Raw genomic sequence first — 57,671 nt, forward strand, 5'->3', positions numbered from 1 at the left:
ATGCCTATGCCGCCGACGAGCTGTGGTGGGTGGGTGGGGTAAGTACGGGTCAACACGAACGACGAGCGTGCAGGGCAGCCGGATGCCCGGACGCTGTATGACCGTTCAGCCCCGGGCCATACCGTCTCCTGGCTCAGGTGGAAGAACGAGGTTCACCACGTGCCACGCCCACACGGCCGCTGGAAGGCCGATGCGGACGAGCCGCCACATGCGGTCCGAAGCGGGCCATATATCCGCCAAGGCGGCGGCAGTCGTGTGGAACGTCTCGGCCGGCAAGCGTAGTTCGTCCGGGGCATGAGCCCCCCGTCGTCCGAGACCGGTGTGACGCGGGCCGCTCTGACAGCGGCCCCGGCGGCAATGCCGACCGAGGCTCCCGCACTCGGCGTCGGAACGATCAGGGCTTTCTTCCGCAATGCATGACTCAACGGAGCGATGTCGTAGCGCAACGACACGTGTCTTGGATATCCCTGACCCCATGACAAGCGTTACATCGACATCATTTGGCTCCTTGCTGTGGGGCCGATGCGGGGAGTTGTAGGTTCCAGATGCCACCAACCGGTCGGCTTCATGGAAGCCGAAGGCAACGGCGCCTACCGCATCCCGCCGATGAGCCTGTGCTGATCTGATCCACGCGTGGCCGGGACTCCGCCCCGGCCACGCGGCCCGTTACGACCTGTCGGCCCCTGCACTTGCGAGATTCCTTTGCTCACGGCGATATTTCGTGACAACACGTCCCTGTGGACTGCCCTGATCGTGGCGATCGCCGTTCTGGTACCCGTGGGCGCGGTCGTCGCCCGACGCTGCGGGCACGCCGGAATTCTCGGCGCCCTGTTCGCCGGCAGCCTCGCCGTCGAACTGGCGGCCACGCTGCATCCCGAGGGTGCTTTATCGAGGGGCAGCCGGGGCTGTGTCGTCAACGGCGACATGTTCCTCGCGGTCGGCACCTGGCAGTGGCTGCTGAACCTGGCGATGTTCGTACCCGTCGCCCTGTTCGCCGGCCTGCTGTTCCGGAACACCTTCCTGGCCGTGGCCACGCCGATACTGCTGTCGGCGGCCACCGAGGTCGCCCAGGCCCTGGTGGGCCTGGGCCGGGCCTGCGACTCGGACGACGTCGTCGCCAACTCCGCCGGAGCGGTGGTCGGCGCCGTCCTGGCGTTCGGGATCAACCGATTCCGACCCAAGGACGACCCGCCGCGGTCACGGCACCGTGCGGGGACGGAAACGCAGTTCGCACGCGCCGTGGCCCCGGCCGCTCCCCTGTACGGCACGATCGCCGGCTTCGTCGTCCTGGCGATCGTGTGGGCCGGATGGATCGAGCGTCTCCCCTACGGGGTGGACGGCGCGTTCGAGGCGGACGGCAGGCAGCGGGCCGTCGCCGAGCGCGTCACCCGTTCCTTCCTCGGAGCCGACACCGACATCCGGCGAATCCAATACATCAAGAGCGCGAACGGCATGCCGCCGATCCTGGCCGTCTCGACACCGGGCAAGTCCCTGGAAATCCAATGGCCCAGCGGCGAGTTGAGCCAACTGTCGGACAACCGGCCCGTCACCCCGATCCCCGCAGCGGAGCGCCTGCCAGCCCCGAGGATCGAGGCGAACGCGATCGCGTTCATGCGCGAACACTTCCCCTGGGCGGCCGACGCGCGCCGCCGGATGGACGCGAGCGGGGAGTGGGGTGATCAGCACATCGGCTGGACTTCCGTCGTGGACGGCGTCCTGATGCCCAAACGCCTGGACATCGTCCTGGACGCACGAGGCAATGTCGCCACGATCAGCGCCCGCAACACCCCCGACCCCGTGCTGCCCCCGGTCCGCATCCGTGACGAATCGGCGGCCCGCCAAGCGATGCAGCAAGCCCGCCCCGACCTGACCCCACAGGCCGGCGTCCTGCTCGCCGTCGAACACCGCGGCCGGTGGCGACCCGCCTGGCGCTTCCCGCTCACCGACGCCACCCACCCCAATCCGATCGCGATCGGCATGCTCGACGCCGAAACCGGCGAAGTCCTCCGGTAGTCCCAACCTCGCGCGCGCGAGGTGTTCGGCCCGGTGGCGTCCGACCCGACCCTCTCGCGCCTGGTCACCGCCCTGGCCGCTGCGGGGCCGTGACCGCGATCCGGGCGGCCCGCGCCGCGGCCCGGGAACGGGCCCGGAATCTCGCGGGGACGGCGTCGCCGGTCGCGGGCGGGCGGCTGACGATCGACCTCGACGGCGTCCTGGTCACCGCGCACTCCGACAAGGAAGGCGCGTGCCCGACGTGGAAGAGGACGTTCGGGTTCCACCCGTTGCGGGCGTTCGCCGACCACGGCCCGCAAGGTTCCGGCGAGCCGCTCGCGGTGCTGCTCCGGCCGGAAAACGCCGGGTCGAACACAGTCGCCGACCACATTGAGGTCACTCGTCAGGCCCTGCTCCGAATCCCGAAACGGCACCGTCGGGGCGGGAACACACTGATCCGCACGGATTCGGCCGGCGGCGCCCACGACTTCCTCGCCTGGCTCACCCGACGGGGCCGGTGGCTCTCGTACTCGGTCGGGTTCACGATCACCGACCGGATCCACGCGGCGATCCTCCGTGTGCCGAGGGCCGCGTGGACGCCGGCATACGACGCGGACGGTCGTCCGCGCGATGGCGCGTGGATCGCGGAGGTCACCGACATGCTCGACCTCACCGCGTGGCCGAAGGGCATGCGGGTGATCGTGCGCAAGGAACGCCACCACCCCGGCGCGCAGTTGCGGATCACCGACGTCGACGCAACCGCTGCGTCGCCTTCGCCACCAACACGCGAGGCGGGCAGCTCGCGGACCTCGAACTCCGCCACCGCCGACGCGCCCGCGCCCGCGCCCGCGCCGAGGAACGCGTCCGCCAGGCGAGGGCAACCGGGCTGCGGAACCTGCCCCTGCACGGCTTCGCACAAAACCGGGTGTGGTATGAACTCGTTTTCCTCGCCCGCGAGTTGGTTGCCTGGATCCAGATGCTCGCCCTGACCGGCGACGCCCGGCGGTGGGAGATCAAGAAGCTCCGCTTTCGCCTGTTCGCAGCCGCCGCCCGCCTGGTCCGCTCCGGCAGACGGGCCATCGTCCGCCTGCCGGAGCGACGGCCCTGGACCGAGCACGTCCTCGACGGCATCGCCCGACTCGCCGAACTCGCCGCACCCACCCGACCGACCGCCCCAAACACCTCGACGAGCCGAGACGGAACTCCGGAGACGGCCCAACGAATTACCTACTCCGGGGTGTTGCCCCGCCGAAGCATTCAACGGGGCGTGAGAGGCGCCGTGACCTCGTTCTCGTCCAAGCAAGAACCTCGCCCAGCTCACCGGATGCGCCACATCCCCACGGCCTCCGCAAAGGGCTTGCGGATCAACAGCGTGCGCCCGTCGCCGATCGAGGGAACGGGGCACCAGGGCTTCAGGGCGAAACAGTCGCATCGGGTTCACTTCGTCCGCAGAAGTCCAACATCCGAGCTACTGTGGATGTCATGACAACGGCTTATGAGGACGTGCCCTTCAGCGAGCTGCTCCACCACCCCGCCGCGACCACCCGCAGGCTGGACTCCGTCCGCGCGCTACGACTGCGGCGACGCGATGCAGGAGATCTCGCTCTGATGCGCGTCGACCAGATGGAGCAAGACACCTCGGTCATGGATTTCGCCTCACGCCTGCTGGCCGGGCTGGTGCGGACCGAGAACATCGCCGCTTTGCGCCAGGCACTGCCCGAGGCCCTGCCGTGGAGCACGTTCCTGCCCGCCGATGACATAGACACCCTGCTGTCCGAACTGGTGGACACGGCGCGCGGCGCGGTGGCCCTGGACAACCTCGCCCCGATCGCGCTCCTGCTCACCCAGTGGCGGCACAGCGCCGAGATCTACGCTGATCCCGCCCTGCTCGACATCCTCACCCGCGAGCCGGATGGCGACCTCGGATCGGTCCCCACGCCCGAGGCTGCGGAGTGAGCCCAAAGCGCGGAGACCGGGCCGCGCCACCCCCTTTCGGCGACGAGTACGATCTCCGTTTCGCCAACACCGAGGCAGCCGACGGTTGGGAGCACTTGGGCCGCCAGGCAGCGGGTAACCTGCGCCGCGCGTTCGAGAAGATCCGAGCAACTCCCCGCGCCGTCGACAACCCCCACCGTCAGCACCGCCTCAAGGGAAAGCTCGGCATCTGCACCTTCAAAGGCCAGGAACTGGAACGTTGGCAATACGAGGTCACCGGCGGCGGACGCATCTGGTACCTGCTCGACGACGTCAACGGCATCGTCTGGATCACCTATGCGGGCACCGGCCACCCCAAGGCCACCGACTGAGCCGATCCCCACCCATCAACCGCCGCAGGTACGGGCGCGTCGGGGTTGTGAATGTGAAGTCGAGTGGCGGATTCAACGTCGGACAGGCGGTGGAATCCTCGACTTCTCCGGCTTGGCATGGCACGGATCGGATTTGGGATAGGACACCGATAAACCGGTGACCGGACAGGTGATCCGCGCAGGGTGATGTATGTGGGTGATGCACACAATTGCCAGGGCCTCTTGTCGACGACGGTCGACAAGAGGCCCTGGCAATTTGATGTATGACGAATAGTCGGGCGCTCTTCGCGAAGGCGCCGACCGCGCTCAGACGGCGGGGTCCTCGACGGCTGCGGGAATCTCGCCCTGGGCCATCTCCTCGACGAATCGTTGCAACAGCGTGGCGAACGTCTCGCGGTCCGTGTCGCTCCAGCGGTCGAGCATCTCGCTCATCCGCCGATCCATGACGTCGTTGAGCCGGCGCCGGACCGAGTCGCCGCGCGGCGTGAGCGAGACGAGGCTGACCCGTCCGTCGTCCGGGCTGGGCGAACGTCGTACGTAGCCCTCCCGCTCCAGTTGACCCACCTGGCGCGCGGTGGCGCCCGGGTCCATGTTCGTCATGCGCGCCAACTCCCCCATCGGGAGCGGGCCTTGCTTCTCAATGCGGCGCAGCAGCACATAGGCGGGCTGCGAAATGGTCGCGCCCGCCGCGGCGGCCTGGCCCGCGTACACTCGGCGGCTGGCGTGGCGCCGAAGCAGGGCCTCCAGCGCCCGCTGGATCGCTTCGACGTTTTCGGTGGAGTTCACCCGACCATGATAGCAGTCCTTGACTGCGTCAATTTAATACTGTGCGATAACGTGCATAACTCGGATCGGATTCCGAATCCGTCGCACATCACGACCAGAGGGCGCATTGGTGGGCGCGCGAACGGGGCTTCGGATCCCGGAAGAGATCCGCCTGGCGGGGTCTGCGGTACACGGCGGTACGCGACGCACCCGCGATCATGTGTGATCACACGTGATTGTTATCCGCGGCCGAGCGGCCTGGCTAAGCGGTCGCCTCGGTCCCGACGGAGGAAACGAGACCGAGACGACCTGCCCATGGACTATGTCAGTCGTCAGACGATCAGACAATGGCAACCGGATTGATGGGGCTGCCTGTCGCGCCTGTGACCGGAAGTGGGGCCACACACAACAGACACGAATAGGCGCCGGCTTCCGCCATCACCTCGGCAAGCTCGCTCAACCACAGGTGTTCGAGGAGCGGGACACCGGATTCGACGAGCAACGCGATGTGCACCGACAGAAACCGATCGTCGAACGGAATGCACTCGATCGCGCTGTTGTCCGCGCCGACGACGCTGATGTCGTGGGCCCGGACGTACTCCACCGCGTCGAGCGACAGCCCGGGCTGCGCGAACGAGGGTTCGCGGCCTGCGGCGACCGTGGCCCGGTACTCGTCCAGGTAGCCGGTGCGAACCAACAGCGCGTCGCCGGAGCGCACTTCGACACCCTGCCGCTCGGCGCACCCGGCCAGGTCGGCACCGGTGATCCGGTATCCGCCCTCCAGGTACGGCGTATCGAAGTGGCGCGGCAGGTCGAGCAGCACCGCCCGGCTCGCGAACGCGCCGAGCTTGTCGATCCCGCAGCGTCCGGCACCGGTGTGTGAGCGGAAGCTGTCGGCCGGGAAGCCGTTGTAGAACCGCCCCTTGGCCTGCACGTGGCACAGGGCGTCCATATGCGTGAGGTTGTGCGACGGGATGATCAGCACGTCCTCGTTCGAGCCGACGTCGTCGCCGCCCTCGAACCCCTCGTACATCGCGTCGGTCTGACTGACGAGCGTCAGCCGCTGCGGTGTGCCCCGGAAGTCGAAGGCGGGTTGGTTGCCGCGCACGATGGGCAGGGCGAGCGAGTACGACCGCCCGGTCCGGATCTCGTGCGCGGCGGCCCGGACGCCGGCGGGCTCGATCAGGTTGAGTGCCCCGCGTTCGTCCTCGGCGCCCCAGCGGCCCCAGTTGCCGGCGGCGGGCGGGGGCTCGGGCGTGGATGCGGGTGCGGATGCGGACCCGGGTGCGTCCGTACCGGATCGGGTGTCGTCCGTCATGCGTCGGGCGGTCCTCTCGGGCGGCCGGGCGGATCGGCGATCCGCGGCCGGCGGGCGGGCGGGCCGGGCGGATCGGCGATCCGGCCGGGCGGTCCGGTCGGGCGGGCCTCAGAACGCGATGACGCCGCGCGCGATCCGTCCGTTGTGCATGTCGTCGAGCACGTCGTGGAAGCCGTCGGCCGGGTAGACCTTGGAAACCAGGGCGTCCAGGTCGAACTTGCCCTGGCGGTACAGCTCGACGATCGCCCGGATGTCCTCGTGCGGACGTACGCCGCCGGCGCGCGTGCCCAGAATGCCCCGGTCGCACTGGAGCAGGTTGGCGATCCGGATGTTGGCGGTCGCGGTCTGCGCGGGCTGGCCGACGGCGATCAGCGTGCCGCCCCAGTCCAGCGCCTCCATGGCGTTCTCCAGTACGGCCGGAATGCCGGTGCACTCGAAGATCCAGTCCACGCCGCCCGCGCCGAAGACGCCGACCTTGACCTCGTCGCTGTACGGGAAGAGGGTGCGGATCTCGTCCGCGACGTCCACGCCCTTCCCGGACTTGACGAAGTCGGTCGCGCCGAACTTCCCGGCCAACTCGAACTTGCCGGGCACGGTGTCGATGCCGACCACGCGGCCGGCGCCCTTGAGCCGAAGTGCCTGGACGGCGGACAGGCCGACGCCGCCGAGGCCGATCACGGCCGCGGTCTGGCCGGGCAGTACGTTCGCCCGGTTGAGCACCGCGCCCGCGCCGGTGACCACGCCGCACGGGACCAGGCACGCGGAGGTCAGCGGCACATCCTTGGGGATGGTCACGCACTGGATCTCCTTGACCAGGGTCAGCTCGGCGAAGGTGGACGCGCCGGCGAAGTTCCACACCGGCTCGTCGCCGATCGCGAACGGCGTGCCCCGGTTGCCCAGCGTCTGGCGACAACGGTTGGGGTGTCCGGTCTGGCAGTGCCGACACATCCCGCATGCCGCGATCGTGGTGATCACCACGTGGTCGCCGGGTGCCACCGACCCGACTCCCGCGCCGACCTTCTCCACGATGCCGGCGCCCTCGTGCCCGAGCACCGACGGCGTGGGCCACTCGATGACGCCCTCCAGCACGCTCACGTCGCTGTGGCAGACCCCGGTCGCGACGATCCGTACCAGGACCTCACCGGCCTCCGGGTCACGTACGGTGACATCGTCCCGGATCTCGGCGCCCGTGGCGGTGTGCAGGATCGCGCGCATGTACCGTCTCCTCGTTCCGGGCGGACGGCCCGCCGCGAGGTGTGTTCGCCGCGCACCGGACCGGCCCACCCCAAGCCGAACTTCCACATCCTTGATCTTTACAACCGATGTCGATTATTCACCGGTCACCGGAGAGGTCAAGGCATACCGGACCCGGGAACTGACGGACCGTCGGATAATCGCGAACGCATACGGAGGGTGATCTTCCGTCTACTTCGTATAGCGGAGATGGGGCAGACCCCAATAGTGCGTCAAGGACTGCGCCCGGCCGGTCCCCGCGCTCCCCGCACCGTTCGGACTCGGTTGGCTTCGTGAGCCGGAACTCGCCGGGGGAGGCACGTTCACGTGAACATGCGAATGGACACGGACGCGACAGGAGCAGGGCGTGGTCGGGCTTCCGGTTGGCCGAAGTGGTCACCCCGTTCCGCACTCCCGCCGTATACCGCCGCGACGTCGGGTCAGTCGATCGTTGGGCTGCGGCGTTCCAGGAGGGTTACGTCGCGCCATCGGTCGTGGTGGCGGCCGACTCGCTCGCGGGTGCCGATGATGCGGAAGCCGAGGGCCGTGTGCAGGGCCAGGCTGCCGGTGTTCTCCGGGAAGATGCCGGCCTGGATGGTCCATACGCCTGCCGCCTCGGTGGAGGCGACCTGGGCGGCGAGCAGGGCACGGCCCACCCCTCGGCCCGACGCGTCGGGGTGGACGTAGATCGAGGTCTCCACCACACCGCGGTAGACCGCGCGCTTGGAGGTCTCGCTCGCGGCCACCCATCCCAGTACCGCGCCGGTCCCCTCGTCGAGCGCGACGAAGCGGTGGTCGGGCAGTTTGCCCGCGTCGAATTCCGCCCACTCCGGCGCGCTCTCCTGGAACGTGGCGTCCCCGGTGTCGATGCCGAGTTGATAGATCGCGAGCACCCGGTCGGCGTGCTCGGGTCGCATCGGCACGATCGTCAAGGCGGTGGTGGCGGCGGCAGCGGTGGTCATGGCGCTCTCTCCGGGGACGCGGTGGCCGGCAGAACCCCCATCCTGACGCAAATGCACATGCGCCCCCGCACCCGCCCCGGTATAAATCGCCGGATGGGAACACAGGCAGCACAGGACGTGGAATCGACGGTCGCACACGCCGTCGCGGTATTGACCGAGGCCACCGAGGGCGAGCGGGACTGGTCGCGCCCGGCGGGCGGCTTGGACTGGGACTGTTGGTACACGCTGGTGCACGTGGTCGGCGACCTCTACGCGTACGCCGGCCAGGTCGCGTCCGGCCGGATGGACGACTACGTCCCGGTGGACATCCACGCCGACGACGACGCGACGCCGAGCACGATGTTGCACGCCGTGCGCGCAGGCGGCACGATGCTCGCGACCGTGGTTGCCGCGCGCCCCGACTCGGCCCGCGCGTTCCACCCGTACGGGATCTCCGACCCGGACGGCTTCGCGGGAATGGGCATGATCGAGGTCATGGCCCACATGCACGATCTGGCCGCCGGCCTCGACCTGACCTACGAGCCCGATCCACAGATCTGCGCCCGGGTGCTGGCGCGGATGTTCCCCGACGCCCCCACCGGCTTCGCCCCGTGGCCCGCCCTGCTGTGGTGCACCGGTCGTGTCGAACTCCCGGGCCACCCGCGCCGGGTCGGCAAGTGGCGCTGGCAGGGCCTGCCCGACGCATAGACCCGGCCCGGGCACGACCGCCGACCGCGCCCGCAGCGCCGATCGAGACGGCCCGCGTCTACGCTGCTCGCGTCGAGATGTGCAAGTGCCCGCGCGTCCGAGTACCTCCGCGTCCGCGCGGCGGCGCGTGCGCCTCCCCTACCGCCCCTGGAGGACCCCATGCCCGCACCGTCCCTGGACGGACTCGGTTTCGCCCCGCTCGATCGTCCCGAGCACGGCGAAGTGGACGCGTCCACGTTCTTCACGTATCACGAGGCCGACGGAGTGGTCTGGGCCGAGTACAGCGGCGGCGACATCGTGCGCGGCCATCTGATCGGCACCCGGGACGGTGACACCCTGGACTTCCGCTACACGCAGCTCAACCGGTCCGGCACCACCGCGTCCGGGCACTGTACGAGTGCCGTCGTGGTGCTGCCGGACGGTCGTATCCGGCTGGAGGAGACGTGGGAGTGGGAGTCCCGGGAGGGCAGCGGTACCAGTGCCGTCGAGCAGGTCCTCGACGTGCGGACCTGACACCCGGTCGGTTGTCGGACGCGGTATCTACGTTGAACCCCAACGGACATCGCGACCGAAGGGGTGGGCCATGGGATTCAACGGGGACATCGTCGTATTACGCGCACGGACGCCGTTGCCGGACCTGGCACCCCACGTCGGCGGAAACGGACACCCGGTCTACGGCGAGTGGTCCTACGCGGACGGCTGGCGCGCGGTGCACGTGCGTCACTTCGAGGACCCGTACGCCTTCCAGGGGCCCTGGCTGACCGATCTGGCCGCCCGGACCGGCTCGCCCGTGTTGGTCTGCGGGGTGTTCGAGAGCGATGTCGCGCACGTCCAGGGGTTGAGCGGGACGGACTTCTGGGAGGGGTGGCTCGATCCGGGCAGCGCCGCCACGCAGTTGGCCGGGGACCGGTGGAACAGGGCCGGGCAGCAGGGCGACTTCGCCCGCTTCCGGGACGAGGCCGCGGCGTGGCTGGAGGAGGACCGGCCGCGCGTCGCCGAGGCGGCCGTGCGGTGGGCCGCGGCGGCCGGATACCGCGTACGCCCCGAACCGATCCTGGAGTTGCTCGGTCTGAAGCGGGACCCGTTCGTGCAGGATCTGTTCTTCGATCTGCTGACCTGCCTCGGGCTGGTGTCGGCGCCGGAGGGGTGAACGGGCGAGGCGGGGGTTCACCCCAGCCTCGCGGGTTCGCTCGAACCTTGCGGGGTCCACCCGAAGTTCACTCGAACCCCGCCGCCTCGGTGTCCTCCGGCACCTTTTCCACCTCCGTGTCCTCCGGCCGGATTCGGCGGCCGTCCGCGGCGCGTACCTCCAGTGTCCGCAGCGGGCGGCCCTGGCGCCGATCCAGCAGCCTGGACTGCGGCTCGGCCGGCTCGAACCAGTGCGCCTCGCCCCACTGGCGCAGTGCGACGATCACGGTGAACAGGTCGCGGCCCTTGGCGGTCAGTACGTACTCGTTGTAGGCGCTGCCGTCGGATGCCGGGACCACCTCCAGGATCCCGCCGGCCACGAGCGCACGCAGTCGCGTGGTCAGGATGTTCTTGGCCACGCCCAAACTGCGCTGGAACTCGCCGAATCGCCGGCTTCCGTCGAACGCGTCGCGCACGATCAACAGCGACCACCAGTCGCCGATCGCATCCACCGAGCGCGCCACCGGACAGGTGCTCTCGTCGAACCGGGTGCGGTGCACCATCACTGGTCCTCTCCTCGTGCCGGGTGATCACCCGCTCCCAGCATGGTTGCAACATGCTACCAAGCTCGTCTAGCGTAAGCATCCGGTAGCAACTTGAAACCGTATCCGGCCGGGGCGGCAGAGATACCACAGGCGCGAGGAGCGTGGCATGGCGGTCGAGCAGGGCATTCCGGAGCAGGACCTTCCCGAGCGGTGCATTCCGGAGCGGATCGAGGCGGGTACGGGCCGGGCCGAGGCGGGGACGGGCGAGGCCGAGGCAGGTGCCCGGACACACGAGGCGGGGACGGGCCCGGCCCGGGCAGACCCCGCGACACATCAGGCCCGAGTCGCCGGCCGGCCGGGGTCCCTGTCCCGCGTGCACACCCTCCTGTTCGCGGTCGCCGCCGGTGTCGCCGTGGCCGGCGTCTACCTCGCGCAACCGCTCCTGGTGACCATGGGCCACGATCTCGGCCTCGCCCCGGGCACCGTCGGCGTGGTGGTCGCGCTCACCCAGGTCGGTTACGGCCTCGGGCTGTTCCTGCTCGTCCCGCTCGGCGACCTGGTCGACCGTCGCCGGCTGATCGTGACCCAATTCGGGCTGCTGGCCGTCGCGTTGGCCGCCGTCGGCCTGGCCGGCCACGCCGCCCTGTTGCTGGTCGCGATGATCGGCGTCGGCCTGCTCGCCGTGGTCACCCAGGCGGTCGTCGCCTACGCGGCCGCACTCGCGGCCCCGGCCGAACGCGGTGGCGTCGTCGGCGCGGTCACCAGCGGCGTGGTGATCGGCATCCTGCTCGCCCGCACCGTCTCCGGAACGGTGGCCGACCTGGCGGGCTGGCGTGCGGTGTACCTCGGCGCCGCCGCGCTGGTCCTGGCCCTGGCCGGGACGTTGTATCGAGTGCTGCCCCGCGCGCACGACCACCGCGCCTCGGCGACCGGCGTCGCCCCACCGTCCTATCGGAGGCTGCTCGTCTCGACACCGACCCTGTTCCTGGAGGAACGCCTCTTCCGGGTCCGGGCGCTGTTCGCGCTGCTGATCTTCGCCTCCTTCAGCACCCTGTGGAGCAGCATCGCACTCCCGCTCAGCGAGCCGCCGCTGTCCCTGTCGCACAGCGCGATCGGTGCCTTCGGCCTGGCCGGCGCCGCCGGTGCGCTCGGCGCGATCCCGGCCGGCCGACTGAGCGATCGGGGCCACGCGAACCGGGTCACCGGGATCGCCCTGCTCCTGCTCACCCTGTCCTGGCTGCCACTGGCCTTCACCCGCCAGTCGTTGTGGGCGCTGATGGTGGGCACGATCGTGCTCGACCTCGCCGTCCAGGCGGTACACGTGACCAACCAGACGCTGATCCACCCGCTGCGCCCGGATGCCGGCAGCCGCCTGATCGGCGGCTACATGATCTTCTACTCGATCGGCAGCGCCGGCGGGGCGATCGCCTCCACCACCCTGTACGCGGCGGCCGGCTGGCCGGCGGTGTGCCTGCTGGGTGCGGCCTTCGGGGCCCTGGCGTTGGTGGTGTGGGCGGTGGATTCCCGCGGGAAGCGGGGGGAGGACGACACGCCGCCCGAGCCGGCCGTCACGCCGTCGACAAGCACATCCGCGACATCTTCGCGAAACTCGGCCTGACACCCGACGACGCGGGGCATCGACGGGTGCCGACCGTGCTCGCCCATCCGAACAGTTGAACAGCCGGGCCGGGCGGATGCCAAGCGCGCGGCCGCGGAGCGGGCGGAGGGCAGAGCGGGTGGATCCGGAGCGGGCGGCGGGACATCCCGTGTCGCCCGACCCGGTCAGCCTGTTGTCACACGCAAGCGGCCGCCCGTCCGCCCGGCCGCACGGCCCTGTCGACTCACGCGTCGAAGGCGTCCCGGCGGGTGCGTGGGCGCTTGCGTGCGGCCGGGATCGGCTGCGGGGCGGCACCCTCGACCACCGTGTTGGTCAACGTGCCGATCCCCTCGACCGTGAGCGCGACCGTGTCACCGGGCTTCAGGGGCGCCAACTCCCGCCCCAGACCCCACAGTTCGCCGAGGCAACCGCCGTTGCCGCAGGTGCCGGTGCCCAGCACGTCGCCCGGTCGGATCCAGGTGCCGCGCGAGGCGTAGGCGACCAGTTCGGCGGGCGGCCAGCCCATGTTGACCAGCGAGTCCCGGCCGATCTCGACACCGTTGACCGAGGCACGCAGCGCGATGTCCAGGAAGCCGTCCGCATCCCGGTACGCCTCGAACTCGTCGGCGGTCACCAGCCACGGGCCGAGCGTGGTCGCGGTGTCCTTGCCCTTGCACGGGCCCAGGCCGACTCGCATCTCGCGGGCCTGGAGGTCGCGCGCCGACCAGTCGTTGAAGATGGTGTAGCCGACGATGTGTTCCGCCGCCTGCTCGACCGTCAGGTCCTTGCCCGCGCGGCCGATCACGATGCCGACCTCCAACTCGAAGTCGAGCACGCTCGACCCCGGCGGCATCGGCACCACGTCGTCGGGGCCGATGATCGCGTAGGGGTTGGTGAAGTAGAAGGTGGGCAGCTCGTACCACTCGGGCACCACCGTCGCGTCCGGCCCCTGCACGGTGATCGCGACACCCTCGACGTGCTCCTCGAACGCCACGAAGTCACGCACGGTGGGCGGCTGTAGCGGCGGCAGCAACCGCACGTCGACGAGCGCGACCGAGGGTTGCGACAGGGCCTGCTCGCCGGCCGCACGCAGCGCTTCGCCGCCGCGCTCGATCAGGGCCGCCAGGGTTTCGCCCGCCGGCAGCGGGTGCACGGCGTCGCCACCGGTCGACACCACCCCGGAGTGGATCGAGCCATTGAGGTCGAAGGTCGCGAACTTCACGATTGTTGCTCCTTGTTCCGTACGTGCCGAGGACCGGCGACGGTGCGTCGGTGTCGCTAAATGATCACATCGGCGCGGCCGGGGCGTGGCCCACCGTCCGCCGAACGGTGGATGGTGGATGGTGGATGGTGGATGGTGGACGAGTTTTCGACGCGTCGTTTCAGGACCGCAGTTCGGCGCCGGTCTTCGCGCGGACCTCGTCCTCGGTGACATCCGGGGCGGTCTCGACCAGGACCAGGCCGCGCTCGGTCACGTCGAGCACCGCGAGATCGGTGATGATCCGCTGGACACAACGCTTGCCGGTGAGCGGCAGCGAGCAGGTCTCGACGATCTTGTGGTCACCCTCGCGGGACACGTGCTCCATCAGCACCATCACCCGACGAACGCCGTGCACGAGGTCCATCGCGCCGCCCATGCCCTTGATCATCTTGCCGGGGATGGTCCAGTTCGCCAGGTCGCCGACCGCGCTGACCTGCATCGCGCCCAGGATCGCGGCGTCGATGTGGCCGCCTCGGATCATTCCGAAGGACAACGCCGAGTCGAAGAAGGAGGCACCCGGCAGGACCGTGACGGTCTCCTTGCCGGCGTTGATCAGGTCCGCGTCGACCTCGTCCTCGGTCGGGTACGGCCCGACCCCGAGCAGCCCGTTCTCCGAGTGCAGAACCACGTGCACGCCGGGCGGGAGGTGGTTGGGCACCAGCGTGGGCAGCCCGATGCCGAGGTTCACGTACGAGCCGTCGGTCAGCTCGGTCGCCGCCCGGGCGGCCATCTCGTCCCTGGTCCAGGCCATCGGTCACACACCGTCCCCCCGCGCCCGCGGCGCGGTGAGCGTGGTCTTCTCGATCTGCTTCCCGGCGACCTGCTCCGCGCTCAGCACCACCACCCGCTGGACGAACACTCCGGGCAGGTGCACCACGTCCGGGTCGAGTTCGCCCGGTTCGACCAGTTCCTCGACCTCGGCGACGGTGATCCGGCCGGCCATCGCGGCGAGCGGGTTGAAGTTGCGCGCCGACTTGTCGAACACCAGGTTGCCGTGCCGGTCGCCGCGCGCCGCGCGGACCAGTGCGTAGTCGGTGGTGATCGATTCCTCCAGCACGTACTCGACGCCGTCGAAGGTGCGCACCTCCTTGCGCGGCGAGGCCACCAGTACGTTGCCGGCCGCGTCGTAGCGCCAGGGCAGACCGCCCTCGGCGATCTGGGTGCCGACGCCGGCCGGCGTGAAGAAGGCCGGAATGCCGCAACCGCCGGCGCGCAGCCGTTCGGCGAGGGTGCCCTGCGGGGTGAGTTCGAGCTCCAACTCGCCGGACAGGTACTGCCGGGCGAACTCCTTGTTCTCGCCGACATAGCTGCCGGTCGCGCGCGAGATACGGCCGGCGTGCAACAGGATGCCGAGCCCCCATCGGTTTACGCCGCAGTTGTTGGAGACGACCCGCAGATCGCCGGCGCCCTGCGCGTACAGGGCACCGATCAGAACCGACGGAACTCCACACAGCCCGAACCCGCCGACCGCGATCGAGGCCCCGTCCCCGATATCGGCCACCGCCGCCTCGGCCGTACCGACCACCTTGTCCATCCGACTCCGATCGCCCGGCCGGCCCGACCCACCGACGCCATGCGCCCGACAAAGCGGCCCCGCCCCCGCCTCCCACCCACCGGAAGCCAACCAACGGCGCCGACCGAGCCATCCCCCAACCCGACCGGCGCCTCCCCGACCCTCCACCACTCGGCCCGGCCGGCACTCAAGGCAACTCGGCCCGGCCGGCGCCTGAGGCCGAACCCGTCACGCGTAGCAGGAAAGCGGCTTGCCGTCATTGAACGCGATCATGTCCCCGAGCGCGCCGTAGATGTCGATCGACGCCGCCCGCTCCGTCCCGTTCAGCTCCGCGTACGCCCGGTGCAGGTTGCCGACGATGCGCTCCGAGTCGGACAGCGCCGCGTACTCGCCCAGGTCCGTCTCGCGCGCCAGACTCAGCGGGTCCAGGCCCGCTTCCAGACCCTTGCGGGCGGTCTCCAGAAGGAAGTTCGTGTACCCGATCGCGTAGTCGATCTGCTCGGGGCCACACACCTCGCCGTGCCCGGGAACCAGCGTGGTCGCGCCCAACTCCTTGATTCGTTGGAGCACTTCGAGGTAGCCGGCGGGCGAACCCATCAGCAGGAACGGCGTACCGCCGTTGAAGATCAGGTCGCCCGTGTACAGGACACTCTGCTCCTCCAGCCACACCACCGAGTCGTTCGAGGTGTGCGCCGGACCGAAGTGCCGTACCTGTGCCCGCAGTTCGCCCGCGTACACGGTGACGCCGTCGGTGAAGGTCAAAAACGGCGGCACCGCGCGCACACCACCCCAGCCGACGCCCGGCCAGATCGCCTCGACCTCCATGATGCCGAGGTTGAGGATCTCCGCCCGGGTGTTCTCGTGCGCCACGATGGTGGCCGACTCGAACAGGTAGTTCCCGTTCGTGTGGTCGCCGTGATGGTGCGTGTTGATCAGGGTGCGCACCGGGGCGTCGGTGTGCTTGGCGATGGTCTCCTGGAACATCCGGGTCCGGGCCTCGGTGGCGCAACCGTCGATCGCGACGACGCCCTCCGGACCGACCAGGAAGCCGGTGTTGTTGATCCACCAGGTGCCGTCCGGCTGGATGTACGCGTACGCTCCGTCGGCCACCTCCTGGACGCGAGGCGGATCCATCCGGCCGTGATCGTGCTGCGACGTGCTCATCGATACTCCCGATCGACTGGGGGTGTGCGTTGACGTGCATACACCGCCGACCACCCGGTGCGCAGCCTGACGAGCCGTCAGTTGCCGCGTCCGGTAGGGCTTGCCCCGGGATGTCCGGGGGCCCGGCGGGGCGATTCGGGCTCAGTTCACCGCGCGACCGGTGAACGCGGCAAGCCGATCCGCGGCCGACGCGTCCGCGCCGACCGGCTGTTGCGGGCCGAACGCGCGGCCCTCGCCGCGCGCGGCGTCCGGCAGGGTGGTGCGCATGCGCTCCAGGAGCGTTTCGGCGAGTTCGGGATCCAGATCGGTCGACTTGCCCAGTGCCCGAGCCAGGTCCCACGCGTGCACGAAGATGTCGCCGGTGGCCAGGCCGAGCAGGAACCCGCCGGTCCGGTCGCCGAACGGGGTCTTGATCGACGCGGCGATCCGCTCCGGCGTGAAGGTCGCCAGCATCGTCTCGACCACCGCCTCGAAGTCTTCCCGAGGGTCCTCGGAGACCGGCTCGGTCGGCCCGGTCAGGGCAGCCGCGAGGCCGCGCTGGGCACCGGTGGCGTGGCCGAGCAGACCCCGTACGTCCCATTCGTCACACGGACACGCGAGTCCGAGCTTGGCGTCGTCCACCTCGGCGAGCAGCGGGCGGAAGGCGTCGACGGCGCGCTTGTACTGGGTTATCTGATCCACGGGGGCTCCTTCGAGGGCTGACGCCGCGCTGACACGGCGTGCTTTCGGGGTGACGCACGACGGGCAGCGGTCAGGCTACGCCCGGGCTCAGCCGGCGGATACGGCCGGTTGGGGAATGTTTGGCGGCTGCACGTATGTTTCCTTTTCGGTGCGTCCGCCGCCGTGACCGTCGGTACGTCCGTCCTGTCCGTCGCCCCGGGCGCCGTCGCCGTCGTGCGCCGAGTGCCCGCGACCACCGAGCAAGGAAGCCGGAGAGCAAGTGAAGGTCGAGATCTACAGCGATATCGCGTGTCCGTGGTGCTACGTCGGGAAGCGGCGCTTCGAGCGCGCGCTCGCGGCGTTCCCGGGCGCCGAGGACATCCGGGTCACGTACCGTCCCTACCAGCTGGACCCGAGCACGCCCACGGAGCCGTCGCCGCTGCGCGAGCGGCTGGCCGAGAAGTTCGGTGCGGCCAACCTCGACGGGATGAACGCGCGGCTCGCCGACGTGGGCAGCGCCGAGGGCATCACCTTCGACTTCACCCGGGCCCTGTCGGTGAACACGCTGACCGCGCACCGGGTGTTGTGGCTCGCGCTGACCGAGTTCGGTCCCGCCGCCCAGGCCGCGCTCAAGGATCGGCTGCTCTCGGCGTACTTCGCCGAGGGCGAGAACGTCGCCGACCATGCCCGGTTGACCGAGTTCGCGGTCGAGGCCGGCCTGGACCGCGACCGCGTGGTCGCCTTCCTGGCCTCCGACGAGGGCACCGACGAGGTCCGGCGCGAGATCGCCGAGGCGCAGGAGATGGGTGTCACCGCGGTGCCGACCTTCGTGTTCGAGGGCAAGTGGGCGGTGCAGGGTGCCCAGGAGGCGTCCACGTTCCTCCAGGTCCTGGAGCAGGTGCGGGAGCAGAGCGGCGAGTCGGCCGCATCGCAGGCGGCGGCCGACGGCGACGCGTGCGCCGACGGTTCCTGCGCGGTGTGAGCGTCCCGGGGGGAACGACCGGGCAGTTGTCCGTCGAGCGCCTGCAACGGGCGCGCTGGGCCGCGCTGTCGGTGTTCTTCGCGTTCAGCGCCGCGGTGGCGGACTTCCTGGCCCGGATCCCGCAGTTCAAGGAGGATCTGGCGCTCGACGACGCCCAGTTGGGGCTGGCCCTGCTGGGTTCGCCGGTGGGCGCGTTGGTGGCGGTTCAGCTCGCGGGCACCGCCGCCGGGCGCTGGGGCAGCAGGCGGGTCGCGCGGGTGTCGGTGATCGGCGGGTGTCTGGCGCTGTTCCTGCCCGCGTTCGCCTGGAACCTGCCCTCGCTGGCGGTCGGTCTGCTGGTCCTGGGCGCGCTGATGGGTTTCACCGATGTCGCGGCGAACGCGCAGGGTGTCGCGATCGAGCAGCGGTTGCGCCGCCCGATCATGAACGGCCTGCACGGCGGCTACAGCCTCGGCGGGTTGTTCGGCGCGCTGGTCGGCTCCGGAGCGGCGGCCCTGGGGATCACGCCCAGGGTGCATCTGTCGGTGATGGCGCTCGTGCTCGCGGTCGCGGTGTGGGCGAGTTCGCGCGAGCTGCTGGGCGTCGCGGACGATCCGCACGTGCGCCCGCCGGCCGAGCCGGACGAGGCGGCGGAGGCGGCGGAGGCGACCGAGCCGGCCATACCTGTCACGGGCGGTCTGGTCCGGCTGCTCGCCGGCTATCGCGCGGTGGTTCTGCTCGCCCTGATCGGGCTGTGCTCGTTCGTCGGCGAGGGCGCGGTCGCCGACTGGAGCGGGGTGCATCTGCGCGAGACGCTGGACAATTCGGCGGGTGTCGCCGGGCTGGGCTTCGCGGGCATGTCGGTGGCGATGGCGGCCGGCCGGTTCGCGGGCGATCGGGTGGTGGAACGGTTCGGTCCGGTACGGGTGTTGCGGATCGGCGCGCTGATCGGCGCGCTGGGCATGGCGCTCGCGCTGGCCACGCCGTGGCCGGCGGTGTCGGTGCTCGGATTCACGCTGTTCGGTGTCGGGGTGGCCCCGGTCGCCCCGGTGACGTTCAGCGCGGCCGGCAACACCCCGGGGGTGCCCGCCGCGTGGGCCATCTCGCGGGTGACCGGCATCGCCTACATCGGGCTGCTCGCGGGTCCGCCGGTGATCGGCTTCATCGCCCATCACACCAGCCTGACCACGGCGCTGGCCGTCCCGGCGGTACTGGTCGCGATCATCGCCCCGATCGCGGGCGCGGTTCGCCGCTGAGCCGGACCGTCCTCGGATGCACTCGGCCCGCCCGGCACCCGAGGACGAGGCCGGCGCACGCCGGACATCGCCTCGCCGGGTCCGCGCTCCCTCGGTCCGCCCGCCACCGACCGCGAGGTCGGCGCACACACCGAACACCATCACCCCGCGGGCTCTCCGCTCCCCCGGCCCGCCCGGCGCCCGAGAGCGCGACCCACGTCACGTCAGCTTGTGTGCGTGGTTGATGCCCTGTGCGTCCCAGCGCGCCTCGTGCGCCGCGGCTCGGGTCCGGAAGTCCGCCCAGTCGCGCCGCTCCGGGAGGGACCAGGCGGCCTCGGCGACGGAGGCGATCCGCGGGAAGAGCAGGTACTCGGCGTCCGCGACGCTCTTGATCGTCTCGCCCCACAGCGCGCCCTCGACTCCGAGCACCGCGTCCGCGGGCAGACCGGGCAGGTGCGTCGAGGGTTCCCACTCGTAGGACTTCCGCACGTCGACGGTGCCGGCCCAGTTCACCCCGAGCCGCTCGCCGCCGCTGTACTTCATGTCCAGGTAGGCGTGGTCGGCCGGGGCCATCACCACCTTGTGCCCGGCCCGCGCGGCGGCCGCCACCTCGGCCGCGTCCTGTTTGGCCGCGCCCCAGTACTCCAGGATCGCGCCGGATGCCGGACCCCCGGACGCCAGTTGGTGCCAGGCCATGGTCTGTTTGCCGTGCTTGGCCACCAGCGGCTGGGCGCGGGCCATGAAGGCCCGATACTGCGCGGGTTGGAGGGTGTGCGCCTCGTCGCCGCCGATGTGCAGGTAGGGCCCGGGGGTGAGTTCCGCGAGCCGGCCGAGCACCTCGTCCAGGAACGTGTAAGTAGCCTCGCCGTCGACGCACAGCGATGAGAAGCCGACCCGGGTGCCGGTATAGGGGGTGTGCTGCTTGCCGTCGCAGGCCAGTTCCGGGTAGGCGACGATCGCCGCGTTGGTGTGCCCGGGCATGTCGATCTCGGGCACCACGGTGATGAAGCGCGCGCTCGCGTAGTCGATCACCGCGCGATAGTCGGCCGCCGTCCAGAACCCGCCCGGCCCGCCGCCCACCTGGGTGGCCGCGCCGATTTCGGTGAGCCTGGGCCGACCCTCGATGGCGATCCGCCACCCCTGGTCGTCGGTCAGGTGCAGATGCAGGTGGTTGAACTTGTAGGCGGCCAGGTGGTCGATCAGTCGGCGCATCTCGGCGGGCGGATAGAAGTGCCGGGCCAGGTCGATCATGATGCCCCGGTACGGATACCGCGGCGCGTCCCGGACCACGGCCGCGCGCAGCTCGAACGGCGGCTTGGCCGGCACCAGTTGGCGCAGCGTCTGGGCGCCCCGGTAGAGGCCGGCCGGCGCACCCGCCCGGATCGTGGCGCCGTGCTCGGTGACGATCAGTTCGTACGCCTCGTCGCCGTCGGGTCGGCCGGCGGGGTCGGGGTCCAGGGCCAGCGCGATGTCGGTGCCGGCGCGCGAGTGTGCGTCGACCACCACGGGCAGCGGCAGACCGGTGGCGGCCCGCAGTTCGGCGGCGACGAGTTCGGCGACCGCCCGCGCGGCCTCGGTCGCGGCCCGCACCCGGGTGTCCCCGGCCGGTGTCCACGATCGGCCCCGGCCGCCGAGCGCCTCGACCGGGATCGGCACGAGCCCACGCGCGTCGGCCTCCAGCGGTCCGGTCGGCAGTTCCCGGGCCTCGGCGCCGCCGGCGGCGGGCCGGCTCGGGTCGCCGGCTCCGCTCGGTTCGGCCTTCGGCGTGCCACCGGAGGAGGAGGCGGCGTCGGTGATCCACACGGCCGCCCCCACGGCGGCGATCGGCACGGTGAGGAAAAAAGCCAGGGCACGTCGCCGCAACATGTGACTCTCCCAAGTCGGTCCCGCCGGGGTCGGTCCCGCCTCAGTCTAGGCAACCCTCGGTGACGATTCGGTTGGTCGACACACCGATAAACGGAAGGCAACGATCCGGTAAATCCCAACGAATGGTTGGCAAACGGGCACCGGAGAGGGGGTGGTGAAATACGGATATAGGGGTGTGACAGACGATGCCGGCGCCAAATGCCGTAAAATCACCGCGTGTCCAGTCATGCCCCGCAATCGATATTCCTTCGCAGGGTTAACTTACGCTTGTCAACATTCGGGGGCGTATGCGGGGTGCTCGGTCCATTACCCACCGGCCACTGCGAGCACACGTGCGAATGCCGCTAGGCTCTGCCCGTCGTGCACGGAATAGGACGCGATCCGCGTCACCGAAAGCGCAAGACCGGAAAGTGCGAATCATCGGGAAAATGACGTACTTGACAAGCGGAATACTCGACTCCGTATCCCTGCCTCGCTCCACCCCGGCTACGACCTGGTGGTGGACGACCTGAACATCACTCGGAAACTCGTCCTGCTCGTCGCCGTGCCGCTCACCGTGATGGTGGGGTCCGCGGGACTCGCCGTGTCCACCACGACCGGCGATGCCCTCGACGCGAACCGCCTGCGCTCGCTGACCAAGGTCTCCGCCGAGGCCGGTGAACTCGCGCACCGCCTGCAGAGCGAACGCGCCGCCGCCGCCGCGGTGCTGTGGCCGGAGGCCGGCAGCGGCGCGCTGGTCACGTACCACCAGCGCACCGCCGCGACGGACGAGAGCGCCACGCGCTACCGCAAGCTGCGCAAGGACCTGGGCTCGATCCCCGGCAACACCAAGGAACGACTGCACAGGCTGGACGCGGGTCTGACCGACCTGACCGCGCTGCGCGAGCAGGTCCAGGCGCCCAAGGGCACCTCGCTGACCGCCGTCGTCTTCCGCTACCGCATCCTGATCGCGGACGCGCTCGACTACCGCGACAGCGTGGCCCAGGCCGGTGGCGCAGGCCCGGACAACTCGGACCGCCTGCGTGCCGCCGCCGCGCTGTCGCATGCCACGGAGTGGCTGGGACAACAACAGACGGCGGTCCTGCGCGCCTTGGCGTCCAACCGGATCTCGCCGTCCCAACAGCAGGACATCCTGGCCACCCGGACCGGCTACGACGAGAGCGAGACGTCCTTCGAGTCGCTCGCCGACGCGGAGTGGCTGGGTTGGCTGGAACTCGCCCAGACCGGCCCGGAGATCCTGGCCGTGCACCAACTCGAGGACGCCGTCTCCCGGGCCAAGGTGGACACGCCCATCCTGATCAGTCAGGACGTGTGGACCAAGGCGACCGCGGACCGGATCGCCCGGATCAGCGACGTCGAACGACGTGTGGACGCTTCGGTGCTGTCCTCGGTCAGCGACGAACGCGACAGCCGCCGCTGGTGGGCGATCGGGCAGGCCGCCGCGGTGCTGCTCGCACTGGCCGCCGCGGTACTCCTGGTGCTGCGCCTGGGTCGACCGATGACCCGCGAACTGCTGCGCCTGCGCGACACCGCACACGAGGTGGCCTACACCGGCCTGCCGGATGCGGTGGCCAAGCTCCAGCAGGGCCGCTCCCTCGACGGCGCGACCGCCGACGAGATCGCCGAACGGGCGGGCTCGCCCATCGAGGTGCGCGGCAAGGACGAGATCGCCGAGGTGGGCTCGGCGTTCAACACCGTCTTCACCGCCGCCGTCCGGATCGCGGCCGAACAGGCGGTACTGCGCGCCGGTATCGCCACCGTGCTCGTCGCCCTCGCGCGCCGCAACCAGCGGCTCACCGACGGCCTGGTCAAGGTCCTCGACGAGGCCGAGGCGCACGAGCACGACCCGGACCGCCTCAAGCGGCTGTACTCGCTCGACCACTTGGTCCAGCGGATGGGCCGCAACAACACCAGTCTGCTGGTGCTCGGCGGCGAGGGCACCGCACGCGTGCGCGAGGACGCGCTGCTCCTGGACGTCGCACGCGCGGCGATCGGCCGCATCGAACGGTTCACCCGGGTGGACCCCGGCGCGGTGGACCCGCGCATCCTGATCGCCGGGCGGGCCCGCGACGACGTCGCGCACCTGCTCGCCGAACTGTTGGACAACGCGACCAAGTTCAGCCGCCCGGAGACCTGGGTGGTGCTCCAGGCGAACCGGCGCGGCGACGGCGCCGTGCTCACCGTGACCGACTCCGGCGTGGGCATCACCCCGGAGCGGCTGGCCGCGTTCAACGAACGCCTCGCCTCGCCCGCCCAGTTGGACGTGCACGCGGTGCGCGCGATGGGTCTGACCGTGGCCGGCCATCTGGCCACGCGCTACGGCATCACGATCACCCTGAGCCCGGGACCGCAGGGCGGCACGGTGGCCGAGGTGGGTCTGCCCGAGGACATCGTGGTCTTCCGCGATCGCCCCGGCCGGCACCGCGGTGTGCCCAAGCCCGAGATCGCTGCCGCTCCCGCTCCCGCGCCGGCCGCCGGCCGGGCGCTGGACATGGGGGTACGGGCCGGTGGCCATCCGGACCCGGGCCCCTTCGAGCCGGTGGCGAACGTGTTCACGCCGACCCGACCCCAACCGGTCAGCGACGCGGGCGCTCCGGGACCGCGCGAGCCCGCGCCCTCGGGACTGCGCTTCACCGGCGAGCGCCCTCCCGCGCCCGCCGCCCCGACCCCGCCCGCACTCGCCCCGATGGGCTCGGCCGAACGCGCCGAGCGCCCGGAGCAGCCGCAGGCGCCCACGGGTACGGGCCAGGATTCGGCACTGCCCAGCCGCACCACGAACACGGGCCTGCCGCTGCGGGTTCGCCGGGACACTCCCAGCGTGCACCCGGGCAGTCCCGCCGCACCCGCCGCGCCGTTGGTCGGCACGACCGGGACGCCCGCCCGGGCGAACACCACGCCGGACCGTCGCGACGCCCGCCAGGTGTCCGCGGCCATGTCCGCCTTCGCGCAGGGCATCGGGCACAGCCGGGCCCGCCGCGCCCCCTCGCCCCGCCCCGGCGGCGGCGAACCGGATCACAAGGAGAGATCGTGACCCACCCCACCGCAGCCGATCTCAGCTGGCTGCTCAACGATTTCGCCACCCGGGTGCCCGAGGTACTGCATGCCGTCGCGGTCTCCGCGGACGGTCTCGTGGTGGCCAACACCAGCACGCTGCCGCAGGACCGCGCCGACCAGCTCGGTGCGGTCGCCTCCGGCCTGGTCAGCCTGCTGGCGGGCGCCGCGCGTCTGTTCGGCACCGACCCGGTGGCGAGCAACCTGACCGAGATGAACGGCGCGTTCATGTTCTCCATGCAGGTCAGCGACGGCGCCTCGCTGTTGGTGCTGGCGTCGCGCGAGTGCGACATCGGCCAGGTCTCGTTCGAGATGGCCGAGCTGATCAACCAGGTCGGCCCGGCTCTGACCCCTGCCGCCCGCGAGCGCTTCCTGCACGTGCAGCGCGGCGCGTTGGGCTGACCGACGCACTCTCGCGTCCCTCCCGACGCGGCCCCATTCGACCGCTTGGCGCTGTACCCGTCCAAACCCTGGAGCACGTCATGACCCCGGCAAGTCCCATATCCCGACGCTCGTTCCGCGTCACCTCCGCCGGCCTGCTCGCCGGCGCGCTCGCGTTCACCGCCGCGTGCAGCGGCAGCGCGGCGGACGACAAGAAGGGCGGATCGTCCTCCGGCACGGTCAAGATCGGCCTGACGATCCCGCTGACCGGTGTCTACGCCGCGCTCGGTCCGGACCTGCAGAACGGCTTCCAGACCTACCTGGACCAGCACGGCGGCAAGCTCGGCGGGCACAAGATCGAGCTCGTGATCACCGACGAGGGCGACGGCCCGCAGACCTCGGTGCCCTCGGTCACCAAGCTGATCAAGCAGGACAAGGTCACCGCCGTGGTGGGCCTGACCAACGCGGCCACGGTTGCCGCCAACGTGCAGGTCGTGAACGACAACAAGGTGCCGATGATCGGCGCCGTCGGTCGCCCCGGCAAGATCGACAAGCCGGACTACGTCTGGCACACCAGCTACCTCTCCGAGGAGCCGGGTGTGGCGGCGGCGCCGTACATCAAGGAGAACGTGGCCGGCACGGTCTACGCGATCGGCCCGGAGTACCAGGGTGGTTTCGACCAGCTCCGCGGCTTCACCGACACGTTCGACAAGCTCGGCGGCAAGCTGGCGAACCCGGACGGCAAGACCAAGTGGACGCCGTTCCCGGGCACCACCAACTTCCAGCCGTACTTCACCGAGATCAAGAACTCGGGCGCCAAGGCGGTCTACACGTTCTACGCGGGCACCGCCGCAGTGAACTTCGTCAAGCAGTACAAGCAGTCCGACATCAAGGACATCCCGCTGTACGCTGCGGGCTTCCTGACCGAGGGTGCGGTACTCGGGGCCGAGGGCGACGCGGCCAAGGGCGTGTTCACCTCGCTCAACTACACGCCCACCCTGGACATCCCGGCAAACCGCTCGTTCGTCGCGGCCTACCAGGGCAAGTACAACGCGCTGCCGACGATGATGTCGGCGACCATGTACGACGCGGCCGCCGTGCTGGACAAGGCGATCGCCGCCGCAGGTGACAAGGTCACCCCGGAGACGGTCAACGCCGCGATCGCCAAGACCGGCAAGGTCGACAGCCCGCGCGGTGCCTGGGAGTTCAACCCGGCCACGCACGCGCCCGTGCAGAAGTGGTACCTGCGGGAGGTCAAGCAGGACGGCACCGCGCTGAGCAACGTCATGGTCCGCGAACTCGGCACCCTCGGCTAGCGGCAGCTTCGGAGCGAAAGGGAGCGTGCCGTGGGCTGGTTCGACGACAATTTCATCCCGGCCGTGGACGGTGTGGCCTACGGGCTGCTGCTGTTCGTCGTGGCCGCGGGCCTGACTCTGGCCTTCGGCTCGGGCGGAGTCCTCAACCTCGCGCACGGCACGCTCTACGCGTTCGCCGCCTACACCGCGGCCGCGGTCGCCGACGGCTCCTGGGTTGGCCTGGCACTGGCGGTGCTCGCGGGCATCGGGGCGGGCGCGGCCGGCGGCGGGGCGCTCGCGGCGCTGACCGCGCCGATCGCCGGCAGAGGGCATATGGCGCAGGCGATGCTGACCTTCGGCGTCGCCCTGGTCGGCAGCGACCTGCTGACCACCACGTTCGGCAAGAACGACCCCCAGGTCTCGGTGCCCGGCGCACTGGAGAAGCCGGTGTCGATCCTGGGCCACAACTACCCGGGCTACCGGCTCGCGTTCATCGTGGTCGCGATCGTGCTCGGGCTCGGCGGCTGGTACGTGCTGGCCCGCACCCGGATCGGCGCGGCCGTGCGCGCGTCGGTGGACGACCCCGAGATGCTCGCGGCCGGCGGCATCTCGCCGGCCCGGGTGCGCACCGGCGTGCTGGTCGCCGCAGGCGCCCTGGCCGGCCTCGCGGGCGGCCTGGGCGCGCCGATCATCGGCCCGTCCACGTCGGTGGCCAACACCGTGCTGTTGCAGTCCCTGCTGGTCGTGGTGATCGGCGGACTGGGCTCGGTCGGCGGCGCGCTGCTGGCCGCGATCCTGGTCGGCGAGGTACAGACGCTCGGCGTCACGCTGATGCCCGACCTCGCGCCGTATCTGCTGTTCGCCACGATGGCCGTGATGCTGATCGCGCGCACCGCGCGCTTCGGCCCGACGGGGAGCCGAGTATGACCACCCTCGCCCTGCGCGCACGTACCGCGATGCACTCGCCGCATGCGCGCCTGGTGGGCCGAATACTGGCCGTCGCCGCGATCGTATGGCTGTTCGCGGCGCCGTACCTGGTCGGCCTGTTCACCCTCATCCTGCTGTCCCAGGCGTTGTCCCTGGGCGTGCTCGCGGCCAGCGTCGCGGTGCTCGGCGGCGGCGCCGGGCTGCCCTCGCTCGGCCAGGTCGCGCCGTACGCGGTCGGCGGCTACACGGCGGCGATCCTGGCCGAACACGGCATGCGGATCGGCGTCGTGCACACCCTGGTCGCGGCCGCCGCGGGCGCCCTGTTCAACGCGCTCACCGCGCCGATCGTGGTGCGTACGCGAGGCGTCACGGTGCTGATGATCACTCTGGCCGTCGGCGAACTGGTGCGCACCGCCGCGGAGAAGTGGAAGTCGGTCACCGGCGGTACCGACGGCAAGTCGGGCGTGCCGGCGATCCGGCCGTTCTGGGGCATGGGCGACCTCGTCGACGACGTGGACACCTACTGGTACGTGCTGATCACCACCCTCGTGGTGATCGGGCTCACCGCGCTGGTGCTGCGCTCGCCGGCCGCGCTCCTGCTGGACGGTGCGCGCGAGAACGAGACCCGGATGCGCGCGACCGGCCACCCGGTGACCCGTTACCTCTCGATCACCTACATCGGCGTCGGTGCGCTCGCGGGCGTCGCGGGTGCGCTGCTGATCTCGGTGCAGCGCTACATCTCGCCTTCGCACATCGGCTTCGACACGTCCTCGCTGGTGCTGCTCGCGGTGGTCATCGGCGGTGGGGCGTCGCTGGTCGGGGCGATGATCGGCGCGGGGCTGATCGTGTTCACCCGGGACTGGCTCTCCGGGCCCTGGCCCGGTCACGGTCCGCTGCTGCTCGGCGTGCTGTTCCTGATCGCGGTGTACACGCTGCCGGGCGGCCTGGTCGGCTTGACGGCGGGCGGTCCACGGGCGGCGTGGCGGGCCCTGGGTCGGGCCACCCCACCGGGAGATACGACGGACGCCACGGATGTCACGGATACGACGGAGAAGACCGACAAGGTAGAGAAGGCCGAGAAGGCCGAGAAGGCCGAGAAGGCCGAGAAGGCCGAGAAGGCCGAGAAGGCCGAGAAGGCCGAAGAGGCGGAGCAGGCCGAGAAAGCGGAGCAGGCCGAGAAGGCCGAGAAGGTCACGAAGCCGGCGCAAGCCGCGTCGGATCCGCCTGCCGCGGCCGATCCACAAGCGCTGCTCACCATCACCGGTCTGACCCGCCGATACGGTGCGCTGGCGGCGGTGGACGGCCTGGACCTGACCGTGCGCCAGGGCGCCCGACACGCGCTGCTCGGCCCCAATGGTGCGGGCAAGTCGACCGTGCTCGGCATGATCGCGGGGGCGACCCCGGTGACCTCGGGTTCCATCGTGTTCGCCGGCCGCGACATCACCCGGCTGCCCCCCGCGCGCCGCTCCCGGATCGGTATCGCGCGGGCGTTCCAACAACCCGCGGTGGTGCCCTCGCTGTCCGTCCTGGACAACGTGACCCTGGCCGCCTGGCGGCACGCCGAGGTCACCGGCACGGCCTGGCGACCGGATCGCTACCGGGCCCTGGCGGGCGAGGCCGCGACGCACCTGGAGACGGTCGGCCTGACCGACCGCGCCGACGAAATCGCCGGTGAACTCTCGCACGGATCACGGCGGTTGCTCGACATCGCGATGGCACTCGCCGGGCACCCGAAGCTGCTGCTGCTGGACGAGCCGGCCGCCGGTCTGACCGATACCGACATCGAGCGCCTGGCCGCCGTGCTCAAGGCGCTGCCGACCGAGGTGACCATGGTGCTGGTCGAGCACAACTTCGCGCTGGTGCGCGAGGTCACCGACACCGTCACGGTGCTGGCGTCCGGACAACTGCTGGCCACCGGCACGCCGGACGAGATCGCGGCGGACCAGGCGGTACGCGACACCTATCTGGGCGCGTCCGAGCCCGAGCACCAGGAAGTGGGCTGAATCGTGCTGGAGATCGGCGAACTGACGGCGGGTTACCAGGGCGGCTCGGTGCTGCACGGCGTCGACCTGAGCATCCCCGAGGGCACGGTGCACGCGCTCCTGGGCGCCAACGGAGCGGGCAAGTCCACCCTCATCCATGCCGTCGCGGGGCTGCTCAAGCCCTCGGGTGGACGGGTCGTGCTGGCCGACACCGACCTCGCCGGCCGCCCCGCGCACCGGGTCTCGCTCGCGGGCATCGGCCTGGTGCCGCAGGGCCGTCGGGTGTTCGCGAGCCTGACCGTGGCCGAACACCTCAAACTGGCCCATCGCAAGCACGCCGCGTGGACTCCCGCGCGGGTGTTGGAACTGCTGCCCCGACTGGGCGAGCGAGCCGGCAACCGGGGTTCCCAACTGTCGGGCGGCGAACAGCAGATGCTCGCGATCGCCCGGGCCCTGCTCGGCGGTCCGCGGTTGGTCCTGCTGGACGAGCCGACCGAGGGGTTGTCCCCGGTGATCGCCGAGCAGATCCGCCAACTGATCACCACCCTCGCCGACGAGGGCCTGACCATCTTGATCGCCGCCCCTCAACTGGGCTTCGTCCAGGGCATCGCGGACCATCTGACCGTTCTGTCCACCGGACGCGTCACCGCGCGGCTGACCGCGGCCGAGGCCGCCGCCGACCCGGCCCCGATCCTGGCCGCATTGGCCCCGGGCGTGGCCACCGTCGGCTGAACGGCCACTCTCCGGCGCCGGTTGGGCCGTCGGCCCTACCGGCGCCCGACCGAGCCGATCGGCCTCACAGGTCCACGCGTCGGATCTCCAGCGTCGTCCAGGCCCCCACGTGCACCCGGTCACCGTCCTTGAGGTGCACCGGGTCGCGGCGGACCCGGTCGTAACCCGCGTTGATGGTGGTCCCGTTGGCCGAGCCCAGGTCCATCACCTCCCACGTGCCGTCCCCACAGCGCAGCAGCATCGCATGCCGACGGGAGACGCCCGGATCATCGATCGGGACCTCCGGCGGGGCCGAACTCACGCTGGAGTTGCGCCGGCCGATCCGCATCGACTCACCGGTCAACTTCAGCGTCCACGGCTCCTGCTCGTGCGGGAAGCGCATGCTGTGCGCGTCCGGGCCGTCCCATTCGAGCACTCGCAGGAAGTAGTCGTGGTCGGGCACCACACGCGCCGTCCACACCGTGCCGGACCCCTGGCCCGAGGACACCGGGTCGGACCCGGAGGTACCGGTCGACGACTTGTCGGACGAGGACGTACCGGTCGAGGACGTGCCGGTCGAGGACGTGCCGGTCGAGGACGTGCCGGATGATGAGGTACCGACCGACGACGCGCCGAACGGCAGGACCGCTTCCTCGGGATCCGGGAACACACAAACAATCGGTGGCGAACCGCCCGTCAGCGTGCCCACCTCGTGTCCGCAGCCCTCGCAGAACTGGTCATCCGCCGTGTATTCGGTCGCGCAGAACCGACACGTCAGCACACCGAGGCTCGTCCCCGACCCCCCGGGGCCGGGCCCGTCGAGCTCGTAGGGCACATCCCCCTCGGCGGGCATCGGGCGCCCGCACTCGTCGCAGTAGTCCGCAGCGGTGGACGGATGACCGATCGGACAGATGTGCATGGGCGGACCTCCTTCCTGTTCCCGTACCCAACCCCAGGCGTGCGCCGAACCAACCTCAACCCTCGCGCGGCGGCCCCACCCGGGCCGTCTTGTGCGACTCGATGTCGATGACCATCAGGTCCTCCTCGTTGTTGCGCAACCTGCTGGTCCCGTCCGCCTCGATCTCCACCACACGACCGAGCAGGCGCGCGGTGTGCTCGTCGCCCGCCTCGTTGGCCAGTTGCAGGGCTTGGACCAGCCGTGCGGTCGCGGCGATCTCGTCCCCGCCCCGGCGGAGCTCCAAGCCCTCCTGAACGGCCTCGGCCAGCTTCGCCCGGCCGGTGACCTGGGCCACCTCCGGGTTTATCCGGGTGGAGAGTTCCTCGTCGTCGGTCCACTGCGCGAACACGCCGGCCTTGGCCAACTCCAGGCCGCCGGAGCCGTCCGGGAGCACCACCGAGATCTGGCACGGGCGGCGCTTGCCGCCCGGGTTGACCTCGTCCGGCTCGACCTCCAGGCACACGTGGTAGTGCTTGCTCTCGCCACCCCACGAACCGGTCGGGTAGTCCCCGACGTTGGGCCCGACCTCGGTGCGCCGCGCGGTCAGGTCGTCGATCACCGGGTAGGTCTGCTTGACGTACTTCACCCGGGCGTTGCTGATCGTGCGCACCCGCAGCGCCACGTCGGCCACCGCCTTGCCCATCGCGTTCTCCATCATCTTGGTGAAGTCGGCGACCAGGTCCGCCGGTTCGCTCACCAAGCCGATGTCACCGAGTAGCGCGGTGGAGATCTTGCGCACCTCGTCCACCCGCCAGTCCAGGCCGATGCCCCGACAGTCGCAGACGAACACACCCTCGCAGTAGGCGATCGCCTCGGCCAGGTCCTGCTCGCGCTCGCTCTCGTTCTTGCCGTCGGTGAGCAGGATCGCGTGCCGGATCGCGTCCGAGTGCGGCTCCAGGAGGCGACGGGCCATCAGCAGCCACTGCCCCATCGCGGTGCCGCCGCGCGCGCGGAGCTTGTCCACCTCGCGCTTGGCCTCCTTGCGGGTGCGCTCGTCGGCGGGGACCAGGCCCTCCTCGAACGGGTACACCATCGACGCCATGCCGGTACCGGAGACCACCGCGAACAGCGTGCCGTCGCGCAGTGTGTCGATCGCGGCCTTGGTGGCCTGCTTGGCGGCCTTGAGCTTGGTGGACGGGAAGTCCATCGAGCCCGAGCTGTCGACCATGATCACCTCGGCGCCGCGGGCGCTGCCGCGCACACCGGTCGGCACTCCGGAGGCCCGGATGTGCGCCACGGCGTGCACCTCGTGACCTCCCATCGGGAGGTAGGGGTTCTGGTTGACCTCGATGGTGAATTCGGGGGCGCCTGACATGAATCCGACTCCTTTGTTTCCGGGTCAGTCGTGGTCGGGTCCGCGCACCGGGTCCCCGGGCGGGTTGAACGGGATCAGCGCGACGGTGATGTTGTCCGCACCGCCATGGTCGAGCGCGAAGCCGGTGAGCAGGCGCGCGGCGGCCAACGGCTCGTCGAGCGCACCCGGCAACACCATCGCGGCCAGTGTCGGCGCGACCGAGAGGTAGTTCCACAGTCCGTCACTGCACAGCAGCAGAGCCCCGGGGCCGGACGGCCGCAGGCTGGTCACCCTGGGCCGCACCTCGCCCGCGTCGGCGCCCAGCCAGGACACGATCGCGTGCGCGCGCCGGTCCGCGTACGCCTCGGCCTCGGTCATCGCGCCGAGCGCGATCATCCGGGTCGCCCAGGAATCGTCCTCGGTCAGCAGCGCGGAGGGGGTGCGCCGGATCGAGTCCTCCTCGTCGGGCTCGTACGGCTCGCCGACCGCCCCACGAGGCAGCGTGCTCGCACCGGGCAGCGTGTCGTCGCCGTCCGCGGGATCGTCCGCTCCGCTGTCCGGATCGGCCAGCCAGTAGGCGCGGCTGTCGCCGACCCAGCCCACGGTGATCTCACCCGGCGTCATGATCGCCGAGACCAGCGTGCACGCGGGCGCGTTGCCCGCGTCCTCGGCACCGGGCATCCGGGCCACCGCACTCGCGGCCGCGGCGACCCCGGCGCTGGTGGCCTTGGCCGGCGCACACCCCTCGATCAGGGTGGCGGCCATCGTCGCGCACGCGGTCTCGGCCGCGGTCGCGGACGCCTCGTCGGGACGCGGCGAGGAGGACACCCCGTCGCACACCACCGCGACCACGTGATCGCTGCCGTCCGGCATCCGCAACACCCGCAGCGCGGCGGAGTCCTCGTTGCGGCGGTGCCGCAACCCCCGGTTGCTGACCATCGCCACCAGGCCCAGGTCGCTCTCGACGTGATCGCGCGGGTTGAACGGCCGCCCGCACGCGTCGCACCACCCGTCCGAGCCGATCGTCGCGGTGCCGCACGCGGAACACACCGGACCATGCCCACTGGGCGCCACGACCCGCCGCGGCGGCGGCCGTTCGGCCACCGGAGGCACCGGGATGTCCAAGTCGTAGCCACAGGACTCGCAGTACCGATCGTCCGCGTCACCGGCGATTCCACACGACGGACACGCCGCGCCGGCGGCCGGCGGCGGCTCGGGCGGGGCGGCCTCGCCCCCGTCCGGGGCGCTCCCGGGCCCGGTCGCGTCCACTCGTCCATATCCAGCCACTCTGATCACACCCACGTCCACGGTCGCACCTCGTTCGCCCGGTCGACGAGCGCGATGCGCTCCGCATGCGTCGTCACGTGCCGGGCCAGATCGCGGTAACACTTTTCCAGGGCGAACCGCAGAGGCTTTTCCTTCAACTCGCTGCCGAGCACCCTGGCGGTTCCACCCGCATCCCCGGTGCCCGAATTCCCACCCTTCGCGCCCGCCTTGACCCACTCCAGCGCCGTCTCCAGCAGTTCGACGGCGAGCCGATCGTGCGCCTCGCCCTCCAGACGCAGCGCGCCGAGCCGATCCGAGGCCGCGGTCAGGTCGGGGCCCAACGCCTCGCCCGCGCCGCGACCGCTGATCCGCGTGCGCAGCGCCGCGGTCTGCGCCGCGACGTGGTTGGCCGAGGTGTCCGGCACGGTCTCCAGGGTGCGTACCGCGCCCGCCCGGTCGCCGGTGGCCAGTTGGCAGCGGGCCAGCCCGAAGGCCGCCGCGACGTAGGCGCGGTCGGTGGCCCAGACGCCGCGGTACTCGGCGGCGGCCTCGTCGTGGCGGCCCATCAACTCGCGGCACGCGCCCAGTGCGATCCGCGGCGCGGGCTCGCCGGGCAGCGCGCCGCGCACCCCGTCGAAGCACTCGTGGGCGCGGGTGAGGTCGTGCTCCGAGAGCGCGGCCAGACCCTCGAACCAGGGCAGCCGCCAATCGTCGGCGTCCAGGTCGGCGAGGAACGCCCGGGCGCGCACCACGTCACCCTGTTCGATGCACATCCGGACCAGCCGCAGTGTGCCCTCCGGCGAGGAGATGCCCGCGGCGGTGAGCGCGGAGAGCAGTTCGTCGGGGTCGGTGGTGGCGACGGTGGCCAGCAGGTTCGCGGCCGGGTCGGCGGCGTCCACCCGGGGTACCGGCAGCGCGCCGGCGATCACCGCCGGGTCGGGCGCGGGCGCCAGCAGGCCGGGTTCGGTGTTGCGAGCGGCCACCTCGGCGTGCACGACCCGGGTCTCCGGGCCGAACAGGCCGGACACGCCCGGTCGCGGCTCGCCGGAGCGGATCGCCACCACCTCGCGCAGCACCGCGACGCACTGTTCGGCCATGTCCGCCGCGGAGGCGAAGCGCTGGTCCGGGTCGGGGTGCGTGGCACGCAGCAACAGCCGGTGGTACGACTCGAATTCGGTGAACAGCGGCACCTCGGACGCGGGCGGCAGAGCGGCCTTGTACTTGCGGGTGTATCCGGCGAAGTAGAAGCTGAGCACCGCCATCGTGCGGCCGATCGTGAACAGGTCCGATTCCACGGACGGTTCGGCCCGCACGGTCTCGATCTCGGGTGCCTGGTAGCCGACCGTGCCGTAGGTGAACTTGCCCGGCCGGGCCAGGTCGGTCACCGCGCCGAGGTCGATCAGCTTGAGCTGGTCCTCGGTCTGGATCACGTTGTCCGGCTTGAAGTCGCAGTAGACCAGGTTCTGTTGGTGCAGGTAACCGAACGCGGGCAGGATGTCGATGGCGTAGGCCAGCACCTGCTCGACGGGCAGCACGGCCTTGGGGTCGCTCTCGCGCATCGACTTGAGCCGGTCCATCAGCGACAGGCCGCCGACGTACTCCATCACCAGGTAGGTCTCGTCCTGGCCGGTGAGCGGGTCCGGGTGCTGCACGACGGTCTGGATGTGCACGATGTTGGCGTGCTGGATCTGGGTGAGGATGCGCTGTTCGGCCAGGGCCGCGGCGCGCGAGTCGGCGTCGTCGCTGCCCAGCAGGCCCTTGAGCACGACCCACATGTTGTGCGCGGCGGTGTCCTGCGCGAGGTAGACCCAGCCGAAGCCGCCGCGGGCGAGGCAGCCGATGATCCGGTACTGGCCGACCACGTCGTCGCGCTGGAGCTTGGGCGCGAACGAGAACGGCGTACGGTCGCGCGGGCAGAATCCGTTCGCCACACCGGGTCGGCCGCCGCGGCCGCGGCCGACCGGCTGGTCGCACTTGCGGCAGAAGCGCTTCTCCTCGGGAATCACCGGGTTGCGGGCGAGCGCGGTCTCCGGGTTGCGGCGCGGCACGTTGGGCATCTCGACCAGACCGCCGCCGAGTCGCCGGCTGGTGCCGCCGGTGCTGCCGGAGCGGCGCGAGCTGCGCCCGGAGGCGCTGCGTGCGGACGAGGAGCCCGCAGTGCCCGCCGTCCCGGACACGCCGGATCGGCCGCTGCGATGCGCCTCGGGAGCGCGTGCGGCCGGCACCGATGCGCCGGCGCCCAGCGGCTCCTGGCCGCATTCGGTGCAGTACCCGTCGTCGATCTCGCCCGGGCAAGGCGGACGATTGCACTTGGTCATCTCTGTTCCCCCTTGTCGTCCGGACGATCCTTGCGGTGCACGGCGATCACCGCCTCCTGATAGCGGGTCACCACCCGTGCCGCCACCTCGAGTTCACACGGTGCTCGCCACAACAACTCCTTGGCGTGGCTGTACAGCGACTCCAACACGGCTTCCTCGCCGTGTCCGCCGCGGGCGGCCATCGCCCGGTAGGACTGCACCAGGCCGCGCAGTTCGTCGCGCCGGGCGAGCGGCGCCTCGATGTGTGCGCGCGTGGCCGCCAGTCGATCCCGGGCGCCCTGGACGTCGTTTTCCAGAGTGCTCAGCTCGCGCGAGACGCGTACCCAGTCGCCCTCGCCGCCGAGCACGGTGACCGCGCCCGATCGTTCCCGCAGCGTGGCCGCCCGGAGCGGCACCTCGGGCACCCGCTTGTCGCTGATCCGACCCAGGACGTGTGCGCGCCGTCGGATGGTGTCGCCCTCCTGGTAGGTCAACTCGTCCAGCGCGGCCACGAGTCGGCGGATGCGCTCGTCGAAGCGGCCTCGGACGATGAGCAGGTGCCGCACCGCGTCGGTGACCTTGCTCAACTCCGCCTCGACGGCGGGAACGTCCACGGTGCCGATCCGGCGCTCGTCCCCGGCGGTCAGTGCGAGCGGATCGCCCGCGACCAGGGTACGGGCCGTCTCCAGCCGGCGGCGGATCCGGTCCAGCGCGGCGGCCTGCTCGGGCACCGCGTCCGGGCCGCCGAGTTCGGCGATCCGGGCCTCGGCGGCGGTGATGCCCGCGTCCACCCGGTCCAGCGTGGGCACCAGGCGCGTCCACACCGCGTCGGCGGCCTCGACGAGCGCGGTCGCCTCGCTCCACGCCGGTGCCATGTCCGCGACCAGCTCGGCCAGGCTCATCCGGTGCACGTGCATCGCCGGATCGGTCAGCCCACGCCGGCCGATCGGCACGTCGCGCGCGGCCAGCTCGGCGGACTGCCCGAGCAACAGGAAGGACAGCTCCTCCAGTTCGGCCCGCTGGGGCTTGCCCCGCCGTCCGCGCAGCGTGCGCACCCGATCCAGGACCGCGCCGTACGCCTCGCGGTGTCCCCACAGCAGGGAGATCGCCCGACGGCCGCTCTCCCACTGCTCGGCGGTGCGCCCGGTCAGCGAGCCGCCTTCCAGGAGTTGCCGGCCCGGATGGTTCTCCAACTCCATCAAACCGGCGGTGATGCCGTCGTACTCGTTTTCGTGACGAGCCGTCAGTTCGTCGATTTCGTCGCGCCCGAGCATGCGCGGGGCTCGGTTCACGCGCTGTCCCGGTATTGGGCCGCGGGCGGTTCGGGCACTTCGGCCGACAAGGAGGTGCCCAGATACTCCTTGTACAGCTCCTTCCACCGGCCGTTCTGGCGCAGCCGCTCCAGCACCGCGTTGACGAACCGGACGAAGTCGGTACGGTCCTTGGCGATCGCCATGCCGTACGGCTCCAGCGTGAGGTTGCGCCCGACCACGATGGTGAAGATGTGGTCCTGCGCCTGCAGGCCCGCCAGGATCGTGTCGTCGGTGGTGATCGCGTCCGCCTGGCCCTGTTGGAGCAGCACCAGGCAGCCCGCCCACGTGTCGCTCTCGACCACCTTCGTCTGCGGTGCCTCGGCGCGCAGCAGGCCGATCGAGGTGGAACCGGGCACCGAGCACACCCGCATGTCGCGTGGCAGCGCCGGCAGGCCCCCGGCATAGTCGGCACGGTCGGCGACGCCGTCCTTTTGCACCAGCAACCGCTGGCCGGCCGTGAAGTAGACCGAGGAGAACTCCACGCTCTGCCGGCGCTGACAGTTGATCGTCATGGTCTCCGCGATGATGTCCACGTCGCCGCGCGCGACCGCGATCGCGCGGTCCTCGTTGCGCACCACCCGGAACTGGATCCGGGTGGGGCCGGCGTCGCCGAAGATCGCCTTGGCCACCTCGCGCAGCAGGTCGATGTCGAAGCCGCGGAGCACGTTGGTCTGCGGGTCCACGAAGCCGAACGGGAAGCTGCTCTGGTCGATGCCGGCGATCAGGAACCCGCGTTTGCGGAGCGTGTCCATGGTGCTGCCGGCGGGCAACGCGGTCGGCGCGGGCAGGGCGCCGCTCGGGCGCAGGCTCGCGGTGACGTTCGGGCAGGACGAATCGGGGCCGGGGGTGGCCTGCGGAGCGGCTGCGACTCCGGCCGCTTGCCGGGTGCTCCGCTCGTCCGCTCCCGCGCCGCAGCCGGCGACGGTCAGGGCGAGGGCGCACACCGCCGCGGGCAACACGATGCGGATGGTCATGGCCGGTTGTACCTCCCGACCTCACGACGGACGCCGTCCACGGTCGCGGCGGCGGCGATCAGCGCCAGGACGCCCAGGCCGATGTCGAGGTTGTCGAGCCCCTGTCGACCGGCACGCACCGAATCCTCGAAGTCCTTCTGATCCTCGGCGACCGCGGCGTGCAATGCCTCGTCGATCCGGGTGAAGGCCACCCGCGAGGCGCCGTCGGCCTTGGTCACCAGGGCGACGGCCTGCTCGAACTTGCCGTCCCCGTAGAGATCGACGACATCCTTGTGGGCCTTCTCCCAGTCGCGGGCGGCGGCCTGCGCGGCCCTGACCTTGGCCAGCGTGGTCGGGTCCGAGGAGGTGACCTGCTCGGCCCGGGCCAGCATGCCGACCACCGCGGGGTGTCCGTCGCGGGCCGGAACGCCGACCAGCCGGCCCCACACGTCGTTGAAGTCGTTCTGGTACTGACCGTTGTCGCTGCCGCGCATGACCAGGGTCAGGCTCTCGTCGCCGTGTGCCTGCAGGGTCAGGAAGCGGGCCTGGGCGAGCGTCTCCACCGGCCCCCAGCCGTCGCTGCGGCTGCGGTCGAGGTCGGTGCGCGAGGATTCGGTGCCCACCCACAACCAGCCGATGGACACCAGCGTGGCCAGGCCGGCCACGGCCAGGCCGATGTTGACCCGGCGGTGCGTGCGCCGCGCGAAGAACCACAGGGCGCCGCCGAAGGACGCCGCACTGATCAGGAGCAGGCTCAGCGGCACCCACGGGGTCGAGGTGGCGTCGCGGTGGTCGCCGCTCAGGCGCTTCTCGGCCATCTCGTGCAGCGCGGTCGCGGCGGGCAGGATCTTGGCGCGCATCACGTTCTTGGAGGCGGAGCGCAGGTAGGCGGCGCCGACCGTGTTGCCCTGCCGGGTCTCGGCGCGGGCGCGCTCGACCAGCCGGGCGTATTCGGGCAGTTGCACGCCGATCACGGTGAGTTGTTCGGCCACCTTGCCGGAGGCGCCCGCGGACGCCGCCTGGACCAGCGTGCGCGACGCGGTCTCGATCGCCTGCTGGTAGCGCTGTCGCACGTCCGCCGACTCGACGCCGCCTTCGAGCAGCCCGGCCGCGGCGGTCGCGTCGGCGTCGGCGAGGGCCCGGTAGATCTCCTGGGTCTTGACGCCGAGCGGTTCACTGCCGGTGGCCACCGCCTTGGCCGCGTCCGCACGCTCGCCCACCGCGAGCACCGCGAGCAGTCCCGCCAGCAGACTGATCAACACCAGCGCCACGCCGGTGGTGAGCATCAGGCCGGGGGTGGTGCCGCCGACCCGAACGAGTCGGCGTACGGACATGTTCCGGGGTCGAAACATCCCGTTCGAACGGCCCGTGCCCCGTGCGGGCACTCCCGAGCCCGGTGCCTGCGAAATCGGAACGGCTGCCGCCAACGCTCTGCCTCCCCCACTGTCGCGTGTGCCCCTTGTCGGTCGCCCGACACCACGTCCGCCGACCGTCGATGTGCCCGGTGAACGGCCCCACTCCGAAGTTATCGCGAGCGTGTGGCGGCTCCCGATGGTCTTCCCTCGTTCTCCCCGAAGGACCCTCAGGGCCAGGACATTACCGCTGCTTGAGCCCGGGCCGGTTGCGGCACCGTGTCAGTTCGGTGCCGGCGGTGCCGGCCGCGTGTGCGCGCGATATCAGCGGGCGGGTCGAAGCTGGTGTGCAACGGACGACGAACACACGTCGCACACCGACGACGAACACCCAACGGGGAGCGACCGGATGACTTACGCGATCGAGACCGAGGGCCTGGTCAAGCGGTACGGCACCACCACCGCGTTGGCCGGGGTCGACCTACGGGCCGAAACCGGCACCGTGCTGGGCCTGCTGGGCCCCAACGGCGCGGGCAAGACCACCATGGTCCGGGTGCTGGCCACGCTGATCAAGCCGGACGCGGGCATCGCCCGGGTCGGCGGGTTCGACACGATCCGGCAGGCGCACGACGTGCGCGGGCTGATCGGGTTGACCGGACAGTACGCGTCGGTGGACGAGGAGATGACCGGTTTCGAGAACCTGCTCCTGCTCGGCCGGTTGTTGGACCTGTCCCGCGGCGAGGCGAAAGCACGGGCTCGCGAGTTGCTCGCCCGCTTCGACCTGACCGAGGCCGGCGGCCGGACCCCGGACACCTATTCGGGCGGTATGCGCCGTCGGCTCGACCTGGCCGCCTCGCTGGTCGGTCGCCCCGCGTTCCTCTATCTGGACGAGCCGACCACCGGCCTGGACCCGCGCAGTCGGGGCGACGTGTGGCAGATGTTGCGCGAACTGGTCCGCGACGAGGGGGTGACCGTGCTGCTGACCACGCAATACCTGGACGAGGCCGATCAACTCGCGAGCGACATCGTGGTGATCGACCACGGCCGGGTGATCGCAAGCGGCACCTCGGACCAGCTCAAGGCGCAGGTCGGCGGTCAGAGCCTGGAGATCCGCCCGGCCGATCCGACCCGGATGGCCGACGTGGTCGCGTTGCTGCGCGAACTCACCGGTCGGGAGCCGGTCCAGGAGAGCGAGCGCGGTCAGGTCACCGTGGCGGTCTCCGACGAGGACCTGTTGCCGGTGGTGGTGCGCCGGCTCGACGAGGCGGGCATCCGGGCCACCGAGTTCGCGCTGCGGCTGCCCAGCCTGGACGAGGTGTTCATGACCGTCACCGGGCACCGCAGCCAGGACTCGACCGAACACGACGACGGATCGGCCGACAAGGGAAAAGCGGCATGAACGCCCTCCCGGATCTGTACGGCACCCGGGTGCTGCCACTGCTCGCCGTCCTCCTGCTGACCATTTCCCACCTGGCCCTCGTCCTAGGAGCCTCCCGATGACCACCACCATCCGTCCCACCGAGGACACCTCGACGCACAAGCCCGAGGGGACCGCCCACGTACCGCGCAAAAGCGATGCGAGCGCGATGGTGCGGCACACCCTCACCCTCACCTGGCGCAGCCTGGTGAAGTTGAAGAAGCAGAGCGAACAGCTGATCGACCTGACCCTGCAGCCGATCCTGTTCCTGGTGATGTTCGTGTACCTCTTCGGCGGCGCGATCGAGGGCAGCACGCACGACTATCTGCAGTTCGTTCTGCCGGGTGTCCTGGTGCAGACCGTGGTGTTCGCTTCGGTGGGCACCGGGGTCGGACTGTGCACCGACATGTCCACGGGTGTGTTCGACCGCTTCCGCAGCCTGCCGATCTCGCGGATCGCACCGCTGACGGGCACCGTGCTCGGCGACGTGTTGCGCTTCCTCGTGGCCGTCGCGTCGGTGTTCGTGTTCGGCACGATCATCGGCTTCCGGTTCCAGACCAACGTGTTCGCGGTGGCCGCCGCGGTGGGCCTGGTCATGTTGTTCGCCTTCGCCTTCTGCTGGGTCGTGGCGCTGCTCGGGGTGACCATGAAGCAACCGCGCAGCGTGCAGGGCGTCTCGTTCCTGATGATGTTTCCGCTGACCTTCGGCTCGAACCTGTTCGCCAAGACCTCGACGATGCCGGGTTGGCTGCAGGCGTGGGTCAAGGTCAACCCGATCACCGCGGTGACCAACGCCTCGCGCGGACTGCTCACCGGCGGACCGGTGGCCCATCACGCGACCGTCGCGGTGATCTGGGCGTTCGCCCTGATGGTGGTGTTCATCCCGCTGACGCTGCGGCAGTACAACCGCCGCGTCTGACGCCGGTGCGCACCGGGTCGCGCGGCACCCTGCCGGCCCCGACACCCTCACGGTGTCGGGGCCGCCGGCGTCTCCGGGTGGATCAGCGCGACCGCCTCGGCCGTGTCCAGCACCGAGCCGACCGCCTTGGCCCGGGCGAATTCCTCGGCCCCCATGCGCGCTTCGAGTGCACGGCGAACCCGGTCCGCGTCGATGTCGCTCAGATCGGGGTGACCGCGCACCACCTGCGCCGCGCCGAGCAGCAGCGCCGCGCGTTCGAGATCACCGCCGGCCAGGGCCAGCGCGGCGAACCCCTCGATACACGAGCCGAGCACGGGCATGTCCTGGCCCTCCAACGCGTACGGGACCGCGGCCTCGAAATGGAACCGGGCCGTCCCCGGGTCATCGCGGCCACACGCGACGTGCCCGCGGCCGATGTGCAGGCTTCCGATCAGTTGCGGGGGCAACAGCCGCGTGTTCGGCAACTCCGCGAAGGCGTTCTCGTAGCGGCGTTCGGCCTCCTCGAAATCGCCCACGTAGCGTGCCAGTTCGCCCAATCCGAGTTCGCCGAACAGGTACGACAACGGTGTCGCGCGCACCTCGACGCGCTCGCTGAGATCCAGCATCACCTGCCGCGCGAGGTCGAGGTCGCCGGCCCGCGCGTGGATCATCCCCCGACGGACCATGAGCTGCGGGATCTCGTCCTCCGCCTGGAGCTCGCGCAACAGCTCCAGCGCCTCGTTCACGGCGGCCAACGCACCCTCGAAGTCGGACGTGAACATCAGCAGTTCGGCCAGACCCGAGATCGCGGACGCGCGCCCCCAGCGGTCGCCCATGGCGCCGAAGCGGTCCCGGGCGTCGGTCAGGAAGCTGACCGCTTCCTCCGGGTGACCGAGATTGACCGCGAAGTGCCCACGCATCAGCCGGGCCATCGCCTGGGTCCACTCGTCGCCGAGTGCGTCGGCCGCGATCAGCGCCTCGCTCAGCGAACTGTTGTCCTGGCGCACCACCGCAGCCAGCATCTCGATGAACACCGGCAGCACCGGCGTCACATCCGCGCCCAGTCGCCGGATGATCAGCCGGGCCCGGGCGTAGGAGCGGACCGCCTCCCATCGTTCACCGGCCGAGAAGGCGTGCAGCGCGTGAAAGGCGAGCGCACCGGCGAGCTTGTCCCGCGGCGCGGGCCCGGGCACCGCGAGCCCCTCGTGGCCCCACGCGTGCGCCTCGCCGTGGTTGCCGCGCATCGCCCAGAACCAGGACAGCGCGTCGATCAGCCGAACCGCCAGCTCCGCGTCGGTGTGGTCCACGGCGTAGCGCAGTACCACCGCCAGGTTGTCGTGCTCGGCGGCGATTCGGTTGATCGCCTCGATCTGTCCGGGCCCGCGCAGTCGGGCGTCGGCCTCCTCCGCGTAGTGGGTGAACCACTGTGCGTGCCGGGCCGCGGTCGCCTCCGTTTCGCCCGCGTCCACCAGGCGCTCGCTCGCGTACGCCTGGATGGTCTCCAGCAGCCGGTAACGGGTCTCGGTGGTGCCCATCACGTCCACCAGCGACTTGTCCACCAGACCGGCGAGCAGGTCCAGCACGTCGGCCGCGGCGAAGTCCGTGCCCGGCAGCACCGCCTCGGCGGCTTCGAGCGTGGTGCCGCCGGCGAACACCGACAGTCGGCGCAGCGCGACCCGCTCGCGCTTTTCCAGCAGGTCCCAGCTCCATTCCACGACCGCGCGCAGCGTCTGGTGCCGGGGCAGCGCGGTCCGGCTCCCGCCGGTCAGCAGCCGGAATCGGTCGTCCAGCCGGCCGGCGATCTGGGTGGGGGTGAGCGAGCGGGTGCGGGCGGCGGCGAGTTCGATGGCGAGCGGTTGTCCGTCCAGGCGTCGGCAGATCTCGGCGACCGCGCCGATGGTGTCGGCGTCGATCACCAGGCCCGGACGTACCGCGCGGGCCCGGTCGGCGAACAGCCGCACCGACGCGTAGGCCATGCCCTCGGCCGCGTCGACGTCCACCGGCGGCAGGGCGAGCGGGCCCAGCGGGCACAACATCTCGCCGTCGATCCCCAGCGGTTCGCGGCTCGTGGTCAGGATGCGCAGGGTGGGCGTGCGGGCGAGCAGCCGGCCGGCGATGGCTGCGGCGGCGGCGATCAGGTGCTCGCAGTTGTCCAGGATCAGCACGCTGGGCCGACCGGCGAGCAGTTCGACGATCCGCTCGACCACATCGCGACCGGAGCCGTGCACGTGCGTGTCGAGCAACCCGACCTCACGTCGCCCGAGCGCCGTCAGCACCGCCTGCGGGACGTCCAACGGATCCAGCACGGGGGCGAGTTCGACAAACCAGACGCCGCCGTCCACACCCCGGCCGCGAGCCGCGATCCGGGCGCCGGCCTCGGTGCTCAGTCGGGTCTTGCCCGCACCGCCCGGGCCCACCACGGTGACCAGGCGCGACTCGGCGAGCAGCCGGTCGACCCGGACCACCTCGTCCTCGCGCCCGACGAAGGTGGTCAGCCGCGCGGGCACATTGCCCGGCGCCGGGCGGGGGGCGTCCGAGATCCGGTCGACGGACGGCGCGGCCGGGGCGGGGGCCGGGGCCGCCGGGCGCGGCTCACCGCCACGCAGCACCGCGAGGTAGGCGGCCTCCAGGTCCGGCGAGGGGTCGATGCCCAATTCGTCCGCGAGCCGCTCGCGCAGGTCCTGATACAGCGTCAGCGCATCGGCCCGGCGACCCTCTTCATGCAGCGTGCGGATCAGCAGTCCGTACAGCCGCTCGCGCAGCGGGTACTCCCGAGTCAGCTGTTCCAGCTCGGCGGCCAGGCCCCGGCTGTGGCCCAGCGCCAACTGGGCCTGGGCCCGGTCCTCGATCGCCCCGAGCCGCTGCTCGACCAGTCGGGCGGCCGGACCGATCGCGAACGGGGCATCGGCGGCGTCGGCCAGCGCCGACCCCCGCCACAGGGCGAGCGCACGGCCCAGGGTCTCGGCGGCGCCCGCCGGGTCGCGCTCGCCCAGTTGCCGGCGACCGCGGACCGCGAGCGTGCCGAACATGTGCGCGTCCACATCCTCGGGCCGGATCCGGAGCACATAGCCGGCCGGTCCCGAGTCGAGTTCGACGGGCAGCTGCCGGCGCAGCCGGGAGATCAACGACTGCAACGCGTTGCCCGCCCCCGCGGGTGGGTCGTCGCCCCACACGGCCGCGATCAGCCGGTCCGCGGAGACCGGCCTGCCGGGGTCCAGGACAAGCCGGATCAGCAGCGCACGCAGTCGCGCGCCGCCGATCGTCACCAATCGACCGTCGTCGTCCCACGCCTGGAGCGGGCCAAGCACCGAGATTTGCACCCCACCACTCTTCCACCCCGATGCGCTGCCGGAGCGGGCCGCAGCAGCGCACGGAGTGAAGTAAGGGGACGGCGACGGAGAGTTGCGCATTGGGAGCGCCCCGGGGCACGGGAACCCGGGACGATCATCGGGAGAATTCACTCTTTCGTGGGATTACTTCCCACCCTTGGGAGTGAGGAGCGCGAACAATCAACCGTTCGGTATCGGAACGGACGCGACTCAGGCGCCGATCCCACCGATAAAGATCTGCCACGCACCGGCTTCCAGGTGGAGCACCGGACCGGCGGCAACTTTCGAGTCGCGCACCAGGACCGCGCTCGCGACGGGGGCCGTCTCGACGCAATTGCTGGTGGCGCCACTGTATGTGCTCCGCCGCCAAGCGTGGCCGGCAAAAGCGCTCTGACCTGCAACTTTGAGGTCTTGTTGGGAATCTTCGGTGATACTCGGGGAATCGAACCGGAAATGTGAACCCGGGTTTTTGTTGCTCAAGACAATTCCTTTGCTGCGAGCTCGATCACGGACAAGGATTCACCGTACGACAGCGCCGAAGCGCGGATGTCCTCAAACAAACGCTCATAGACACTGACGTGTTCGGGCTCCTCCAGATAGAGGCTACTCGTATGCGTGTCGAGTACGACCACATCCAGATCGGAAAGCGCGGGGAATCCGATGATCGCGAATGAACCCTCGATCGCGGGATGCGCGCCCGCCGAGAACGGGAGGATCTGCAGGCGCACGTGCGGTCGGGCCGCGGCGGCCATCAGATGCTCCAACTGGGCCCGCATCGTCTCCCGGCCGCCCACCACGGTGCGCAGCACGGACTCCGAGATCACCACGGTGAGCCGAAATGTCGCCTCGCCGTGCGGCCCGACCCGGTCCAGCACCGCCTGCCGCTCCTGCCGGACCCGGACCAGCATGTCCACCTGCTCGGCGGACATGTCCTCGCGGACCGCGGCGATCACCGCCCGGACGTAGTCCGGCGTCTGCAACAGGCCCGGGATGAGCGAGAGTTCGAATCCGCGCATGCCCGACGCCTCGGCCTCCAGGCTGAGCAGTTCGGCGTAGGAGCTGGGCAGGATCGACGAATAGCTGTGCCACCAGCCGCGCTTCTTGGCCTCGCGCGCCAGGGTGAGCAGCGAATCACGCTCCTGCTCGTCCTCGACCCGGTACAGATCCAGCAGAATCCGCAGGTCCACCGGTCGCACACCGCTGCGGCCCAATTCGATCCGACTGACCTTGGAATCCGAGCACTCCAGGCGCACGGCGACATCTTCGAGGCTCAGGCCGCGCGCTTCGCGCAACCGGCGCAGCTCGGTCCCGAGCCTGCGCTGCCGAACGGTCGGATTGGGCGCCATGGCCACGCCGCACCTCCACTTACACGCTGTTTTCGCACCGAACCGGAACGTCGGCGCGTCCGATCGGGGGACAGTGTGCCCTACTGCGAGTGGAAGTGTGGTTACTACCGGAAACTTCCCGTCGATCCAAGAGTGGGAGTTGCACACTCATTCACGGCCGGGCACGCTCCAAGTCGGCCATGACTTACTGTTGTTCGCGGGTCGCTCTGGGTGCATGCCTCGGATCGTGCGACCCCCTGCCGCACGTCCGGAGGTCGACATGCCGGTGATGGCGGAGGACGTCCGTCACTATTGCGTTCAGCTCGCCGCCTCGACCCTGGGGGTCGGGCGGGTCCGCCGCACCACCGGCAAGGTCCTGCACGACTGGGGCCTGGCCGAGTTGGTCGACGTCGCGGAGGTACTCCTGACCGAACTGCTGACCAATGTTCTCGTCCACGTCGGGCCGGGGGCCTGGCACGCACTGACCCTGCTGCACGACGGCGACGTACTGCGGGTGGAGGTGCGCGACTCGTCGCCGCGCATGCCGGTCGCCCGGGTCGGCGCGTGGGACGAGGAGTCCGGTCGGGGTCTGCGGATGATCGAGGGTCTGGCGCACGCGTGGGGAGCGGACCGCCTCCCGCCCGGCAAGGTGGTGTGGTTCACCCTGCCGGACACCGTGTGTCCCACCCCCCGTGACCGACTCCGGGCAACCGGCGGCGCGTGACGGGAGATCGGGCGCCCGCACACCGCCGCAGTCGAGCACCGGGCGCCCGCACACCACGCGCCCGAACATCGAGCGCCCGACTTCCGCGCGCCCGAACACCGGTCACCGGGGGCCACCGGCCGTCAGCCGCCGCCCCCGTCGGGGCCGGTGTCGGCGGCTCCGACGAGCAGGCATTCCTCGGCGAAGGCCAGCACCCGCAGGTGATAGGCGCGTGCGGCGTGGTGCAGGCTGATGTTGTGCCCGACGCCGCGTTGGGTATGGGTCTCCACCCACCGCGCGCCGACGAGCAACTCGCGTGCCTCAGCCGGCACTTCGGGACCCGCCGGCTGGGACCGCTCGAACTCGGCCACGGTCCAGTGCACGGGTGACACCACCCGCGCCAGCACACCGGGCAGCGTGTACGGGCTCTCCCGCACGTCGACGAACTCGGCCATCGGCACCGCGGCCGCCACCCGCCCGGCCCGGGTGAGCAGCGCCGGGTCGTAGGACCCGGGCGGCCCGAAGAAGGTGTCCGGCGTACTGCCGCCCGCCGACGGCACGAACGCGCCGTCGGTGGGGACCGCGGCGAACTCGGCCAGCCGCTCGGGGGTGTACCGCAGCGGCGCGCCGCCGACCGCGAGCCCGAGCAGGTCCCGGCCGCGCTTGTCGGCCGCCATCCGCAGCGCGACGAGCGCGCCCATCGAGTGCGCCGCGAGGAACACCGGCAGCGGATCCGACCCGTTCGGCCCGGCGCCGACCGGCGCCCGGCCGAGTTCGTCGAGCAGGGCGAACAACACGTCCACCTGTGCGTCCAGCCCCTGCCGCTCCCGAGCCAGGCCCGCGGACGCGCCGTAGCCGGGTCGGTCGATCGCCAGGACCGTCCAGCCGAGCTCCGCGCCCAGTACGAGCAGCGAGCCCTCGGCCGCGTTGTCGCGGTGCCAGTAGGCCGCGCGCGAGCCGCCGCCGTGGACGGCGAGCAGCAGTCCGCGCGGCCGCACGCCGGGTTCGGGGCGGGCGAGCAGACCCGACAGGGTCATGCCCGCGATGTCATAGCCAACGTTCTCGACCCGGCCGGGCATGGTGCTGACCTCCACGTGCGATTGCCCACTGATGAGACCACATCCGCCTGCGGGTCATTGACGGGGTATCGACCCCCGCCAACAATGTAACGGTGTAACAGAGATGCGGTCGGAGTACTGAATCTGCCCATCCCGGACATCTCCCAGACATCGGAGTCACTCCCTTGAAGCACCAGGACGTGGTCGCCACCGGGCGACGCATCATCGAGCACATCGCCAATCGCACGCTCGACCTGGGCGCGGCGCCCGCCGTCCTGGACGGCTCGTGCTTCACCGACCCCAGCCGGCACGCCCGAGAGCGCGAGGTGCTGTTCCGCCGCACCCCACAGGTGATCGGGTGGGCCGGCGAGGTGGCCGAGCCGGGCGACTTCATCGCGCGCGACGTGGACGGCGTACCGGTTCTGGTGACCCGGGACCGGGACGGCGAACTGCACGCGTTCCTGGACGCGTGTACCCACCGCGGCATGCGGGTCAGCCGGGACGTCCCGGAGACGGAGGGCCTGACCGGCACCGGCTGCGGCAGCGCGCAACGTTTTCGCTGCGGCTACCACGGTTGGACCTTCGGCAACGACGGCGAACTGACCGGGCTGCCCTCGCGTCCGCAGTTCCCCGGCATCGACCCGGCGAAGTTCGGCCTGCGTCCGCTGCCGGTCGCGCTGTCCGCCGGACTGGTCGTGGTCGGCTTGCGCCCGGACGTCGAGGTCGCCGGCGCACTGGACGAGCTCGAGGACGCCTACGCGGGCTTCCCGTACCAGCGCACTCGCGCGGTGGTCAGCGAGCGGTTCGACCTGGCCTGCAACTGGAAGCTCTCGGTCGACATCAACGTCGAGGCGTACCACGTGCCGTTCCTGCACACCGCGACGATCAACGGCATCGTGCTCAACCACGGCATCGTCGACACGTGGGGGCCGCACACCCGATTCGCCGTCCCGATCGTGGGTTTCGAGCAGCTCGCCGATGTGCCGGAGGAGTCCTGGCCCGCGCGGCTGCCGATGGTCAACGTACAGACCGTGCTGCCGTCCACCGTGCTGATCGAGAGCCCGCTGAGCACCACGATGTTGCGGATCTACCCGGGCGACCGGCCGAACCGCTCGGTCGTGCACATGACCGAGGGCACCTGGGAGCCGCTGAGCGAGAGCGGCATCGCCATGGCCCGGGCCAACCACGAGACCAACAAGCGAGTGCTGGTGACCGAGGACTTCCCCGGCGCCGAGTCCTGTCAGCGCGGCTTCGACGCGGGCCTGCCGAGCATGGTCGCGGGCATGGGCGAGTCGGCGGTCGCACACTGGCATCGGGTGTGGGAGGACGCGCTCGCCTCGGCCCGGTACTGAGCGCCCGGTCGAGCCGGCGGACGCCGACGGCCGTGGCCGGGCCTCGGTCGCGGCCGGGTTATGATCGTCCTGCTCGCGAAACGCTGTGCGGTTCGCGAAGGAGGCGCCTTTGGCCGGGCGCCTCCTTTTCTTTGCCCGGATCCCGTCTTCTTTGCCCGGATCCCGCCGCCTGCTCTTCATCCGGATCCCGTCGCCGGGTTCGGCCCGGTCCCGAGGCCGTGCCCGAGGACCGTCGACGCCGTCCCGGGCGCCCCGGACACCCCTCCCGCATCGCGCCGCGGAACCGTTTCCGGATCGTATTTCCGGGATCTATCCGTGCCGCCGCCCAGGTCCTACTCTGCTCTCCAGCAAGCACGTCGACAGGTCCCGGAAGGGCGTGGGCGATGCCCGGGGTGCGGACGCTCGGTGAGGTGCTCGACCACGACGGCCCGCTTGCGGAGGGGCCGCTGCGCGAGGTCGCGGCGGGAATCGCGGACGCCTTGGCCCGGGTGCACGCGATCGGACTCGTGCACGGCCGGCTGGGTCCGGACCAGGTGTTGATCACCCCGTACGGACCTCGGGTGACCGGTTTCGCCGGCCGCACCGACGCGGACGACGGCGGCGACCCCTCGGAGGACGTGTACGCGTTCGGCACACTGATCACCCTCGCCGGCGGCGGCTCGCCCTCCGCCGAGTTGAGCCCGTTGCTCCGGCGCTGCCTCGATCCCGATCCCGGGCAGCGCCCGACCGCGGTGGACGTCGACCGGGTGTTGACCCCGCGGCCGGTGGTACTGGTGCCGCCCGCCGCCCCCGTCGAGGAGACCGCCGACATGCCGCAGGCGGCCCGCGCCGAGGATGCGCCGACCGGGCGCGGACTGACCCGACGCCGGCTGCTGATCGCGGGCGGGTTCGCGCTGACCGCGGCGACGGTGACCTCGGCCGGCGTCGCCTTCGCCCGGTTCGGCGAGCACGGCGGGACCGAGCCCAAGGTCCGATGGCGGCGTGCGGTGGAGGGTCGGGTGACCACCCTTCAGGTCTTCGACAACGTCGCGTACTGCACGACCACGGAGAACGTGGTCATGGCGCTGGGCACCGAGACCGGCGTCGCGTTGTGGACCGCGCGCACCGAATCGATGGTGTGGTCCGAGCCGGTGGTCTCCGGGACCGCGGTGTACGTGGCCTGCGTGGCCGGGCAACTCTGCGCGCTCGACCCGGCCGGCGGCGAACGCACGTGGCAGCAGTACGCCGGCGATCAGATCCTCGGCGCGCCGGTGGTGCTCGGCTCGTCCCTGGTGGTCGGCACCCGGGACGACCGGGTGCTCGGCTTCGACATGGCGCAGGGCGCGCACCGGTGGGAGTGGTCCCAGCCGCCGGCGCGCGGCGGGGTGATGCCGGCGGTGTTCGAACACAGCGCCGGCGATGTGGTGTACCTGACCTACAACGACGGCACGGTGAGCGCGATCGCCCCCGAACGCAAGGAACCCCGGTGGACGATCCACCTCGCCTCGCCGATCACCCGCCCGCCGCATGTGATCCGTGGTCTGGTGTATGTGGTGACCGGGTTCACCCTGGTCGCGCTCGACCCCGCCAACGGCGACATCGTGTGGCGCTTCCGCGGTACCCCGGACCTGACCGCCCCGGTGGTGGCGGAGGACATCGTCTACACCACCGACGTCGGCACGCTGTACGCGCTGGACGCGCACAGCGGTGTGGAGCGTTGGCGGCAGCGCACCGGCGCCAGTGTGCCCAGTCCGGTGGCCCTGGTGAACGGCACCGCCTACGCCGGCGGTGCCGACGAACTGCATGCCTTCGACGCGGCGTCGGGCCGGCGGCGCTGGACGCACGCACTGCCGACCTACCTGACCGCGGCTCCCGCGGGCAGCGGCGGCGTGCTGTTGATGGGCACCGCCGGCTCCGAACTGGTCGCCCTGGAAACCTGATCCGCCGGAATCGGCGCCGCCTCCAGGGCCCGCCGCGCGGTCATCACGTCGCGCGCCGTCACGGTCACCAGGCGGCCGCCGCCGGCGAGGTCGCACACCGCGCGCCCGGGGGCGCTCGGCAGCCGGTCGGGTGGTGCGGGCAGCGTCAGCCGAGAGGCCACCACGGTCCCGCCCGCGGTGCCGGCCGGACCGCGCCAGCCCGGGTGCGCGGCGGGCCCGTAGGCGCTCTGCTGGCGCAGCACCGGACGCCCGCCCACCAGGACGTCCCAGCGCGAGAGCACGTCGCCGCTCGGCTCGCCGGCGCGCCCCAGGACCAGCGTCTCCTGGGCGAACAGGTGGGCGTCCGGCGCCGGTTCGGCCCGCATGCGGGTATGGAAGGTCGCCCGCGCGGCCACCACCACCGGCTCCGGCAGCCACTCCAGCAGGCCGCCGGCGCCGATCACCAGGTCCACCCGCTGCCGGGCCGGGGTGCCGTCGCCGAGCAGGATCACCGCCGCGGCCGCGGTGCGCACCCGCAGTCGCGCGCCGGCCCCCACCTCCACGCGCAGCGCCAGGTCGTCGCCGCCGATCGGTCCCGCCGCGCCGCCCACGAAGACCACTTCGGCGGTGTCTCCGGACACGGACACCTCGCGCGGCAACAGCGGCACCTGCCCCCGCAACTCGGCGAGCACCGTGCGGCCGTGCCGAACTTCCGCGCGGATCACGGCGGTCGCTTTCACCCGGCGGCCGATCCCGCGGTCGACGAGAGGGGGGTCGGCGCCGCGACGGGGACCGCCGTACCGGCCTGCCACGCGGTGATCTGGTCGAGCACCCACGCGGTGACCACATCCGCACCCGGACTCTCGCGCAGCGACAGGAAGGCCACCGGGGTGCCCGGGCGCATCCGGGCCGCGTCGCGGTCCATCACCGCCAGGTCGGCGCCGATCTGCGGGGCGATGTCGGTCTTGTTGATCACGAGCAGGTCGGAACGGGTCACCCCGGGGCCGCCCTTGCGCGGGACCTTGTCGCCGCCGGACACGTCGATGACGAACATCTGTACGTCGGCCAGTCCCCGGCTGAAGGTCATGGTGAGGTTGTCGCCACCGGATTCGATGATCACCAGATCCAGGTCCGGGTGCGCGGCCGCCAAGTCCTCGACCGCGTCCAGATTTCCGCTGATGTCGTCGCGCACGGCGGTGTGCGGGCAACATCCGGTCTGCACGGCGGCGATTCGGTCGGCCGCCAACACCCCGGCGGCGCGCAGGAAATCGGCATCCTCGGTGGTGTAGATGTCGTTGGTGACCACGGCGAGCGAGAAGCGGTCGGCGAGGACCCGGCACAGCGCGGCGACCAGCGCCGTCTTGCCGGATCCCACCGGCCCGCCGATGCCGATGCGCAGGGGTCGCGAACCGGGCACGGCGGGCGCCGGCGGGGTGTGCGTGTGGGTACCGCCGTTGCCGGGGGTGTGGTCAAGATGCAAAGTGGACGACCTCCTCGTGGACGTGCAGTTCGGCGCACACGTCGAGGCCGACCGAGGACCAGCACGGCAACCGTTCCCAGTCGCCGTCGGCGAACACGGTGCGCGCCGCGTCGGCGGCCTCCTCGGCGACCTGATCGCAGTGCCCGGCCATCTCGGCGAGCACCACGGTGACCGAGATCGGGTCGAAGGAAAGCAGCTTGACCGCCGCCGAGGCGGGCCCGTTGACCACGTTGGTGGCGGCGAGTACGGCCGCCTCGCGCTCGTCGAGCCGGGCGCGGGTGGCCGCGGCGCCGAGCACGATCGCGTGGTGCGGGGATACGCCCAGTGCGGCCCACGGTTCGGTGGGCCAGGCCGCCTTGGCCACCCGGCGCAGCGACCTGCCCTGCGCGCGCGAGGCGGCCCGGGCGGGCGCGGCGGCGGTCCGCGCGTCGAGTTCGGCGTCGAGTTCGGCCCAGGGGGCCACCTCGGGCATCGTGTACGGGCCCGCGGTCAGCGCGGCGACGGCGGCGAAGGCCGCCTGGACCGCGCCGGTGCCATAGAGCTTGCCGAGCAGGAATTCGGTGAGTGTGTCGAGGTCGTGCACCTCGCCCCGCAGGACGGCGTTCTCCAGCCCGCCCGAGTGCGCGTAGCCGCCGGCAGGCAGCCGGGAGTCCCCGAGGAGGAGAAGTCCAGCACCCATGAGTACCACCTCTTACTGGTCGTAACGTGTCGATGTCGGTCCTGGCCGGTCACCGCAGTCACAGTTCTACATCCTGACGGTGAGTCAGCTTGCACTGACCCTCCGTCAAGAAGCTTTCATGCGCAATCAGAACAGGAAATAACGTTGCGCCATCGGCAAGGTTCCGGCCGGCGCCGCGACCACCTTCTCGCCGTCGACGCGGACCGAGAACGTCTCGGGATCCACCTCGATGTGCGGCATGGCGTCATTGAGCGGCATGGCCGACTTGCCCCTTCCCCGCACGTCTCCGGTCGGCACGAGTCGGCGGTCGATGTTCAGCCGTCCCGCGAGCCCGTCCTCCAGCGCCGCCGGAGCCACGAAATGCACCGAGCCGGCCGCGGCGGTCCGTGCCGCCGCACCGAACATCGGCCTGGGCAGCACCGGTTGCGGAGTCGGGATGGACGCGTTCGCGTCTCCCATCGCGGCCCACGCGATGGTCCCGCCCTTGACCACCAGATGCGGCCGGACGCCGAAGAACTTCGGATCCCACAGCACCAGGTCGGCGACCTTGCCGACGGCGACCGAGCCGACCTCCTCGTCCAGGCCGTGCGCGACCGCCGGGCAGATCGTGTACTTGGCCACATACCGCCGGGCCCGCAGGTTGTCCGCGGCCCCGTCCCCGGGCAGCGAACCGCGTCGGACCTTGTTCACGTGCGCGGTCTGCCATGTGCGCAGCACGGTCTCGCCGACCCGGCCCATCGCCTGGCTGTCCGAGCCGATCATCGAGATGGCGCCGAGGTCGTGCAGCACGTCCTCGGCGGCGATGGTCGAGGGCCGGATCCGGGATTCGGCGAAGGCGAGATCCTCGGCGACGGCCGGATTCAGGTGGTGGCAGACCATCAGCATGTCGAGGTGTTCCTCGACCGTGTTGACGGTGTGCGGCCGGGTCGGATTGGTGGACGAGGGCAGGATGTTGGGCAGGCCGGCCACGGTGATGATGTCCGGCGCGTGTCCGCCGCCGGCGCCCTCGGTGTGGTACGCGTGGATGGTGCGGCCGCCGATCGCGGCCAACGTGCCCTCGACGAAGCCGGTCTCGTTGAGCGTGTCGCTGTGCAGCGCGACCTGGATGCCGGCCGCGTCCGCCACGCGCAGCGCGGCGTCGATCACGGCCGGTGTCGAGCCCCAGTCCTCGTGCAGCTTGAGCCCGCCGGCGCCCGCCCGGATCTGCTCCCACATGGCCTCCTCGGACACGGTGTTGCCCTTGCCCAGGAGCACGAAGTTGATCGGTACCTCGTCCAGCGACTCCAACATCCGGGCCAGGTGCCACGCACCGGGCGTGACGGTGGTCGCCTTGCTGCCCTCGGCGGGCCCGGTACCGCCGGCGACCATCGTGGTCACGCCGGCGGACAGCGCCTCGGGGAACTGCGTCGGGGAGATCAGGTGCACATGGCAATCCACGGCACCCGCCGTCAGGATCCGCCCATTGCCCGCGATGATCTCGGTCGACGGCCCGATCACCAGGTCCGGATGCACGCCGTCCATGGTGTCCGGGTTGCCGGCCTTGCCGATGCCGCAGATCCGCCCGTCCCGGATGCCGATGTCCGCCTTGACGACGCCCCAGTGATCCAGGATCACCGCCCCGGTGATCACCGTGTCGGGAGTCCCCTCGGCGCGCGTCCGCATCGACTGCCCCATCGATTCCCGAATCACCTTGCCCCCACCGAAGATCGCCTCGTCCCCGGCGGCCCCGTGCGGGCGGGTCAGATCCTCGGTCACCTCCACCAGGAGCTCGGTGTCGGCGAGCCTGATCCGATCCCCGGTGGTCGGCCCGTAGAGCAACGCATACCGATGCCGATCGATGGTGGTCATCGCGCGTCCTCCCGGTCCAGATCGCCCCCGCGCCCGACCCGAAGCCCCGGCACCACCCGCGCGCCCGCCAGCGGCACCAACTCCACCTCGCGGCCCACCCCCGGCTCGAACCGCACCGCGGTCCCCGCCGGCACATGCAGCCGATGCCCCCAGGCCGCCGCCCGATCGAACTCCAACGCATCGTTGGCCGCCGGAAAATGCAAGTGCGACCCCACCTGCACGGGCCGGTCCCCCACGTTCACCACGGCCAGCGTCAACACCACCCGCCCGGGATTGAGCGGGATCTCCTCCCCACCCAACAAGATCTCCCCGGGCACCACCGCCGCGAGCGACCTCCGCGGCTTCACGGGATCGGCCGATGCACGGTCACCAGCTTGGTCCCATCCGGAAAGGTGGCCTCGACCTGCACCTCACCCACCATCTCCGGGACCCCCTCCATCACGTCATCGCGCCCCAACACATGCCGCCCCGCCTCCTGAAGGTCCGCTACAGACCGCCCGTCCCGAGCCCCTTCAAGCAGAAACGACGCCAACACCGCAGTCGCCTCGGGGTAATTGAGCCGAAGCCCTCTGGCTCTACGCCGCTGCGCGAGGTCAGCCGCATAGGAAACCATCAACCGCTCCTGCTCATGCGGGGTCAGCAACACGCGTGCCCCTCCTCCGAGGTCGTACCGACTCGTTGCCCTCGCAGCCTGACCGCTTCGTGTTTCCCGCCGAAACGGTGCATGTTAACGCGATGTATCCAACCCCTCACGCTCCCGCGATCGATGGGATCACCGGATGAGCCGACAAGCGGAATCCGATCGTCGTCCCTTGCCGCATAAACGTGATCGCGCCGCATCCCGAAACGGGACGCAGCGCGATCACGCTACAGATGCCGAGGCCCTATGAAATCCAGGCTTCGGTCATCCGATCGAATTCGGACTCAACGAACGCCCGGAAATTGCGCCTCACAAAACCCCACCCAGGATTCGGGAGACTCCGCGCGCCTTCGACTCGACGATCTGCGACTGCCGAGAGTGTGATCCCCCGGAAAGCCAGCCTTGCGTAATCATGCCGAAGTCGAACTCGAAGATCTCACTCGGTCGAAACAGATGGGCCAGCTCACTCCGCATAGCCGGTCGTCGATCCAAGAGATTCCGAGAAATGAACGCTTCCGTCGGAAGGTCCTGCGACGCTTCCTTGATCTGCGAAGGCGTCGGGAGGGGAACTTCGAGGTCGATCATGCCGTAGCCGACCGCTCCCGTTCGCCCCACGCCTTCGAGCAGCTCACGCGCCCATCGGCCCATATCTCTTGCTTCCCGGCGGTCTGCAGAATCCCGTAGATCATCTGGAATCCCTAGAGCCCCAGCGCTCACGCTCAAACAAATCGGATGCATTTCGGAGAGGGGGGCGGGTTGATATTCGATCACGACCTTCCCGAAAACGTTGTGAACGTATCCGGAGCGCACAACCCGGCGTCCACCATCCACCGCCGTTTTGATGAACTCCGATTGATGCGCGGAGCTGATATCTTTCTGGACTTTTTCCGCACCCAAATCGGATAGGAGCTCGAATCGCGTATCACGAGACGAGATCTCAACAATCCCGGAAGGTACACATCCCTTTCTCTCGGCTACCTCGCATACCGAGAGAAAGACCAAGCTCTCCGAAGTCTCGGGATAGAAGCTGACGAGTAGGTGAGGTGGGTCGAGGTACAACCTTTTCCCGCTCATCCGAGTCGTTTCAGCATACTTGAGAGCTGCTTTCTATTGGGTCTAAAAGCGGTCACAAGCACTCCCGAGGAGCGATCGAACTGGGCAACGAACCACTTTCCTTGGACTCTGCTGATGCAGGCATGCGTGTCCCTGCTTCCAGAAGGCCAAGGCACGATCTTGGAGCTCCGCATGGCGTTCTCGATCAGGGCTTGCCACTGAGGCATGAAGTCGGCGATCTTCGGCTCACCACCAAACCATTGAGCCGCATGCCTATCGAACGAGTGCTTGAGGCTGTTGTCGGTAAGCTTTGGCACCGGGCAGGTGCTGGTGTTGTGCACCAGAACAGGCGTGTTCCGGCCCTGCACATAGTACGTATGCCGGTTGGAGACTGTGAGGTTGTGGACCCGCTCCGGCTGAGTCCAGGACCTGATCTCAACGATCCGAACCAGTCTGCCAGACGCTGCTCTGAGCCATTCGCCAAGGCGTAGATCCCCGGCTTCGACCCACGTACCATGCTCCGGCAACCAGAAGGGGTGACCTGCGGTCGCCGTAACCTTCTCTACAGCCGTGCCGTCGCCGGTCGAATCGAAACCAAGCTCTACGAGATGCTTTCGACCTTCGCCCACGATCAACGCAGCGACAGGTTCGGAGCCGGTGGTGTTCGTCACCGGGTCTGTTGCCAGGACCAAGTCGCCAAGCTTGACCTCTTCGATCGGCCTGGCGGATCCATCAGCCATCAGGACTTCAGTTCCCGGGATGAAGCTATTACAGTCCCCGGTTGCCCTGGACGGCTCTTCCGACTGCTTCTTGGCCGGCTTCCCCTCCTTCTTGTCGGCGCTGGGCTTATCAGCCTTCTTGCTCTCCGTCGACTTCGAGGTCTTGCCGTCACCGTCCGCGCTCTTCGCCTTGGTCGCGGATTCTTTGCCCTGTTGGGCAGCGGATGCAGCGGCTTCGTCCGCCTTCTTGGCCGCTGCCGCTGCCGCTGCTTCCTGTTCGCGTTGCCAAGCCGCCAGGT

At 70.6% G+C, this 57,671-nt stretch carries 51 protein-coding genes and 1 pseudogene (2 of these 52 running past the window's edge); 22 read left to right on the top strand and 30 right to left on the bottom strand.

Going from position 1 to position 57,671, the window contains the following annotated elements; genetic code table 11:
- Positions 1-753 precede the first annotated feature (753 nt).
- From A3IC_RS71705 to A3IC_RS0138200, 4 genes and pseudogenes are all read left to right on the top strand, one after another.
- Positions 754-2,013, top strand: a complete 1,260-nt coding sequence (locus A3IC_RS71705) for a VanZ family protein (protein ID WP_245599779.1) — start codon at positions 754-756, stop codon at positions 2,011-2,013.
- A 21-nt stretch (positions 2,014-2,034) separates the two neighbouring features.
- A pseudogene (locus A3IC_RS58915) lies at positions 2,035-3,151 on the top strand (IS1380 family transposase); the annotation flags it as partial.
- Between the two features lie 323 nt (positions 3,152-3,474).
- The gene (locus A3IC_RS0138195; RefSeq protein WP_026219219.1) at positions 3,475-3,948 is read left to right on the top strand and encodes a hypothetical protein; all 474 of its coding nucleotides are present in this window, start codon (positions 3,475-3,477) and stop codon (positions 3,946-3,948) included.
- Complete coding sequence (locus A3IC_RS0138200; protein WP_020555349.1) at positions 3,945-4,298, top strand: hypothetical protein; 354 nt, start codon at positions 3,945-3,947, stop codon at positions 4,296-4,298. Before A3IC_RS0138195 ends, A3IC_RS0138200 begins: the two co-directional genes overlap by 4 nt.
- 306 nt (positions 4,299-4,604) lie before the next feature.
- Here the strand turns inward: A3IC_RS0138200 and A3IC_RS58920 are convergent, their stop codons facing one another.
- From A3IC_RS58920 to A3IC_RS0138220, 4 genes are all read right to left on the bottom strand, one after another.
- Positions 4,605-5,084: a MarR family winged helix-turn-helix transcriptional regulator gene (locus A3IC_RS58920; RefSeq protein ID WP_020555350.1), complete on the bottom strand. Its 480-nt coding sequence runs from the start codon at positions 5,082-5,084 to the stop codon at positions 4,605-4,607.
- Between the two features lie 319 nt (positions 5,085-5,403).
- Positions 5,404-6,381, bottom strand: a complete 978-nt coding sequence (locus A3IC_RS58925; RefSeq protein WP_020555351.1) for a cyclase family protein — start codon at positions 6,379-6,381, stop codon at positions 5,404-5,406.
- A gap of 108 nt (positions 6,382-6,489) precedes the next feature.
- Positions 6,490-7,596, bottom strand: coding sequence for an alcohol dehydrogenase catalytic domain-containing protein (locus A3IC_RS0138215; protein ID WP_020555352.1), 1,107 nt, complete (start codon positions 7,594-7,596; stop codon positions 6,490-6,492).
- Between the two features lie 458 nt (positions 7,597-8,054).
- Positions 8,055-8,576, bottom strand: coding sequence for a GNAT family N-acetyltransferase (locus tag A3IC_RS0138220; protein ID WP_020555353.1), 522 nt, complete (start codon positions 8,574-8,576; stop codon positions 8,055-8,057).
- A gap of 93 nt (positions 8,577-8,669) precedes the next feature.
- Between A3IC_RS0138220 and A3IC_RS0138225 the strand changes: the two genes are divergently transcribed.
- The 3 genes from A3IC_RS0138225 (at position 8,670) to A3IC_RS0138235 (ending at position 10,413) form a co-directional block, all read left to right on the top strand.
- On the top strand, positions 8,670-9,263 hold the full coding sequence (locus A3IC_RS0138225) for a hypothetical protein (protein ID WP_026219221.1): 594 nt from the start codon (positions 8,670-8,672) through the stop codon (positions 9,261-9,263).
- Positions 9,264-9,422: 159 nt separating this feature from the next.
- Positions 9,423-9,776 carry an avidin-fold protein gene (locus A3IC_RS0138230; protein ID WP_020555355.1) on the top strand — a complete coding sequence of 118 codons (354 nt, stop codon included), beginning with the start codon at positions 9,423-9,425 and terminating at the stop codon, positions 9,774-9,776.
- Positions 9,777-9,846: 70 nt separating this feature from the next.
- Positions 9,847-10,413, top strand: coding sequence for a hypothetical protein (locus tag A3IC_RS0138235; protein ID WP_020555356.1), 567 nt, complete (start codon positions 9,847-9,849; stop codon positions 10,411-10,413).
- 67 nt (positions 10,414-10,480) lie between these two features.
- Here the strand turns inward: A3IC_RS0138235 and A3IC_RS0138240 are convergent, their stop codons facing one another.
- The gene (locus A3IC_RS0138240; RefSeq protein WP_020555357.1) at positions 10,481-10,954 is read right to left on the bottom strand and encodes a winged helix-turn-helix transcriptional regulator; all 474 of its coding nucleotides are present in this window, start codon (positions 10,952-10,954) and stop codon (positions 10,481-10,483) included.
- Positions 10,955-11,102: 148 nt separating this feature from the next.
- On the opposite strand from A3IC_RS0138240, the gene A3IC_RS58930 reads away from it, so the two are divergent.
- Positions 11,103-12,554: an MFS transporter gene (locus A3IC_RS58930; protein ID WP_020555358.1), complete on the top strand. Its 1,452-nt coding sequence runs from the start codon at positions 11,103-11,105 to the stop codon at positions 12,552-12,554.
- A 223-nt stretch (positions 12,555-12,777) separates the two neighbouring features.
- Here A3IC_RS58930 and A3IC_RS0138250 read toward each other — a convergent pair whose 3' ends face one another.
- From A3IC_RS0138250 to A3IC_RS63205, 5 genes are all read right to left on the bottom strand, one after another.
- Positions 12,778-13,755 carry a fumarylacetoacetate hydrolase family protein gene (locus A3IC_RS0138250; protein ID WP_020555359.1) on the bottom strand — a complete coding sequence of 326 codons (978 nt, stop codon included), beginning with the start codon at positions 13,753-13,755 and terminating at the stop codon, positions 12,778-12,780.
- Between the two features lie 160 nt (positions 13,756-13,915).
- Entirely contained in the window at positions 13,916-14,545 is a 630-nt protein-coding gene (locus A3IC_RS0138255) for a CoA transferase subunit B (RefSeq protein ID WP_026219222.1), read from the bottom strand.
- Between the two features lie 3 nt (positions 14,546-14,548).
- Positions 14,549-15,328 (bottom strand): CoA transferase subunit A, encoded by a 780-nt coding sequence (locus tag A3IC_RS0138260; protein WP_020555361.1) that lies wholly within the window; start codon positions 15,326-15,328, stop codon positions 14,549-14,551.
- A 207-nt stretch (positions 15,329-15,535) separates the two neighbouring features.
- Complete coding sequence (locus tag A3IC_RS0138265; RefSeq protein WP_020555362.1) at positions 15,536-16,471, bottom strand: MBL fold metallo-hydrolase; 936 nt, start codon at positions 16,469-16,471, stop codon at positions 15,536-15,538.
- A 141-nt stretch (positions 16,472-16,612) separates the two neighbouring features.
- Positions 16,613-17,152: a TIGR03086 family metal-binding protein gene (locus tag A3IC_RS63205; protein ID WP_020555363.1), complete on the bottom strand. Its 540-nt coding sequence runs from the start codon at positions 17,150-17,152 to the stop codon at positions 16,613-16,615.
- A 259-nt stretch (positions 17,153-17,411) separates the two neighbouring features.
- Here A3IC_RS63205 and A3IC_RS0138275 point away from each other — a divergent pair, with 259 nt between their 5' ends.
- Both A3IC_RS0138275 and A3IC_RS0138280 read left to right on the top strand, forming a co-directional pair.
- Positions 17,412-18,113, top strand: coding sequence for a DsbA family oxidoreductase (locus A3IC_RS0138275; RefSeq protein WP_020555364.1), 702 nt, complete (start codon positions 17,412-17,414; stop codon positions 18,111-18,113).
- A complete protein-coding gene (locus A3IC_RS0138280) occupies positions 18,110-19,348 on the top strand; it encodes an MFS transporter (RefSeq protein ID WP_158696266.1) in 1,239 nt (412 codons plus the stop codon). The genes A3IC_RS0138275 and A3IC_RS0138280 overlap by 4 nt, the downstream gene beginning before the upstream one ends.
- A 198-nt stretch (positions 19,349-19,546) precedes the next feature.
- On the opposite strand, the gene A3IC_RS0138285 is transcribed toward A3IC_RS0138280, so the two are convergent.
- On the bottom strand, positions 19,547-21,193 hold the full coding sequence (locus A3IC_RS0138285) for a beta-N-acetylhexosaminidase (RefSeq protein ID WP_020555366.1): 1,647 nt from the start codon (positions 21,191-21,193) through the stop codon (positions 19,547-19,549).
- A 499-nt stretch (positions 21,194-21,692) separates the two neighbouring features.
- Here A3IC_RS0138285 and A3IC_RS58940 point away from each other — a divergent pair, with 499 nt between their 5' ends.
- From A3IC_RS58940 to A3IC_RS0138310, 6 genes are all read left to right on the top strand, one after another.
- Entirely contained in the window at positions 21,693-24,224 is a 2,532-nt protein-coding gene (locus A3IC_RS58940; RefSeq protein ID WP_158696267.1) for a sensor histidine kinase, read from the top strand.
- Positions 24,221-24,646 (top strand): roadblock/LC7 domain-containing protein, encoded by a 426-nt coding sequence (locus A3IC_RS0138295; protein WP_020555367.1) that lies wholly within the window; start codon positions 24,221-24,223, stop codon positions 24,644-24,646. The genes A3IC_RS58940 and A3IC_RS0138295 overlap by 4 nt, the downstream gene beginning before the upstream one ends.
- A gap of 80 nt (positions 24,647-24,726) precedes the next feature.
- Positions 24,727-25,941, top strand: a complete 1,215-nt coding sequence (locus A3IC_RS0138300; RefSeq protein WP_020555368.1) for an ABC transporter substrate-binding protein — start codon at positions 24,727-24,729, stop codon at positions 25,939-25,941.
- 30 nt (positions 25,942-25,971) lie between these two features.
- A complete protein-coding gene (locus A3IC_RS63965; protein ID WP_063744929.1) occupies positions 25,972-26,847 on the top strand; it encodes a branched-chain amino acid ABC transporter permease in 876 nt (291 codons plus the stop codon).
- Positions 26,844-28,850, top strand: coding sequence for a branched-chain amino acid ABC transporter ATP-binding protein/permease (locus A3IC_RS71710; protein WP_063744930.1), 2,007 nt, complete (start codon positions 26,844-26,846; stop codon positions 28,848-28,850). Before A3IC_RS63965 ends, A3IC_RS71710 begins: the two co-directional genes overlap by 4 nt.
- Positions 28,851-28,853: 3 nt before the next feature.
- The gene (locus A3IC_RS0138310; protein WP_020555369.1) at positions 28,854-29,561 is read left to right on the top strand and encodes an ABC transporter ATP-binding protein; all 708 of its coding nucleotides are present in this window, start codon (positions 28,854-28,856) and stop codon (positions 29,559-29,561) included.
- Between the two features lie 64 nt (positions 29,562-29,625).
- Here the strand turns inward: A3IC_RS0138310 and A3IC_RS63210 are convergent, their stop codons facing one another.
- The 7 genes from A3IC_RS63210 to A3IC_RS58960 are packed head-to-tail and all read right to left on the bottom strand — an operon-like array spanning position 29,626 to position 38,955.
- Positions 29,626-30,459 (bottom strand): FHA domain-containing protein, encoded by an 834-nt coding sequence (locus tag A3IC_RS63210; protein ID WP_020555370.1) that lies wholly within the window; start codon positions 30,457-30,459, stop codon positions 29,626-29,628.
- 55 nt (positions 30,460-30,514) lie between these two features.
- Positions 30,515-31,813 (bottom strand): VWA domain-containing protein, encoded by a 1,299-nt coding sequence (locus tag A3IC_RS0138320; RefSeq protein WP_020555371.1) that lies wholly within the window; start codon positions 31,811-31,813, stop codon positions 30,515-30,517.
- A gap of 24 nt (positions 31,814-31,837) precedes the next feature.
- The gene (locus A3IC_RS58955) at positions 31,838-33,094 is read right to left on the bottom strand and encodes a PP2C family protein-serine/threonine phosphatase (protein WP_245599780.1); all 1,257 of its coding nucleotides are present in this window, start codon (positions 33,092-33,094) and stop codon (positions 31,838-31,840) included.
- Complete coding sequence (locus tag A3IC_RS0138330) at positions 33,085-35,376, bottom strand: serine/threonine-protein kinase (RefSeq protein ID WP_020555373.1); 2,292 nt, start codon at positions 35,374-35,376, stop codon at positions 33,085-33,087. Before A3IC_RS0138330 ends, A3IC_RS58955 begins: the two co-directional genes overlap by 10 nt.
- Entirely contained in the window at positions 35,373-36,647 is a 1,275-nt protein-coding gene (locus A3IC_RS0138335; RefSeq protein WP_158696268.1) for a hypothetical protein, read from the bottom strand. Before A3IC_RS0138335 ends, A3IC_RS0138330 begins: the two co-directional genes overlap by 4 nt.
- Positions 36,644-37,642, bottom strand: coding sequence for a glutamate ABC transporter substrate-binding protein (locus A3IC_RS0138340; protein WP_020555375.1), 999 nt, complete (start codon positions 37,640-37,642; stop codon positions 36,644-36,646). Before A3IC_RS0138340 ends, A3IC_RS0138335 begins: the two co-directional genes overlap by 4 nt.
- Entirely contained in the window at positions 37,639-38,955 is a 1,317-nt protein-coding gene (locus A3IC_RS58960; RefSeq protein ID WP_020555376.1) for a hypothetical protein, read from the bottom strand. Before A3IC_RS58960 ends, A3IC_RS0138340 begins: the two co-directional genes overlap by 4 nt.
- A 427-nt stretch (positions 38,956-39,382) precedes the next feature.
- Here A3IC_RS58960 and A3IC_RS0138355 point away from each other — a divergent pair, with 427 nt between their 5' ends.
- Positions 39,383-40,372, top strand: a complete 990-nt coding sequence (locus tag A3IC_RS0138355) for a daunorubicin resistance protein DrrA family ABC transporter ATP-binding protein (protein WP_020555378.1) — start codon at positions 39,383-39,385, stop codon at positions 40,370-40,372.
- Positions 40,373-40,469: 97 nt separating this feature from the next.
- Positions 40,470-41,309: an ABC transporter permease gene (locus A3IC_RS0138365; RefSeq protein WP_020555380.1), complete on the top strand. Its 840-nt coding sequence runs from the start codon at positions 40,470-40,472 to the stop codon at positions 41,307-41,309.
- A 47-nt stretch (positions 41,310-41,356) separates the two neighbouring features.
- Here A3IC_RS0138365 and A3IC_RS0138370 read toward each other — a convergent pair whose 3' ends face one another.
- The 3 genes from A3IC_RS0138370 to A3IC_RS0138375 form a co-directional block, all read right to left on the bottom strand.
- Positions 41,357-44,608, bottom strand: coding sequence for an AfsR/SARP family transcriptional regulator (locus A3IC_RS0138370; RefSeq protein WP_020555381.1), 3,252 nt, complete (start codon positions 44,606-44,608; stop codon positions 41,357-41,359).
- Between the two features lie 219 nt (positions 44,609-44,827).
- Positions 44,828-45,097, bottom strand: a complete 270-nt coding sequence (locus tag A3IC_RS65795) for a DUF397 domain-containing protein (protein ID WP_205354228.1) — start codon at positions 45,095-45,097, stop codon at positions 44,828-44,830.
- Positions 45,094-45,963 carry a helix-turn-helix domain-containing protein gene (locus A3IC_RS0138375; RefSeq protein ID WP_040877796.1) on the bottom strand — a complete coding sequence of 290 codons (870 nt, stop codon included), beginning with the start codon at positions 45,961-45,963 and terminating at the stop codon, positions 45,094-45,096. The genes A3IC_RS65795 and A3IC_RS0138375 overlap by 4 nt, the downstream gene beginning before the upstream one ends.
- Before the next feature lie 259 nt (positions 45,964-46,222).
- Between A3IC_RS0138375 and A3IC_RS58965 the strand changes: the two genes are divergently transcribed.
- Complete coding sequence (locus A3IC_RS58965) at positions 46,223-46,666, top strand: ATP-binding protein (RefSeq protein ID WP_020555383.1); 444 nt, start codon at positions 46,223-46,225, stop codon at positions 46,664-46,666.
- 122 nt (positions 46,667-46,788) lie between these two features.
- Here A3IC_RS58965 and A3IC_RS0138385 read toward each other — a convergent pair whose 3' ends face one another.
- Positions 46,789-47,724 carry an alpha/beta fold hydrolase gene (locus A3IC_RS0138385; RefSeq protein ID WP_063744941.1) on the bottom strand — a complete coding sequence of 312 codons (936 nt, stop codon included), beginning with the start codon at positions 47,722-47,724 and terminating at the stop codon, positions 46,789-46,791.
- A 164-nt stretch (positions 47,725-47,888) separates the two neighbouring features.
- Here A3IC_RS0138385 and A3IC_RS0138390 point away from each other — a divergent pair, with 164 nt between their 5' ends.
- Together A3IC_RS0138390 and A3IC_RS0138395 are read left to right on the top strand one after the other, a co-directional pair.
- Complete coding sequence (locus A3IC_RS0138390) at positions 47,889-49,055, top strand: aromatic ring-hydroxylating oxygenase subunit alpha (RefSeq protein WP_020555385.1); 1,167 nt, start codon at positions 47,889-47,891, stop codon at positions 49,053-49,055.
- A 383-nt stretch (positions 49,056-49,438) separates the two neighbouring features.
- Complete coding sequence (locus A3IC_RS0138395; protein ID WP_020555386.1) at positions 49,439-50,974, top strand: outer membrane protein assembly factor BamB family protein; 1,536 nt, start codon at positions 49,439-49,441, stop codon at positions 50,972-50,974.
- Here A3IC_RS0138395 and A3IC_RS58970 read toward each other — a convergent pair.
- The 8 genes from A3IC_RS58970 to A3IC_RS65800 all read right to left on the bottom strand — a co-directional run.
- The gene (locus tag A3IC_RS58970; RefSeq protein WP_158696269.1) at positions 50,890-51,693 is read right to left on the bottom strand and encodes an urease accessory protein UreD; all 804 of its coding nucleotides are present in this window, start codon (positions 51,691-51,693) and stop codon (positions 50,890-50,892) included. The two genes, A3IC_RS0138395 and A3IC_RS58970, sit on opposite strands and share 85 nt — an antisense overlap.
- The gene (ureG, locus tag A3IC_RS0138405) at positions 51,690-52,433 is read right to left on the bottom strand and encodes an urease accessory protein UreG (protein WP_020555388.1); all 744 of its coding nucleotides are present in this window, start codon (positions 52,431-52,433) and stop codon (positions 51,690-51,692) included. The genes A3IC_RS58970 and ureG overlap by 4 nt, the downstream gene beginning before the upstream one ends.
- Positions 52,423-53,112 carry an urease accessory protein UreF gene (locus A3IC_RS0138410; RefSeq protein WP_020555389.1) on the bottom strand — a complete coding sequence of 230 codons (690 nt, stop codon included), beginning with the start codon at positions 53,110-53,112 and terminating at the stop codon, positions 52,423-52,425. Before A3IC_RS0138410 ends, ureG begins: the two co-directional genes overlap by 11 nt.
- Before the next feature lie 126 nt (positions 53,113-53,238).
- The gene (locus A3IC_RS0138415; protein ID WP_020555390.1) at positions 53,239-54,960 is read right to left on the bottom strand and encodes an urease subunit alpha; all 1,722 of its coding nucleotides are present in this window, start codon (positions 54,958-54,960) and stop codon (positions 53,239-53,241) included.
- A complete protein-coding gene (locus A3IC_RS0138420; protein ID WP_020555391.1) occupies positions 54,957-55,307 on the bottom strand; it encodes an urease subunit beta in 351 nt (116 codons plus the stop codon). The genes A3IC_RS0138415 and A3IC_RS0138420 overlap by 4 nt, the downstream gene beginning before the upstream one ends.
- On the bottom strand, positions 55,304-55,606 hold the full coding sequence (locus A3IC_RS0138425; RefSeq protein WP_020555392.1) for an urease subunit gamma: 303 nt from the start codon (positions 55,604-55,606) through the stop codon (positions 55,304-55,306). The genes A3IC_RS0138420 and A3IC_RS0138425 overlap by 4 nt, the downstream gene beginning before the upstream one ends.
- 303 nt (positions 55,607-55,909) lie before the next feature.
- Positions 55,910-56,674 (bottom strand): hypothetical protein, encoded by a 765-nt coding sequence (locus A3IC_RS69155; protein ID WP_158696270.1) that lies wholly within the window; start codon positions 56,672-56,674, stop codon positions 55,910-55,912.
- Positions 56,671-57,671: the 3' portion of a Hint domain-containing protein gene (locus tag A3IC_RS65800; RefSeq protein ID WP_158696271.1), read on the bottom strand. Its footprint extends 19 nt past the window's final position; the window shows 1,001 of its 1,020 coding nt (coding positions 20-1,020); the start codon falls outside the window, past its right edge — the gene reads right to left on this strand; its stop codon occupies positions 56,671-56,673. Before A3IC_RS65800 ends, A3IC_RS69155 begins: the two co-directional genes overlap by 4 nt.
- Positions 57,655-57,671 carry the start of a hypothetical protein gene (locus A3IC_RS0138440; RefSeq protein WP_020555394.1) on the top strand. Its footprint extends 277 nt past the window's final position, so only the first 17 of its 294 coding nucleotides appear in the window; the start codon lies at positions 57,655-57,657; the stop codon falls past the right edge of the window. The two genes, A3IC_RS65800 and A3IC_RS0138440, sit on opposite strands and share 36 nt — an antisense overlap.

The organism is Embleya scabrispora DSM 41855 (assembly GCF_000372745.1).
Classification (GTDB): domain Bacteria; phylum Actinomycetota; class Actinomycetes; order Streptomycetales; family Streptomycetaceae; genus Embleya; species Embleya scabrispora.

What these genes read in the sequence shown, in the direction of transcription:
- A3IC_RS0138195 (WP_026219219.1), top strand. Translation starts at nt 3,475, where the DNA reads ATGACAACGGCTTATGAGGACGTGCCCTTCAGCGAGCTGCTCCACCAC.
- A3IC_RS58925 (WP_020555351.1), bottom strand. Translation starts at nt 6,381, where the DNA reads ATGACGGACGACACCCGATCCGGTACGGACGCACCCGGGTCCGCATCC.
- A3IC_RS0138215 (WP_020555352.1), bottom strand. Translation starts at nt 7,596, where the DNA reads ATGCGCGCGATCCTGCACACCGCCACGGGCGCCGAGATCCGGGACGAT.
- A3IC_RS0138220 (WP_020555353.1), bottom strand. Translation starts at nt 8,576, where the DNA reads ATGACCACCGCTGCCGCCGCCACCACCGCCTTGACGATCGTGCCGATG.
- A3IC_RS0138225 (WP_026219221.1), top strand. Translation starts at nt 8,670, where the DNA reads ATGGGAACACAGGCAGCACAGGACGTGGAATCGACGGTCGCACACGCC.
- A3IC_RS0138230 (WP_020555355.1), top strand. Translation starts at nt 9,423, where the DNA reads ATGCCCGCACCGTCCCTGGACGGACTCGGTTTCGCCCCGCTCGATCGT.
- A3IC_RS0138235 (WP_020555356.1), top strand. Translation starts at nt 9,847, where the DNA reads ATGGGATTCAACGGGGACATCGTCGTATTACGCGCACGGACGCCGTTG.
- A3IC_RS0138240 (WP_020555357.1), bottom strand. Translation starts at nt 10,954, where the DNA reads ATGGTGCACCGCACCCGGTTCGACGAGAGCACCTGTCCGGTGGCGCGC.
- A3IC_RS58930 (WP_020555358.1), top strand. Translation starts at nt 11,103, where the DNA reads ATGGCGGTCGAGCAGGGCATTCCGGAGCAGGACCTTCCCGAGCGGTGC.
- A3IC_RS0138255 (WP_026219222.1), bottom strand. Translation starts at nt 14,545, where the DNA reads ATGGCCTGGACCAGGGACGAGATGGCCGCCCGGGCGGCGACCGAGCTG.
- A3IC_RS0138260 (WP_020555361.1), bottom strand. Translation starts at nt 15,328, where the DNA reads ATGGACAAGGTGGTCGGTACGGCCGAGGCGGCGGTGGCCGATATCGGG.
- A3IC_RS0138265 (WP_020555362.1), bottom strand. Translation starts at nt 16,471, where the DNA reads ATGAGCACGTCGCAGCACGATCACGGCCGGATGGATCCGCCTCGCGTC.
- A3IC_RS0138285 (WP_020555366.1), bottom strand. Translation starts at nt 21,193, where the DNA reads ATGTTGCGGCGACGTGCCCTGGCTTTTTTCCTCACCGTGCCGATCGCC.
- A3IC_RS0138300 (WP_020555368.1), top strand. Translation starts at nt 24,727, where the DNA reads ATGACCCCGGCAAGTCCCATATCCCGACGCTCGTTCCGCGTCACCTCC.
- A3IC_RS71710 (WP_063744930.1), top strand. Translation starts at nt 26,844, where the DNA reads ATGACCACCCTCGCCCTGCGCGCACGTACCGCGATGCACTCGCCGCAT.
- A3IC_RS63210 (WP_020555370.1), bottom strand. Translation starts at nt 30,459, where the DNA reads ATGCACATCTGTCCGATCGGTCATCCGTCCACCGCTGCGGACTACTGC.
- A3IC_RS0138320 (WP_020555371.1), bottom strand. Translation starts at nt 31,813, where the DNA reads ATGTCAGGCGCCCCCGAATTCACCATCGAGGTCAACCAGAACCCCTAC.
- A3IC_RS0138330 (WP_020555373.1), bottom strand. Translation starts at nt 35,376, where the DNA reads ATGACCAAGTGCAATCGTCCGCCTTGCCCGGGCGAGATCGACGACGGG.
- A3IC_RS0138340 (WP_020555375.1), bottom strand. Translation starts at nt 37,642, where the DNA reads ATGACCATCCGCATCGTGTTGCCCGCGGCGGTGTGCGCCCTCGCCCTG.
- A3IC_RS58960 (WP_020555376.1), bottom strand. Translation starts at nt 38,955, where the DNA reads ATGTCCGTACGCCGACTCGTTCGGGTCGGCGGCACCACCCCCGGCCTG.
- A3IC_RS0138355 (WP_020555378.1), top strand. Translation starts at nt 39,383, where the DNA reads ATGACTTACGCGATCGAGACCGAGGGCCTGGTCAAGCGGTACGGCACC.
- A3IC_RS0138365 (WP_020555380.1), top strand. Translation starts at nt 40,470, where the DNA reads ATGACCACCACCATCCGTCCCACCGAGGACACCTCGACGCACAAGCCC.
- A3IC_RS0138375 (WP_040877796.1), bottom strand. Translation starts at nt 45,963, where the DNA reads ATGGCGCCCAATCCGACCGTTCGGCAGCGCAGGCTCGGGACCGAGCTG.
- A3IC_RS58965 (WP_020555383.1), top strand. Translation starts at nt 46,223, where the DNA reads ATGCCGGTGATGGCGGAGGACGTCCGTCACTATTGCGTTCAGCTCGCC.
- A3IC_RS0138385 (WP_063744941.1), bottom strand. Translation starts at nt 47,724, where the DNA reads ATGCCCGGCCGGGTCGAGAACGTTGGCTATGACATCGCGGGCATGACC.
- A3IC_RS0138395 (WP_020555386.1), top strand. Translation starts at nt 49,439, where the DNA reads ATGCCCGGGGTGCGGACGCTCGGTGAGGTGCTCGACCACGACGGCCCG.
- A3IC_RS0138410 (WP_020555389.1), bottom strand. Translation starts at nt 53,112, where the DNA reads ATGGGTGCTGGACTTCTCCTCCTCGGGGACTCCCGGCTGCCTGCCGGC.
- A3IC_RS0138415 (WP_020555390.1), bottom strand. Translation starts at nt 54,960, where the DNA reads ATGACCACCATCGATCGGCATCGGTATGCGTTGCTCTACGGGCCGACC.
- A3IC_RS69155 (WP_158696270.1), bottom strand. Translation starts at nt 56,674, where the DNA reads ATGAGCGGGAAAAGGTTGTACCTCGACCCACCTCACCTACTCGTCAGC.